The organism is Escherichia sp. E1130 (assembly GCF_005781065.1).
GTDB lineage: Bacteria > Pseudomonadota > Gammaproteobacteria > Enterobacterales > Enterobacteriaceae > Escherichia.
The window spans coordinates 1-57671 of sequence record NZ_VATL01000007.1; the positions used below are offsets into that span (position 1 = coordinate 1).

Sequence of the window (57671 nt, forward strand, 5' to 3'; positions counted from 1 at the left end):
TTATTCCACGCGTGCAGATATGCCGTGGCCATTATCTGATCGCCCGCCACCAGGTGTTTTTGCCCGCCGGATAACGGAATACGATATTCCAGCCCCTGATAGCCGATTTCATTGCGCCCGAGCAGCACATCATCTTCATCAATAACCGCGCCGTCTTTACAGACAAATTCCGGTGCACGATAGGTCCGCTTCACCCCGTCCGGTGCGGCAGGCTGGTCCTGCGGAATTTCAAATTTGATTTCCTGCAGACGGAGATAATTCACCCCCTTGTGCAGATAGGCATTTTCGACAAGACAGGCATGGATGTAATAAGTCTTTCCGGCCTCGAAATTAGATTCGGTAAAATACAGGGCGATATCGGGTGCGCCACCACTGGCTTTAAGCGGGATCTGCGTTTTTCCCAGTAACGTCAGTGGCGTGTAGTGGTTCTTTTTCTGTATCTCTTTTCCGGCAAACAGATACACCGCGCCGCCGAGCAGGTCGTGCTCCTTCACCGCCTCCCAGTTAGAAAGCAGCGGAAATGTCGCCAGGCCATAGCTGTCATCACCGGGGCGCGCCTGAGGGTTCTGCCCTTCTGCCACGCTGACAGCTGGCGCCGTCGCAGCCTCCCAGGCACTGTTGATAAAAAAGTTCGCGGTGTTGACCATCGTCCCGACGCCATAAATCCCGGCGCTGAACGCGGTAAGCAGCGTGCGGTTTTCCCGGGGCTGCACGTTAATGACAGCGCTCCCCAGGTCGTCCAGCATGACGTAAAAATAATCCCCACTGGTTCTGTCTGCCGCACAGGGGACAATTTCACTGAACGAGGCGTCGCTGATGATGGCATCTTCAGTAATGCGGGTCACGAGGGGATAAAAACAGGCCTGGGTGTTTCTGAGTCCCGGCACGGTCAGTCGCCAGGTCATGGTGGGACGAGAAGATAATGGTCGCGTGCTGTCATTGCTGTAATCAATTAATGCAGACGTATCGGCGACAAAAGTGACGTCAACATCAATATCGGCATCCCAGGCTACATTCCAGGTCACGGTTTCAGAGGCAAGCGGAATGCCGCTATTGTCCAGGCAGCAGGAAACCGTCCACGACAATTGGTCACCTTTCTTCAGGCTGTCATTCACAGTCAGTAAGCAGCCGCCATATAAGGTATTGCCGTCCTGCCACCAGGAGATATCAGGAGGATAAAAATTCCCCCGGTTTAATTTAAATGGACATTCGGTTCCGGAAAAACTTTCACCGGTTTTCAGTTGATACTGGAAAGTGGCATAAACCGTCTGCCCGGGAAAGATATTACTGTTATTTTGCGGGCTGATTATAATTTCGGATTTGGGTTGAGAATTAGCCTCCCGACAACGTAACGGTGCAGATAAAAAACCAGATGTATTAGCTCCATAAGCCCAGACAGCTCGATTATTAATTTCACTCTCAGTAAATGGCATTTTAGCTCGATTATTTTCATCTACCGAAACCCCGACCAGATCTTTTGCCTCATGTATGTAAATAGCATCTTCACGAAACCCAAAATACACTTTTTTACTTAACTGTGGGTATTCAAGATCATAAACTGATGGATAGTAAATTACTGTATCAGTGATATCTCTATAGTTACCTGTGGAATTAGTTACCACTGGATAATCATACAGCGGTGAAAGATTTAGTGGTTCGAAAGTGTCATCAATATTCATTACGGCTCGAATATCAACATCATCAACAATAAAAACCAATTCAACGACTGCATAAGTATATGGTCCAACTGTATTTCGTTTAGTTTGGCTGTTCCCTTTTTTTATCAGACAAGGGAGCAAGCCAGCGAGATACTCACCATTGCTGTCAATGTTTACATTAGTCCAGACACTAACCTCAGGATTACTTTGCTTCAAATCTCCAGAGTAGTTTATTACTGGTTCAAAACCGTTATAATCAGAGACTGTATGAAATGTAATAGCATCTACACATAGCTTTATTTGTTTTCCAGAAACAGGATTACCATATTTATCAGTTACCTTCAAAAGATAATAAATATGATATTTTTCGATATCCCCAAGATACCCAAGGTCAGCACTGTCGAAGTATAAGCCTCCTCTATAAACACCTTTACGCATGCTTAATGTGACTGTTAACCCATCATGCGTGGTTTTTTTTTCATATACTGTTGAAGTCATATCAAAACCTTGATCCTTTGCTCTCTGATTAGATTCAACAAGATTAATAAAAATCAAAATAAATAAAAAACCATAAAACAGTTATAATAAACAGTAATAAGTATTACAGGCTATCGTTTAAATTAATCATTAAAATATAATTGAAAACACCCACATATAAACTGGTTAGAAATGGTGCTTTAAAGGGGAATAATTTTGATTGGAATAATGGCAGTAAAATAATATAAAACATAGTATCAGCCGTGCATATGCATAATGCTATGGATTTAATCCTGAAGAGAGTGTTGATATAAAAAAACTAAATTCTAATAATAATATATATCCACATATGCTTTAGCCGAAATATCTCTGGGGTTTCCGCTGTTATCTCTGATTTTCCATAACGTGGTATAGTTTTTTGTATTCGTCGTCTGACCATTTTTAAACTGCATAACATCATTCATAGTAAAACCGGTTTGCGGATCATCGCCGGGATCGGCAACACTGCCAGGATAAGGAACATATTCACCCAGTAACGAACAATCAGTAGAACAATTAAATTTACTAAATCGCACAGAATAGCCCAGTTCAGTATCCATCGAAGGGGTTGCCCCAGAACAATTAACCCCAACATCAATGCTCATCTGTTTTGACTCACTATTCGGTTTTATAATCCCCATATCTATAGTGTTTTGAGGAGTAATAAGATAACAGTAAACAGAACCAGTATCTTGTGGTACGGTCTTATTATTGATTGCGACATAACCATCCAATTCCCATGCGTCTGGCTGGCCCTGATAATCACTAAATAACCCGGCAACGTATAATCCAGGCTTCACTATTTGGTTGGAATTATTAAAAAATATCTGACATAAAATTTGTCCTGCTCCTGCATTAAACAAATATCCCAAAGGGTAATAAGAGCTCATATCTGTTCCTGTAGGGGACAACACTTTTCCCAATGGTGAAGGAGGCGTGTTCAGAAGTCCGTTACAGCTCACGGAAATATCGACAGTAATGGAACTCCCAATGGACAGTGCAAATTTTCGATTATTTTGTGTTTGGTAACTACAGCGAACACCAAGCGCAACAGGAAAAACAGCACCTTGTGTATGACTTATGCCAGTAATTTCGCATTGCGCCTGGCTGCCATCAGAGACAGATGTTGCTAAGAATGATGCTGCGTGGGAACAAGAACAGACCATAAGGAACAGCAGGAACATAAATCTGAACATAAGTTTATCTCGAGGAAAGGGGGTGTTGATGACAAGTCAGGGTTAATTCATCTAAATAACGGTCGGAATCGTGCGGTAGTTTGAAAGATGTACTGCACTGTTTATTTATTTCACTACCCCATATAACGTGTAAGTATCCTTCATCAGTTAATCCGGATAAGTAAACTTCACCATTTTCACCAACAATTCCCGCATTCCCTTTATTATGATCCGTCGCTAGACTTACTATCGCACCAAAAGGGACAACACCTCGCTGATAATGCAACGTTATAATGGCCTGCCTTCCGGTGCGTACGGGATATTCTGCAACAACAACAGCACCTTTTGTCGGCACAACGCGTCTTCCGGTTTCCGTTAACATAACGTGGCTATCCAGACCATCAGGATCGAGATTAATAGCGTTATAGCGATAATTAGTGAGTGATGGAACCACGGCATAACCTCGCCAATCAGTATTTTCGTGAGTATTAACGATATGAACCCCGGAAGCGCCGGGGGCGCGGATCAGAGCAATACTATCCCCTAAAACAGGTGCCAGCGTCACTCCCCAAGGATGGATGACAACGCCGCCAGTAGCACTGGCGCTCGCCGTCTTCTGATGATGACTCCAGTCATAGGCAAATTGCGCATTACCCGTACTTCCGTCATACCCCATGTTTAACATTGTCATCGCATCCTGGCCTTGTGACGATGACTGTCCAAACTCATAATTCCAGTTGTCATTTAACATTCCGGAAAGGCTGGCCATTTGACTAAAATCCCCCCGAGGGTCGCGAATTGCCTGATAACTGAGATCACCATAACGGGAATTTGAATTGGATGAGAAGGTATCCAGCGGTACTGAAAGGTTAAAAGAAACCTCACAATTCTTTTTCTGCCCTGGCATGGTGAGCTGATTTTTATTAACGGAGATGTTTAACGACAGAGAAACCGAACTAACAGACAATCCATATCCAAAACTAAAACGGTTATCAGTTTCACTTGAATTCCAGTAATCCTCATGAATTGCGCTAAGATTCAAATTTCCCCAATGACTAAAATTTTGTCGCAAAATGATTTGTTGTAAATTCCGGCGACGCCTTCTGTTTCTGTATAATGCACCTAATACCTGACTCCCCATTAAAGAAGTTATAACAGGTAAAGTCTGACTATCCATGAAGGACATATAACCACGCGACGCATAACGAAAATCGTAGATATCAATAGTTGTACCCGTAGTAAGAAGATTTTTTGAGTACTTAAGTCGCCATGCATTACCCGATACCGTAGAACTATGAGGTTGGCTTGCATGAGACCAGGTATTATCAATCGATACAGCGCCCAATTCTCCCAGTGAAACGCCAGCACCTGCCGTCATGGCTACATAATTTCGAGAAAGCAAAAAGCCACCATAGCCAGTAGTGTTTGCAGGTAAACCATAAATAAGAGTTCCCTGTTCGAATGCTGGTTTAACATCCTTATGATAAGAGTTAAATATAGCTTTCCCCATCTCAAACTCATATTCAGCATGGCCATTTCGCTGCATGACGGGGAGTCCGGTATAGGGTTGAACCCACTGCTGGGTATTACCATTTGCTTCCCGGACAATTACCGTCAACTCACCGCTATTCATTGTCTGTGGGATATCTGTTAGCCGGAAATCTCCAGCAGCAACGGATGTCTGATAGATGAGATTATGATTCTGATAAATACTAACCTGCGCACGCGAGCTGGCAATACCAGAAATAACAGGAGCAAAACCACGTTGATTGTCAGGTTTCATGTCATCACTGGATCTCAACTTAAGACCTGTAAAATTAATACTGTCCAGTATGTCATTTTGTGTCCAGGTTTCTCCCAGAGTAAGTTCACTCTTTAATTGTTTTAGATCTCTCGCAATATATCGGTTAGAGAATGTCGGTGAATTTGCCTGTTGCGACCATGTAATGGAACTGCGTAACCGCCATGGTCCCCAATTTGCACCACCTTGTGATGAAAGAAAAAAAGAACGCATTCTTGCATGTCTGTTGGAGAAATCAGCATCACTTTGCATACCACTGAACATATAGTTAAACATCAGAGCGGGTATGCCGTCATCCCATTTGTCAACTGCAGGAAGCTGAGAGGATTCAGATGATTTCATTACTATTTGAGGAATCTCAACATTAAGTTTTAGTTTCTGCTGTTCAAAACGAAGCGTTGCGCCAGGAATAACACGTGACAAATCATCAATATATTCACCGTTTTTTAAAGCTGCAAGTGCGTCATTACTATTAGTATTAACGCCCCAACGACTAAGTTGTTCGCGGTTTAACTGCGCAGTCAGTTTTTCTCCGTGGGGAGATACCTTAAACTTAACCATTTCTGAAGATATCCATACAGTATTAACAATAACATCAACCAGATATGTTCCTTCAGCAAGTGATGATTCCTTTTCAAACTGACTAAGGTCTATTTTTTCTATGCTGCCCTGCTGGTCTGTCACCAGTAGATCAGGATCGAAATAATCTTCAGCATGACACGATTTCTGGGAAAAAAATGGCCCAACAATCATTAATATTAATGATAATCTGAGAAGGTTTGTTTCGACTCTGGATAAGAGCAGATCAATAAGTTTCTTATGATTCATGATTAGATGAAGAATAATGTGATATCTAATGCAGCGTGAAATTGACCATTTCCGGAATCACCATCAGGCGGAACACAAATGCCTGTGAATAGTTTTGCCTTGCTATCATTCAATGAGTGGAGTTCACCTGAAGGAGCTGGCGTTACTGGCCAGGGAAGTAAATTTGCAGTAAGATTATTATAATTAATCACATTACCCTGGTTACAATGTGCAATGTTGGGTGCCGTAAATTGATCGGTAAAATTAAAAACAGCGGATAACTTAACATTTTTCGAATCTGCTGCACGGAAAGTGCGATCAGTATCTGCCACCTGCCCGCTAAAACCAACCATCACATTCTTTCCCGCATCAATGAGGCCTGTGCAGTTATTCAGAGTTAGTTCGAGAATATCAAGCGGATAGACATTATTTGGACCTACAGCAGCCAGTACCGATTTATTTATCGTCGTTTCAACCTCTGTTTTATCCAGAGAGATATCGCATGTTGTGGCTTCAACAACTGCATGAAAGTTTAAATATGCATATTCCTCTAAAGGAGCAGATGTCGGAGTTGGCATCGTAATTGCCTGCGTAACAACAGGGGCAAAAAAAATCAGAATGCTACAAAAAATATAGGGGAATTTTCTTATCAAAACATTCATATCACAACTCGCTAAAAATCCATTTGATATAAATCAGATGGCACACCAGAGTCATCCCGAAAACGCCATGAAACCTGATGCACGCCAGGTGAGCAATGTTGAACAGAAGTATTTATTTCCAATTTACCATAAGGTGGTACGGGTCTAATAAGTAGAGACTTTTTTATCTTATACTTATCAATAAATAGCTGCGTCACTTCCCTGTAATAACCCGAGCGATTTAAAATATTTAATTCACCATTATTGCAAGAAAAATAAATATCTTTTTCCTTAATTGAATCAAACATCGGGCGCCAGTAGACCCTGATGTTATAAGCAGTGACTAAGCGTAACTTAACCGAATTATACATTTTAATTTCAGATGGTATTAGTCTTAGCGTCAAATAGTATAAACTTTCTCTGCTTGATGGTAAGAGAATCGCGCGTGACGGCACTGCAAGTAAAGACACTAAGGTATCATCACCGGCACGTAGTTCGTGGACAGGAGGAGAAACTATAAAGGGTGAGACTTGATTATCATTAGCTGCCATACCCGTTTTAGGGTCGTAACTTTGAATTACTGCCTGTAATAAATAATGCTCGGCTGTATGGTTAACCACCCTAAGCACGATTTTATTTAAATGTGAAGAGAAGACCAGTTTAGTTTTATTAATGAAAATACCCTGTGTAGTCTCATCGCACAACCCTTTGTTTGTTATTACTATTATAAGAAACACAACTATCTTGCGCAGAAAGGGCATAGATATCCTTTGTTATAATAAATTGTACGTCATCATTCTGGTTTCACCGCCCTGACCATTGATGAGGGTCCATTTAATTTCATCCCCTGACGATGTTATTACCTTATCAAGTGTAATTTTACTAAAAGGGGTTATTGTTCTCTGTTTACCATCTAATGCTATTTCTGTTCCATTGACAAAAACTCTGCTAAGCGTCATAAAATACGGACTGGTATTGCTGATCGTCAACGCATGTTCTTTTTTCGTAAATGATAATAATGAAACAGACTTCTCCCACGATACATTAAGGTCAGCGGGACGTGAAAGAAGTTTAATAATTAAACTCAGTGATACCGATAGCTGCTGTTTGACTTTGTTCAGTTCAAAAAATTTTTTATCAATTGCAGGTATGCTCTTGAAAACAATGTATTGTAATGTTTCTTGATTATGTTGCCATACCGGTTGCCGACGAATTATCTGTACTGTTTGCGACTGACCTGATGGCAATTTGAAAATCGGTGGCAAAATGTAAAAATTTTCCGAGGGTGTTAGTTTCTCTGTACTGCCGAGAGAATGAACAATTCCGCTCTGCACAAGCCAGGTATATTTACTGGTATTGCTAATCACTATCTCTGTGCTGTGCAATGTAGAGCTCATAATGACCCTGGTATGATCAATACTTAACCCATCAGCATGACTTTTTACAGGTAAACATAAGATAATGAACAAAAAGTACAGGGTGCGCATATTAATGAACTTTTCCCTGATGCATTTCTGCCATACCAAGATCGTTGAGAGTGACCCATGACACCTGTCGGTTGTTCCCAATTTTTGTGGACGTTAGGTCTATAGACTCAAAGGGAGAGATCATCCCCATATTTTTCAGAGTAATAGTAGCTATACTATTATGACCAAAAAAGAGGTCATGAAGCGAAATGTAATACGGACTATTATTCATAATTTTGACGCCCGTAGCAGTACGATTAAATACAATTTCTTTGGCTGCTTCATCAGCCCCCTCTTCCGTCAATCCAACTGGACGGTAAAACATTTTTATTTGTGAGGATAAAGAAAATATAATTCCAGCCTGAGTTTCAGGTAGTATCACATCTTGTAATGGTTCTGATGTGATAATACCACGAGAGATAAAATAAAAAACTGACTCTCTATCACGGGGAAGTTTGTCAACATTTTCCAACGCAATCATTTTGACTATTGATTCATTTCTTGGCGAAACTTTTTCAATTCCAGGAAGTACTTTAAAGTACTGACTATCCGGTTTACCGGCACTAACTCTGGTAATATAACTTTGCATCAACCAGGTATTGTCAGTATTATTTCTCAAACTTACCGAAACTGATGTCTTTCCTGCTGGATAAATTATCCTTAACGCATTAATTCCAATCCCATCTGCCCATGCAGATGGCAATAAAAAAAGAAACAACAAACTCAGTGAAAATTTAATCAACATAACCCTTTTACCGTATGCTTATTGGTAAATCATCATAAAATCCACAGGCACTTTAATATGCTGAGCAGACGCAGTATTCGCATTTATCGCCTGTAATGATGCGGTCAACGTTGTTTGTTTTCCATCAATTGAACTTATCACATCGCCTTTAGACACGTTGGCCAACTGAATATAATCATTGTTTTTAATTTCTGTCATAGTGGATGTATTGGCCGCAAAATCATACACACGACCTTTGAGAACCACGCCAACATCGTTTATCCCGGTATTACTCCATAATGTTGGCTCACCAGGAATACCCATTCCTGGACTAAATAATACTTCAGCATAAACCCCTCCATCACCCGGAACAGTTCCTTGTGAACTACCGGACTCGGTACAATTAGAGGCCCTTAAGTCAAAAGATTTTGTTCCCACATCTGTTTTTGACTTTGCAAAATCATTTTTTGAGAACGTACCTAATACTATGCTTTCATTTGATACACTAATATCGCATGTTGTTTCCGAAATTTCTGCATAGACATCAATATGAGCTGGTTTGCCAATTGCTATAGCGTTATTCCATACTCCCATTGTAACTATAGCCGTCAGAATACTTAGCGAATACCAATATTTCACAATAATTACCTTACTCATTATTTACAACAATAGCTAAATTCCCTTGTCATTCCTGAATCCAGTTACAAAACTAAAACTCACTTTCAGGAAAATATATCGCTAACAATCAAAAAATCTCGTAATTGAGTATATACAGCTCTGTAAATCAGAAATAGTATCAGAAACAAGATAAAAAAAGAAAAAAAGAAGATATATTTCAAAACAATAATTACGCCTTTTAGCTAAATTCCTGGATTAAAATTGTTCACTAAAAAAAATAAAACACTATACCTGTACTCATTGAAGCTATTTGATTTTATCCTTTCTGAGGATCATGCTACGCAACATGAAGTTGTCATCATCCATCAACAATAAGTCGGGCCAGGAACACCGGTACATCAGGAGGTGTGGTAAATGAGCTGGCGATGGTATTGACGACTTCTGAACGATGAAGCTCCATTATGATTGCCAGAGCTCAGCGCCAGCATAAACCACCGTAGATTGGTCACCTTATCCACGAGTTGATGAATAAAGGCTGTAAACGGTAGTTCTGCGGTAGACTGGTTATGGTCGTGGACGAAATCTGAAGCATCGATAACAGCTAATCATTTGTTGGTATGCACCCATCTATGTGTTTCATATCCCTCACTTAATCAATGAGATAAAAAAGATCAGCCTGATATTGTCAATATCAGGCTCATGTATCATCACTGTACAGTCTTCATATGAATCCGATACGGTAAATATGAAAATTAATGAATGGGCATACTTGCAACAACCTGCATTTCGTCAGTGTACAAGAATTCAGGGATTCGATGTCGCCCCCCCCCCTTCCTGATATAGCGACGCTGATGGCATCCCGAATTATTACTTATTTTAAGATAGTGAATAAATCACCTTAGGTTCTTTGTGTATAGTTCATTTCGTTAAGTAATTTTATCTTGCTTATTAAACTTTTGATTTACATAAGTGCCTGCCAAAATTCACATAAGAAATCACCAGGGACATAAAAAACAATTATGACAGTATCAGAATTCTGTTATCAGGTGGTTATTAATCATTATGTTTTAACCAGTTTCACGTATTGATAATAGATTAATGTTTATATGGTAATACATATTTGGCAAGGAGATATAATATGAACCCTGAATTGAATTTTGATGATGAAACCGGTGTGCTTATGTTTGGAAAAAAATCGACCAGATTAAGCCCAAAAGAAGCGGCGTTGTTTTCGTTGCTGCTGCATAAGCAGCAGTCAGATAGTATTCTACCACGAAATGAGCTTGCTCAATCTGTTTGGGGAGAACGATGGGAGGTGATCAGTAATAATAATATTCAGCAGCTTATTCTTCAGCTTCGTAGAAAAATTGATGCTGTCGGTGGACCAGTGATAATTGAAAACATTTACAAACGAGGTTATAAAATGACCATTCATGCACAAGGAGCTGGAAATACGATAAGACGTAATTTAATCACTCGATTTGTTTCACTAATATTAAATTTTATTTGAGTTCACGCTACACACACTATACCTATAATTATTTATGTAGCCTAATAGTTTAATTCCTTATTAGTGACATTAAAATAATTAAATTTCAATATTATGCAATGCTTTAGCTATTGTTCCTCTGTGCATCCAGATGGCAGGGGAATATTTTTTATTAACACTGCAATATAGCAACCACAGTATCATTTCTGACAAAACGCTTACAGGTCATATAATTAACATACAAATCATTTATTAACTAATTTGACAAAACTATAATTGAAGAAACAAGCTACCATTGGCATAAACGTTCTTCTTCATTTTTATTTATAAATCACTGAAATGTTATTTTTTAACTAATAATCAAGAATAATTGTAGTTACTCTCTATATTCCACAATCTTTTGATTATCGGCGTTATTGTTTTTTTAAATTTTTACTCAGCTAATTTGTCAACAGGAAATGTAGCACTATTGAGCCTTTCATTTGCTTTAATAACCAGGTTGTATCACAACCTTACCTTTGAATATTAACAAGTTCAGGTCAATGACGAGGCTCACCTTGCATGATTCCTCAGCTCCCCTCGTTATCTTTGGCTACGTCCAGAGTTACATGGTAAATTTTAAACATGTTCCTTTATATGGTTTGGTACCCGATCATAATGTGTACTTTCAATAAGTTATAACCAAAACCACATTCTTCAGTAACTTGTTATTCTTAATTGATACAATCAAATGACAGGTGATGCCAGATTTCATAATTATCATCAAGATTTTATTTTTTTTCGTGTGAAAATGAATGTATCTGATAGATCAATAACCCTGGATTTTATTGTTTTTAATGGAGAATTATATGATAACAAAGATGACAACCAGGTTACTTTTTGCCGGCACACTAATTCTTCCCGCTTTTGCTTTTTCTTCAGTTCTTACGGCACAGCAAAAAAATTATCTTGAAGAAATTATGGCGGCACAAATCAGTAATGAACAAGATAGAACAGCGATCAAAAATGAGTGGACCGAAGCACATCAGGTAGCAGAATTCCTGTGCCTCCCCGTTGCAATGACTGTTATACAAAAACATGAATCTCTCGTCGAGAAAGTCACACTCAGTGACGGGGAACAAAATAGTTTAATATTACATACTCCTATCAGACTAACTGGCAATGGCCAATACCTTATTTACGGGTCGAAATGGATCCCATTTTATTTCCGCTGTGATCTATCTTCTATCACTGGCAAAGTGACCCGCTTTGTAATTGATCATCATACTCCATATCCTCATAGAAATGCCGTTTTACAATAGCCCCCCCCGCCAACTTCACATTTATCATAGATAAATCATTCCTGTTACCAGGCAGGAATGAGTATTATTGCTGTTCACTCTCTGATGATATATACCTTTTTTTGTTACAGTAACTTCAGGTTACCCGCCCCCACGATTTCCGCCGTATATGCCACTGTTGTTCCTCTTATTTTTCTATGTCCATTTCATACTCAGCCATAACTGAGTTTACGATCTGAACTATCGTAGCCTAGTTTTCGTCATCATTTCGCAGCCAGGATGATAAACAGCAGTCTTATGCCAGTTAGCATCTAAGCGCCAGAGGATTATGACACGTTTAACCACCTTCAATGATCACAGACATAAGTAATCAACTGTATTGAATATCTGATACAAATCTTCTATTTTTATATTATTTTTATTACACTGGTCAATAATAAGTATTTCGCTTCGACAATACTGTTCAGTTAGACAAACGTAGTGTGTGTGATATAAGAAGTAGATACTCAAGCAGAACATAAGGAACATGATATGAAAAAAATACACGTCCTACTACTAGTCTCATTCATATTATCAGGATGCACAACAGAATGGCAACGCACTCGCTCTGATGCCCAGGATCTTTCAACTGCACAATATGAATGCGGAACATTGGCTGAAGAGAAATATCCCGTTAAGAATAGAGTAGCGGAAAGAACAGTTTATGAAGCACACGTCGAAAAATGTCGCAACAACAGGCACTGCAAAAAAAAGTATGATAGCTCACCAACCTTACGAAGTTATGTGATTGATGTCAATGAACATACTCGTTATGAGTGGATAGAACTTTGTATGCAACAAAGGGGATGGATATCCAAAGTTAAAGTGCTTATGTAAGGTAAGTGATAAGAATAATTATCAGGCAATGGCCCTATATACACAATTTTTAATCCTGTTAATAATGATTCTTGTGTGAGGTAATTCCTGCTACAACCGTCCTACTCATTGTTCGATTTTCCCACCATGTATCATGGTGGGTATTTTTTATCTCAAAAGAAAATATCATCTAAATATGATTACGCTCGATTATCTTTATCGTTAGAATTTTAGTCAGTGCGCATTTTGTATTCTTCAATATATCCCTGTTCATTACCGATACATTATTGTATTGCTATATAGTTCCCCCCTACTGACATCATACATCGACAGCTGCCACAAAAACTACGGGCATACGCTTCACTATATTTGTCACAGCGCCGCTATATGCCCGTACTAAAACAGTAATATGTTACTGTAAGCCGGATTCTGTTTTCTGTCAGAAAGTCTCGCTTAATTGAGCCACAGCACCATATGTCCGATCAGTGCCCACCAGGCCTGCCAGATCCAGATGTACCATATTAAAAGGTGAAATGCCGATACCGGCAGTAAAGGCGCTACCCTCTGAAGAAGCGATGTTCTGACGATAGCCCGCACGTAGTTGCACCCAATTCCAGGCGTTAACTTCAGCCCCCATAGCCGCAAACTGGCGCTTTGTATCATGGGTAAAACCACTGGCCGGCGTCAGATCTACATCCAATGCAGTCGTCACGATTCCGTTATGCCATGAGCCCCCGGCAGTTACCTGTGGGCGAATCCTGAAGGTTTCTTTCAGCCCGTTAACTTCTTTCGTATCAATACTACGGGGAACAATATTTTGCCCAGCCAGACCCAGCATCCAGTGTTCATTCAGCTCAGTAGCAAAACCAATGTCGGCATTAATACCGGGAGTATTATTACGGTATTCATGGCTACGGAAATCGTGGCTGTCGTAATTCTGTACCGTGGTATTGTAATTAAACAGATCCACACGCTGATATTTCGGAGTTACGCCAAGAGAATACCTGAGCCCATTCGTCTCAAACGTCCTAGCAATAGCAATCCCGACATCACTCACTGCCGCCGCACGACCATAGGCCCGCGATGTCAACGTATCAGTATCGCTCGCTGTTGGAATAATTTTGCCCTTAGTCACATCATCCAGATATTGCAGATCGTGGTCGCTGACCTTTCCTTCCACCGTTGCCGTCCCCCATGACTTCAGTATCAGGGCAAAAGGTAATTGACTGTTCGGAACTGTCGCGACCATGCCTACACTCGCCAGCACATTCACCTGTGTATTTTTAAATTTCTCCAGTTGATGTTGCAGATCGGTCGCGGCCCCCAAAGGCGCGACTGCACCAGATAGAGCTGCATCATAGCGATCCCAGGCATCTTTCACGGCATCCACATCGCTCTGCAAATGGTCGGGATCCGATACCTGTACTCCGACTGACGGCAGAATCATGCTGAAATCATCGGAAGCGGTGGCACTCGTCATCAGTGCCGGATTAGCGAGTGCTGCCGCACAATAATGAGACGATACAACTCCCGTCCCTCCCATAGCATCATTACTGGCTTCCATATAGGTCGTAGACGACTGAGCATTACCAGACAGAGCAGTAAAAAAAGCACAGGTCAGCAGAGAATACTGACTTAGCGTAAATTTCATTTTTATTTTCCTGGCCAAAAGAATGAATTGTTTTTAATAAAAATCCCACCGAAGCTATATACAGGCATCGCCCCCAAAAAATAGTGCGTAGTTATCACGAAGGGAGATGCTGATATTTAATCGATGCCGAAACAGATTGTTTCCTATAACTCAAGACACCTAACCAATCGGTAAGTTCACGGATATTAATCGCAGTAACTAATAATCTTTTTTTAATACTCTGAGGCTGGTTCAGCACTACCATGTCCAGCATCAGACAATGCTTACTTATTGATTTTAATGAATATAACTTACATAAACGACAATGTGTATTTAATTTACGACTTACAAGCACGCCATTCCTGTGTTACGCAGGACTCTCATATTTTCCGTATTTTGCACATTATTTTATTTATGTTTATTTAAATTCATTCAGTTATGATTTTTTATCAAACATCATATTTTAGCCTTATGTAAAATAAAATCACCACCACCGTACAATTCATTAACAAATAAACCATTGATGATATACAAAAATAGTCACACCAAACAGTAAATTACTTTAAGAAAACACAATTCGTATTTCACGTTCTAATCCATCACTGAATAGGAAAGCAGATTCATTGTAACAGCTCCTGCTTTATGACTTCCCATCAGAATTTCATCACGACACCATCAGGATATTCCAGTCTCCCGTTGCAATGATAGACGAACAAAATCCGATCTTTTCTACCCGTTCAAAAGCCGGTCCAGAGTTAACAGTTTTTCACATCGTGCCAACTCCCGGGTTCAAAGAGATCTTAAAGAAATCATCGGATGAATTTACAGCATCGGAATTTCTACATATTAACGAGAGGTCTACATTATGTATCGACATCATCGTTCTTTATTGTTTTTACTGATGTTAGGTTACCATGCCTCAACACTGGCATCGCCGGTACACCACATCAGACACACTCCTGTCGTCAATCATCATCGCAAAACAAAAACATCCCACTCGACAAGACAGCATAAATTGTCGCCCAATACAGTCTTCATTAATACGCTGATGGCACAACTGGGTAAGCCATATCGCTGGGGAGGCGCTTCCCCTGAAACCGGATTTGATTGCAGTGGTCTTATCTGGTACGCGTGGCGTAAGAATTTTCACATTACCCTTCCCAGGACCGCCGCCGGCATGTATTCCATGCCACAGGCACACCATGTTCCTTATATGCTTCTACAACCTGGTGACATGGTATTTTTCTCAATACATGGGGAACGTGTCGATCATGTCGGTGTTTATGTGGGAAATGGACATTTCATAGAAGCGCCACATACAGGGCAAAATGTCAAAATTGTCAGCCTGGAAAAAGATTTTTACCGCCGTCATTATCTGGGAGCAAGACGTCTGATGATTTCCTGAGGCGTTCCGATTCCGTATGCTGACCACACAAAAGCAGGGAGGACTTCAGTACATCCTTATACTGGACGGACTGGAGTTCTCCCTCCAATGGATATGTGCTTAGAAAGCGTCATATATATCCATCATTCTCTCTGGAGAGAGACCGCCCGGAAACGGGGAACACTTATGCGATCATCGAGAAGAACAATTCACCAGACATATCAAATTATTTCTATATCGCACACCACTTTATACCTATCAAATTAATTAACCAAATGATTTAAAACGATATTTATAGACTTCACCATAAGGATATAATAATTATTATTCCTATGGTAATAAATTATACAGTACATAAGATTGAATGAACGATAAGATAACCATAAACAGGTTAGTATATAAGCCATAAATAACATCGGATTTCATTTAATTTTATTAATATCCATAGTGTTCCATTCTACAGGAATAAAAATATTAATTTTACCAGCAATGAGGGGTTGTTTATGAATGCAATTACCGGTGTTTTAGTGGATGGATATATTTTTGATATTAAAAATTATATGATTGATGATTATCATTTTCCTAACACTCTGTTCCCTGGTGCTACCTTTAAGATGGTCATTGATGATGACCCGGCCAACAATACTAACGTAGCCTGGAAGTGTATTCCTGATAAAATACTGACTGTTAGTCAGGATGGCACAGTGACCTTTCCGAACGTGGATGAAAGTTGTTGTAGTAAATCGTTTTATATTTTTGCTTAGTGAATTTTTGTCAGGATATACCTTTACTGTAAAACGTTATTTTAAATATAGCACTAAAATTTATCACACAAAAGAAGGGGCTTTAACATGGATTGCAAGTGTAAAGGGACAACTTCCAGCACGGCGCGATATTAATGATTCCGATTTGAACAATTATGAACAATATAACAGGCGCGAGGTTAATACCGGCCTTTATCAGGAATGGGGCACATTGGCTAATGTTGGATGGAAATTAGAACCACAGTTAGATGGTTACTGTCGCATTTATACGGCTGAAAACGATGAATTTTATTGTGCAGAGAATAATAGACTAGATCAGCTCACTGATTCTGGGTATATCGTTCAGGCAGTAGCATTCTATGGCGAGCCTATAGCCAAGTAGTGAGAAAGGTTAAATTCCTTTGCTCACTGTCATTTTCATTATTGTAAAGTAAACAACCACTAAAATTATCAAAATACACGCAGTAAAAAAGGATCTTATAAAGATCCTTTCTTGCGCTATCCATACAGTCCTTATCCTTACCAAACCTGTCTGCAACACCAGACCGTACGAATGAGGACGTTTGAGGTACAATCTTACTGCATTTCGCTCGTTTTTATGCTCCAGGAAATCTGAAGCGTTTAACGTTCATAGCAGGAATCGATTACCTGTCTGTTGTAAATCCTGACCAGGCACTTTCACCAGTTACAGTTCTTAAATTGCAACCATGTGCAGATTATCGCTTCTCGCGTGATGCACATTTTTCTGGAACAACAGTGACGCTCTCACTTTTTAGCTCGACAATTTTTTGTTTTACGGGAGCCTGAGTTAATACTTCAGCTTTACCTGTAAAAACACCACCTTTCTTAATAGATAAAGAAATATAAACCAATGTTCCATCCAGACGGCCATTTTCATAAATATCAACAGAATCAGACTGACAATGCCCTTTTATATTACCATCCACAATTAACTCCCGGCTGGTAATATTTCCTTCCACGACACCATTGCGCATTATTTTCACCAACCCATCCTTAGCAATTACGTTCCCATTCACACAACCATAGATGTATATTTGTTTATTAGAATTTATATTGCCATCAAAGACGACATCACTGGCAATAACCGTGCTATCTGTCCCTGTCTCATTAGCTGAATTTCTGTTTTCCATTTTTTTTACAGTACTACCGACGTCTACAACACTTTCCGGTGTTGAAAGTATTTCTAATTTATCTTTTGCTGCCTTAGATTTGTTAAACATCATGAGTATCCTTTTCTGTAAAAAATGCGTTGAGAAAGAAAAAATTATGAGAAAAAACAATATCACTGCGATAAAAAACTTTCCTGAATACCAGAAAAATAATGCCAGACTCCAGGAAATGATTCCCGCATTCAGAAACATGTTGTTCGCTGTATAATTATGAGAAATAGAGTTCATCGGTGAAATCATCTGTAAACGATATCTTCGGGAAGATGCTTATCCCAAATGATGTTAAGGCAAGGTAACTTCCCCATAAATACAGTCGCCATTACTGTGATTGTGTACGCTACCTCATCCCACAATAACTGTGATGTATTGCTTCTCATCTCAACATATTTACTTTGATTTACAATAATCATGGACCGGGACATAACATACCTTCTTCAGTGGTTATACGACTGCAATGAGGATCGCTGCCGCAATGTACATTGACTCACTGTACAAATCGGCCCAAGGGGAAAATTCTAAAGGGTTGAGGTCATGCGCTAAACGGTAGGTAACCAGAAAGTGTCGTTGGCCATCTGAACAGAGATAATATGCTCACCACAGAACATGACAGCCGATGGCGTAAAAAGCATCGCAACAATAACAACCATGAAGGGTGTAATGATGGGACTATGGCCTGACGGCGACTCACGAAAGAACAGGGGTAGTTAGTTGCCAACTGCCCCACCATGGGTATAAACGCGGTGGTCCTGGATACACGCTATCTTGAATCACCTTAACTGGTTGAGAGATGGCCAGTTTTAGTTAATCAATACAAATCCACGTTAAGCGTTATGTGTTGATATCGATGCGAAGGTATTGAGAAAGTAGTGAGCCGTACAGGGTTAGCCTACCGGACATCATTAAACCGGCGCGAATGCCTTCGCCCCTGTACACCCATCATATGCGAAAGTGACCATGCTTAGGGCATAAAAAAACCGCTAATGCGGTATATAGCACGATGATTGTCGGGAGGCTAATCCCGGCCGCAGATTTACTACAGCACCGGAATATTCTACCAATGGCACATTTATGTCAATTCGGGTAATTACCGGGGAGTTATTCAAATGGTTAATGAGTCAACGCTAAGTCAGGCATTGCCCATGAGCCCCTGATCAGCAAGTCATCCATAACATCAGGAATAGTGAAAGATATAAGCCAGACATTAGCTGACCGGGTTCTGTATAAATAATCAGTAACAGCCAAATCAACCTGAGCTAATAGACCTTATAAGTTCAGAAGCACTATTCTTATAATTAGTTACTAACTCAATGATCTGTTTAACTTCAAAATAAAGGGAAGGATCAACCACAGGAATAACATCATTACTCTTACATATAAATTTAGTTTTCTCACAACCTGAATAACACCGTTCAGCCTCAGCAAGAATAGATATTACTGAACCGCATTCAATATTGTATTCTATAAAATTTCCATTTAATGAGATTGCAGGGATCCTGAATTTTGATTTGATTTTATCATTACCATCTATTATCAAACCTTTTGATTCAAGATATTTTTCCATTACTGTAACATAATCAGTACCCAATGCTTCCAGCCCTGCAACTATCGCAAAGATGTTTTGTATATTATTCTGTATAATCAATGTGTTATCTAATAATTTTTTCGCATATTCTATATATTGCAAGGATGATTTTTGCCACTTTTTATACTCTTCGTTTCTGTTTTCATTTTCCTTTTTTACAACATCTATATATTGATAAATTTCCCTAAAATCCACCTCTCCCCCATTCAGTTCGAAAATACCAGAAATGCCTCGCGTTATATCGTGCAGTAATATTTTAATTGCTTCATTGAGCTTATCATTTGCTTTCTGGTAACGTTTTGAACGTATTAAAGCTTGTTGGCGAGTTTTCTCTAATTTTTCTGCGATTCGAGCATTAACAACAAAATCACCTTCAATTGTGGATTCAGGGAGGGACGGATAATGATATTTTTTGATAAGTGATAGAGCATAAGGTTCTTTGCTTACATCTACCACCTGAACAGGGAATTGAACCATTATTGGCATGTCATCGCAATAATGTGATGATGTCTCACTACGAAAAGCTAATGCCCCGTTAATCCCTAATTTTTTTACACAATGGTCGTCAACGCTACACATAGTAAAGTATGCGTCTACTAACTGAAACCTCTTCAACAACCGCTGTTGGCAATCAGAATTTTTTGCTATATCCAGCAATCGGCATAATAACCGGTAGTTGCCGTAACCAGACTTATCATTTGTAGATACTAATAAACTCAAACTGAGACAGGCCTGTGAGACCAGGTGACGCAATGCTTCAACATAGTTTTGTTGAGCAAGTTCTTTTTCTGCGCTTTCAGATAGTTTTGCTATTTGCGAAGATACCATTAATAAACCAGCAATTACCTTCGCTTCTTTTTTCTGCGCCTTGCCAAAATCAGGGCTAATTGTACGCATGATAATATTGAGACGGTTATGAATTGCATAATCAGCAATAGCATCAGCCCTGCTAAAATCGACGTTTACCCCTGCGACATCCAGCTGATATTTTGTCGGATACGTTTCAATTCTATCCCATGCAGCGGTTTCTAAATGACTCATCGCACATACAGTAGAGCATACCTGGACATATTTTTCTGACATATGCGATTTTCTCCCTTCAAAAGGATCGGCACACTAAGCTGATATGTCCTAACACGACTTAACAAGCACAGAACACATCATCAGTTGCGATCCCGACGCTTAATCCTTACGGTTCTTTTATTCAGATTTTCCAACGTTAACGTTAATAAAATAAAAACTGGGTCAAACAGCCATCATGGCAATACTGTCGCAAGGTGAACAGTTCAGTATTTATCTAAACGTTTTTTGCCTACATACCTGAAAAGTACATGCAGGATGATTGGTACATAGTAGCCATTACATTCCGAAATAAAGCTCTTTTCTATCAGGTTGTTGCCTTACTGTAATCTGTCATATAGTCATGCTGACTTATCCAAAGCGATTTCATGTTCTACTGAACCGCCTTTTTCATTCATGATGATTTAAATCTTTCGCCAACCTTCAGTGTAAGCAATCCATTGATTTACTGCATTTTTTCAAAAAATTTCAGGTTGAAATCGTCAACATTAGCATTCGTGTACTTAAGGTTCCTCTATCAGTCATTAACCATACGTTGATCCACACCTTTAACAGATGCGTTTTATAACAACGTTTCATCATTTAACAATGTTAAGTGAGATTTTTATGGATAAAGCGACCAGGTAGCTATTTTTGCAGGCAGTAAGAAAAGCGCATCAACAGACTTTATAGCCCCAAAATTTAAGGTCAGAACTCAATCCTTAAATTCCACTTTCAGTTCCGGCGCCAATGAGTCGAGAGTCACAATAGCTATAATGTGTTAACAATCACTGAATGATATTTCAGCCCTCTTCACCCTGGTGATTTCGCCATAGAGAAAACACAAATAAAGCATTGATTTATAGTGTTTTTTGCTACCGATTTCAGGGTGAAATCGACACACGGTTACTCAGTGCATACTATTATTTCATGCGTAATTTTATAATTTTTGTTTTACCAATGAGGAATATGGCAGGAATGGATACTACGTCCACATATCAGTCATATTAAATGGAGTACCTTTCCGCATATGACATGAAAAAAGGACTAAGCATCTCGATCAAAGAAAAGCCATCTTCACACAGCGGGCTAAGAACGTAAGGAATGAATTAATAATGACAAGAAGAAAACAATTAAATAGCCTGCTAAAAATCGGGCGACATCATGGGGGAAGCTTTTCAACTTACAGACTGATATGAGTCAAAAAGAATAACACACATATGAATAACAGATTGAAAGGGTAATTAGCCAGAAAAAGACGGTTCAAGTTTTGATGTCATTTCTATAAAAGACCAATTCAAATTAATACTATAGATAGTAATCTTATACTCTGGCTGACCAGGATAATGAAGGATTGTCCTTATGATAAACTATAGGCAGAACATACTTATTAAGGATAAATAAGCTACAGTGAGTAACAAGCATCTTTAACATGCATGAGCGTAAGTATGATCATCACCAGGCTCTAACCTAACCAGAACACCAGGATATAGTTATCATTTTGAATTATTTATTGTTTATTCATATATTGATTTTAAATTGCACAAACATTCGTACGCGCAAAAGAGCAAGAAGCCAGAGCTATCAAAGCAATCTGAACCAGATCATGCTGCATAAGCTATAGAGAGAACAGATGTTGTAAGAGATATCTTCAGATTAGCTCTGTTATTTTGAAATAACATATAGATATAAAAATACATATGATAAATGATACAGATATAACAGGCACTTTCGTTAATCAGACAACATTATATCCTCATCCCTCAAACCAATATAACAGTGTGTCATAAGCACTTTATCAGCTTTCTTACACTCTTACCTGATAACCACGTCCCGAACTTTGGCCTCTGAGCTTTCCTGTTTTTATCTTTTCTTTAGCTGATGTTTCTCAGCATATCAGTACGTTAGTTTCATTTAAATAAACTATAGGCAGCAATATAAACTATAGAGAGTAACATATGCTATAGGTAGTAACATAAACTATAGAGAGGGAGCAGTGTCGATTTTTAAGATTAATATAAGCTATAGCGAGTATAAGCACTAAGGCAAAAAACAAGTAACTATCTGATTTATATTGTATTAACAGTATTTGTATTTACTTTTTAATCTGCTTATTACTTATTATATTTAAATCAGTAATCCTTAACTTGATGCAAACACCATTGAGCAGAGCAAAGGTCGTCAAAATCCTATGTAAAACCAGGCTTAAAAGAAATCAATAGTGATGCAGAACAGCACCACTATTGATGTAAGAATGAGAGGGGATGTATAAAACACATTAATTTTCAGCTAGTTATATAAACAGCAGAAGATATCAACGTTGCAAACTCGAAAGACACTATCCGATTAAACATAAACTATAGTGAGTATTCAGTCCATTCTACTGACTACAGCTTATGTTTTACGAAGGTTCAAAAGAGCTTCCAAATCTTTGAGATCAATCCCCAGCTTTTCCAGTAACTTAACTTTTTCAATCAGAGAAGGATCAACCGAGTCATTTGTATGCTCAGGTTGTTCATAGGCTTCACTATCAGAGCGGGGAGCTTTTAACTTAGGCCTGCGATAATGCACGTTAAAATACACACTCCGTCCACGTTGCAGCTCCGTGTAATCCAGATATCCGATCTCTTTCAGCTGCTCCATTGCCCTGCGAACCGTCTGATTTTGCGAAAAAACAGGCGATTTCAGATTTAGTCGGGCGCGCAAACGCGCTATTGAGATAGGCGCAGGATTTTTGGGCAGACTTTCGATATAGGTGTAAAGCGCCTGTGCAGACTCCCGTCTCTTCAGAGCGTTTATCGCTTTCAGTTGCAAAAGGACTTTCCGATCAAACTGATAAAGTTCAAATAACCGGGGATCGGCCTGGAGTATGACGATATCTTTAGCTGTGTCGTAGTACGCGGATTGAACCAAATGCGTCGTATATTCTTTAGTCTGGCTGGTAAACGAAATGACTGTCCCGGCAATCCGTTTTAAGGAAGGGCTGATACGTTCACGAAGCTTTTTAGACGATCGGCTTGACGGGATCCCGCAAAGCTTTACAAATTCAACAAACGAAAGCTGAACCTTATCACCTATAACTTTATGTTTTGCAAAAGAATGTATGATTCCTACCCAGGTTTTGAAATCATTGTCCATATCCAGTCGCGGGCCAATGATTTCCACTTTGTCAAAACCCTCAGCCTTAGCAAGTGAGAGTCTGGTCAACTCTTCAGTGGCATCTGTCGTTGAGAGTGTATTTTTTTTACTGTTTTTAAGCGATTTGAGGGTAGGCACAAATACCCCCAGGCGCATTAGCGCAACAGGCTGTACAGTGTTATTAGCGTTCGGAGTAAGAGATACGACTTCTCCTGTTCGCTTATCTACTTCATCAAAAAAATCTTTAATATCAATATCTTTTTCCAAAATCAGCTCCAAGTTTGGGCACCCAGTCCATATAACCGAGCTAATAGCACAAGAAAACAGCTGTTGATATGCTGTGAGTAACCTGTGTATACACTTGTATAAACTTATAAGGACATCGGTATGTCCTTATAAAATAAAGAAAAAATCCATTATCGCTATCGTTTGATTTTATAGAGAGTGCTCACTATAGCTTATACAGACTGCAAACTACAGCCTGGGTTTATCTCACTACAGCATATATGAATGCAGGCTATAGTTTATAATTTACAAACTATAGCTTATCAAGATCGCCCGGAAGTCAATGTTGGCGCAGGCTACAGCGATCGGGGATCTATTTAGGATCTTAAAAGGATCTACTTAGGATCAACTACTGTGATCTAAACGAATAAAGTAATTATGAGTAATGAGCAGAAAAGTTCATCGCCAGAACCCGAGAATGACAAGAGACATCAGCTGATTATCTGAAGGTAAAGTGTGCCGGGCAATCATTATCAACCTGAGGCCGCATACGATTACTATAGGTACGCATCATCTCGTACGACGGGAAGACAGTCCTGTAATACCCTGTAAATAGCGCTGTAGAGACGTGAGAGGCCTCAAAACGTCACAGTACACTGATGTGGTTGCCAATACGGTTCAACTGACTATCAGGCGCTGCTGGAGCAGCATAATCTGTACAGACGAATGAGCAAGAAAGGTTACTGGATGATAAAATTGTGTGAAGAAAAGTCACAATTGAAAGATATTAAGCAACAAATAAATATCGTTAAAAAGAACTCAATAGCATTGAATGAATAACAACAACAAAAATTGAGATCATATATTTATAAAAATAAAAACAGAGTTTATTACATTAAGCACATAGTTAGTCATTAATAAATTATCAGAAAAATATAAAAGTAGCTATGAACTATAAATCATATTTCCATCATGACTATATAACTAGTCCTATTTACAATCAATAGGGTTAATCACCTAAACTTTATAAGGTGATCCAGGGATTTGCCGGAAAAGGAAGAAGACAATGAAGAAAATTAGTGTAGTGATAGCTGATAAATATCCACTGATGTTAAAGGGAATAGTAACATTCTTATCAAAGTATCCATCTATTTATGAAGTATCATCTACCTTCACTGATGCTCTGAGTGCAGCTGAGTATTGTTCACAATATCAACCAGATGTATTGATTCTTGGTGAGTTCTCTGACGGTCTGGGGGGCATTGAACTTATACGCTGGATACACTCTATGAGAATAAAATCAAAATTAATATCATATATGGAAAAAAAACCATATATAGATGCAAACAAATTCATTGATGCCGGTGCTATGGGGGTTGTCTGGAAGACCAGTCCTCCTGAAAATTTAAACCACGCGATTGAAAATATTTATAATAATACTCATTATTTCGATGATGGTTTGCTTCAGACATCGCCCGTCACAAGAAAACCCGTCCCTTGTAATTTTCTGACTATGCGTGAAAGACAAATTCTGCAACTTATTGCAGATGGGCAAACAAATAAACATATCGCAAAAATTTTGGACGTCAGTAATAAAACTGTTGAAACACACCGCTTAAATCTGATGAAAAAAATGGATGTTCATAGTGGAATTGAACTTCTAAAAGTAGGTCTGAGAATGGGTGTATGTACCATATAGTGTATAAGGGAAAGGTATAGCGCCTGGTAGTGAGTATAAATTTCGCTCGTTTCGGGTGTTTTTAGCTCTATAAGAGTAAGAGCCTGTCCAGGAAAGCGTTGTCAGAATACTGTCACTGTAGTGGTCATATGATTGTGACCACTATTCTACGGCAAGAGCAATAACCGCACTCTGATTCTTCACATGTCAGCCCGCCGTTGGAAAAAGAGAGAGCCGACACAATAGTCGTCGCCCACGACATAACCTCTGTTTTACTGCCAGACCTTGTCTTTAGTCGCTTAACCATTTACGGGACCCCATTTTGTTTCCAGACGTCTGAAGAGCTCTTCATGGCGCTTTTCGTCCTGCTATTCCCTGCTGATTGGTGATGCAGCCCCTGGCGTTTTCGTCTGAGATACTCCAGCCAACGTTTATCACTTCACTGTCTTTCCTGTCTGAATAACCTGATATCAACGAAAATCGGCAATGCATACAAAAATGGGTATTTGTCTGATAACTCAACTGAAAGGTGGATGACAGCTTTTAAGAATGAAATCTCTCTAAGCCAGTTGAATTTACTGTAAAGTATCATTTGTTAGTACAAGATACTTAATTACAACTTAAATATAATTAGGAATGTTTTTATAGTACACACGCAACATCTTGTTTATATTAGAATAATATTCTATCATGAAATGATTCCTAAGGTCTTTTGATAGCGAGATCATTTGTTTAAAATCTAACTCATGAAATAACTCAACGGCATTTTGCTTTTCTGGAAATAACCCATAGTTATCACCATTCATAAGAGTTATGACCTTTTATGTAAAATTGAAATCATCCTCACAGTGCTGTGATGCCATCTCGACCTATCATAAGAGTGGCATGTCTGCGTATATACTATGATTTTTTTCTTTTAAAATAATATGTTAGATGATTTTTTGCACTTAATAGCAGAAAACCATAGGTTTCCCAACACCAGGATATTATTTTGAAGCAGTCATCTTTAAATATTTATCAGTAAGCCAACCTGATGTTTTCAGTAGAATCAGGCGATAATATAATGTTTTATTTTGTGTCTAAATATTAATAGCTGGGCTCAATAAGAGTCTGTCTGGAGAAATAACATAATGAATGCGATTGAACTTTCTGAACAATCACAAGCAATCCATGATTTGAATCTGACTTACCTTTTATTGGCACAACGATTAATTTTGGAGGATAAAATATCTGCCGGCTTCAGACTGGGACTAAATGAAGCGACAATGGAATCTCTGGTGGGATTATCTCTTCCCCAGTTGATTAAATTATCATCTACCGGACAATTAATTTGTCGTTTACGTATAGACAGTGAAATGATACTTAATTGTTTAACCAGAGATTCAAGGATTGATGCTTTGCAACGTATTCACACCGGAATTATTCTTTCCACAGAATTACTGGATTCATTGTCCGAACAGAAAAACATTGCTATCTGAGGGTACGATTATGAGTGATAAAAGCATTATTAATGAAGTTAAGGATGCTCAAATTGCAATGGAACTGATTAATCTTGGCGCAAGAATGCAGGTTCTTGAAAGTGAAACGAATCTGAGTCGTCGGTGGTTATTAAGACTTTATAAAGAAATTAAAGGGTGTTCGCCTGCAAAAGGTATGCTGCCATTTTCTGCTGACTGGTATATGTCATGGGAACAGAACATTCATTCTTCGATTTTCTATAACATCTATCGCTTTTTGCAAAAGAAAAACTTTGGCCGTCCAGTCGAAGTCATGCTTAAAGCTTACCGACTGTATCTGGACCAGATTCAGAAGGAATCCGGTGAAAAGTCTATCCTGAGCTTAACCAGAGCCTGGACACTGTTACGCTTCATTGACTGCGGAATGGTAGAATTGACGCGTTGTTGCGGTTGCGGTGGCAGTTTTGTCACAACACCAGGATACAGTTTGCACACCTTTACCTGTAGCCTGTGTTTTCCACCTTCTCGCGCAAGCAAAAAAATGAAAGAACAATCAATTGAACATGTAAGCCATGAGATTTAATGAAAACTAATACGCATATCTTCCTGCCATCTGTGGATTTCAAATGCACAGAATGGCAGGGATGGTGGCGATTATAAAGACGTGGAGTGACAGAGTTTTTCTGGCTGCTATCTTCACCAGACTCATACAGAAATCCGGTAACTATTTCCAACGTGATGATGAGAATGATCGCCGTCTTCTCCATAAAGTGATGGCATATTTCCAGTCTGAACTATTAATTTTCGCAGTGTAGTTACTCTTTCCATATGGATTTCGAGTAATTGATTACTCCTTTGATTCAAATCACTTGCACGACGTAGCACCAAAGTAATCCCTTCCCAACGAGTAGCAAGTCTGGCATTATTTTTATAAGGAATATAAAGCTGTGCATTTTTTTCTGCATGCTTACGTTCTTCATCATAAAAATTAATTGCAGCCAACAAACGACTTTTATTGTCAGAGATAACCTGAAGCGAGACTGGATTTATTCTCGCGCGGCTGAGCTGGGAAACTTCTTCCAGCAAGGTACCTTCCAGTTCATCAAGAAGTGTTTGCAATTTAATAAGATTTTTTTCTAACTGATCTTTCACTTTTGTTACTCCTGGTTTATGAAAATCGAATAATCTCATCAACCAACCGGGCGGCGATATGATCACTGTCCAGGGTTAATTCACCGACGGCTATTTGCGCAGAGATTTTGGCGAGGCGGGCGTGGTCTACATCGTTGGAATCATCTGAGGTAAATATGTCAGACAGATGACTTAATTCAACATGCACACTGGCATCTTGATCGTCGGATCGCAGTGATCCACCCTGCGGTTGAGGCTGACGTGAATCCGTTGATTGTCGGATGTCAGCTCCCTGTACAGGAGAGGTCTGGCAAATACGCTCGATACTCATAGTTATCCTGATTCGAAATAATAATGAATGGTTACTATGTATATCGGCGTACAGGGAAATAACTGAAGTCAGTCGTTCTGGCTGATAAATGCCTTACCGTTACCTACGGCTGTCGCCAGCAGGGTTTGCCCGGAGTGCATTTGTACGCGAAATGACTCTCTGAGGGTTGCATTGTCTAATGCTTTTCCGGTGGTATGAATCTCATAATCATCGCCTTTGGTCATCACATCAACTTTTTCACCTGTGTGGATCACCCATTGCTGGCGTAGTTCGCTGAAAGTCAGAGGATGATTTGGTTGTATCCATCGGGTTGGCGTTGCACCAATAATCTTCTGTGGATCGAGGATGAGATCGGCTGGAAGATGGTCGATATTCCCTCGCTGTGACTGGATATCATTCTGACTTACCGTTTGCCCTGGTGTAAGTTCATGTGCTGCCAGCCAGTATGTCGCCGTGGCACTTACAGAAACCTGGATGAATTTCTGATGTGTTCCACAAGAGGCAATAATGCTGTGATTACCGCTTAGTTTTTTTGAATTGCCAGGTAAACGTAATGCCGGGTTTCCACAAAGAGTTGCCAGTTGAGTGGTAGGGGTCAGGATCGTAATCTGTAATTGTGGCATTCCCTGACTATAGGGGGCCAACAGCAATGCGATACGCGACGACAGCGACTGACCGGTTGACTGTGATGCATGAGCCAGGATTGTCAGATTAAGATAAACGATCAGGAAAAGTAATAAAACGAGGGGTACACGTTTAAATAACATTTGTTATCGACCTTTCGTCAGAAAAACTTTCGACTTAAGACATGCACAATAATATATGCTGAGAAGCAATTTTTTTACTCGCTAATGTGATGCCGTAAAAGCGTTTGTTTGCAGGATAGACATTTCAAAATATATCAAAGTGTTTTTTGTATGCCATTTTGGGGAACAATCTGGTTAATTGACGTCATTGCTGTCGCATATTTGCGTTATGGTTTTTTAGACCACTCACCATAAAATGCACCGCAATATTGTTAATAAACAAGAAAGGTTTTATCTCATGCTGGATAAACTCGACAGTGAATTCCGGTTTCAGCAGCATGCGCTGAGTCTGCTGACGCAACGCCAGGGCATCCTTGCTTCTAATATCGCGAATGCTGATACACCAGGATATCTCGCACGGGATATCGATTTTTCGCAACAGTTAAAGGAAGCCGTTAACCGCAGTCAGGCGACTGACAATAATATGAGTCTGACAGTCACCTCTGAAAGACATATTGCTGACAGTACGCATTTAATGAGTGATCCGCGACTTCTTTATCGTATACCCGATCAGCCCAGCGCTGATGGTAATACCGTAGATATGGATCGTGAGCGTGTTAATTTTGCAGATAACTCAGTGAAATATCAGTCCAGTTTAACGTTTCTGACATCACAGATTAAAAACATGATGACGGTTGTTAGTCAGGGATAAATAAAATTATGTCACTTCTAAGTATTTTTGATATTTCCGGTTCAGCGATGGCCGCCCAGTCTCAGCGTCTGAATGTCAGCGCCAGTAATATGGCCAATGCCGACAGTATCGCCGGGCCGGACGGTAAACCGTATAAAGCCAAACAGGTCATTTTTAGCGTTGATCATGCTGCGGATCAGGAGATCGGCGGAGTGAAAGTCAGTGATGTGGTGGAAAGCGATGCGCCGGATCGTCTGGTCTATGACCCTGACAACCCTCAGTCAGATAACAAAGGCTATCTCCATATGCCGAATGTCGATGTGGTGGGCGAAATGGTTAATACCATCTCAGCTTCCCGCAGTTATCAGGCCAATGTCGACGTAATGAATACCGCTAAAACCATGATGCTCAAAACACTGACTTTGGGTCAGTAAGGAAATAGTAATGTCGGTTTTACCCGTCATGACACAACGCAGTTCTGCCGCAGCAAATAAAGCCAGTGAAGCAGCGACCAGTAATAGCGCGACCTCCGCCACCAATGGCAGCAGCGCCGAAGATATTATGAATAACTTTATGCAGTTGCTGGTTGCGCAAATGCAGAATCAGGACCCCACCAATCCGATGGATAACAACCAGCTTACGACCCAACTGGCGCAGTTTAATACGGCGGCGGGTGTACAGCAGTTGAATGGCACTGTGAATAGTGTCGGGATGCTGGTTACCAGTATGCAGCAGATGAACGCTGCCGAATGGGTAGGGCGCCAGGTATTGGTAGAAGGTGATACCACTGTTTCTACCGCACAGGGTGGCAATAATCAGTTTGCGCTCTCTGTTGATCAGGATGCGAGCGACGTCACTGTCACGCTGACTGATGATGCAGGAAATGCTTACACCGGAAAATTGAAAGATGTTAAAGCAGGCGTGCATGAATATACCCTGGACGATCTCAGTGATTTCGAGCCTTCCGATCCGCGCACAGTAAGCGATACGAATTTTACCGTTTCGTATTCCGCGACCAATCCGGACGGCAGCACTCCTGACATTGTGTCGCTGAAAAAATCAAAAGTAGACAGTGTTTCTTTCACCCAGACAGGGGCTGTTCTGCAGTTAGGTAATGATGAGACGGCCACTCTGGCCAATGTCTATCTCATTGAATAATCAATTTCACTATGTTGTTTTTCGGGAAATAAAATGAGTTTTTCACAAGGTCTTAGCGGGTTAAACGCCGCATCACAGGCGCTGGACGTCGTCGGCAACAATATTGCCAACTCGCAAACTGTCGGGTTTAAGTCCGGCTCTATTTCATTTGCCGATGTGTTTGCTGGTTCGCAAATCGGTATGGGCGTTCAGGTCGCTGGCGTTGATCAGAATTTCAGCGATGGTGTTCTTGGCGCTGGCGCCAGCCCGCTGGATATGGGTATTCAGGGTAACGGCTTCTTCCGTATGGAAACCGAAGCGGGAAAAATATTTTATAGCCGTAACGGTCAGTTTAAAACCGATGCCAATGGCTATATCGTGAACAGTCAGGGTATGCAACTGTGCGGTTATAAGGCCAGCGGTGAACCGCCAACTATCCCGGTCGGTTCACCGGTTGAGCCTCTGCAGATCCCAACGGGCGCGATGTCAGCAAAAGCCTCTAATTCAGGTAGCCTGAGCGGTAACCTGAATTCCGGCAGTAAAACAATTGACCAGAAACTTCATCCTTTCAGCATTACCGATAGTGCTTCTTATAACTACTCCACCCAGGTGAATGCGTATGACAGCCAGGGTAACGAGCACGAAATCAATGTTTATTTTGTAAAAACAGCCGATAACAAATGGTCCGTCTACTCTGATGATCACACCGCTCCGAGCGCTGCGGCACCGCAACAACTTGACATAACATTTGATTCCAGCGGAAAGCTCAACACGATCCCCGCTAATCTGAAAGTCGATGGTGCTTCATTTAATGGTGCCGCACCACTTAACTTCGATCTTAATTTAGACAATCTGTCACAACAAGCCTCCGATAACTCCATGGATAGCCCGGTAACTACAGGTTATGCGCCGGGTACGATGACCGGCTATGTTGTTGGCGATAACGGCCAGATTGTTGCTTCTTACAGCAACGGGCAGCAGCAGTTACTGGGCCAGGTTGTTCTGGCTAACTTCACCAACCCGGGCGGGCTGCAGGCAGCAGGGAACAACTGTTGGTCTGCGAGCCCGGAGTCCGGCCAGCCGGTCGTTGGTATTTCTGATACCGGGAACCTCGGCACGCTGCGCGGTAACGTACTGGAAGCTTCAAACGTGGATCTGAGTAAAGAGATGGTCAACATGATCGTCTATCAGCGCAACTATCAGTCCAACTCTCAGACCATCAAAACACAGTCTGAAGTCCTGCAAACGCTGGTTAACCTGGGTTAATGGCTTAAGACATGGATCACGCGATATATACCGCTATGGGGGCCGCAACGGCGGCTCTCGATCGCCAGGCCGTGGTGTCTGATAACCTGGCTAATGCCTCGACGCCGGGGTTTCGTGCACAGATTGCCGCTTATCGTGCCGTTCCGGTAGACGGCCCGTCAATGGCGACCCGCACGCTGGTGGCCGAATCGACTCCTGGTAGTGACTACTCCTCGGGAACAGTCGAAAAAACCGACCGCACGCTGGATGTGGCGCTGCCAAAAGAAGGATGGCTGGCAGTACAACTGCCCGATGGCACCGAAGGTTACACCAAAAACGGCAATATCCAGATGACGGCGGACGGGCAACTGCAAGTCCGTGGTCTGCCACTGATGGGCGATGGCGGTCCGCTGACCGTACCCACTCAGGCAAAGTTAACTATCGCGCCGGACGGCACTATTTCTGCGCTGGGCGCCGGTGAAGAACCATCCGCCGTGGCGCAAACCGGCCGCATCAAGATTGTTAATGCGAAGCCTGGCGAACTACAGCACGGCGATGACGGTGTATTCCATACCAGTGACGCCAGTTCGCTGGCGGCGGATACGAGTCTGCAGCTTATGCCGGGAATGCTGGAAGGCAGTAATGTCAGCCCCGTCAATTCAATGGTGAACATGATCACCACGGCACGCAGCTTTGAAATGAATATGAAGGTCATCACAACCGTTGATGACAATGAACGTAACGCTAATCAGTTATTGAGCGCCAGCTAATCACTGGTAAGGAGTAATAACGCATGATCCGTTCCCTGTGGATTGCAAAAACGGGCCTGGAAGCACAACAGACCAATATGGATGTCATATCCAACAACCTGGCTAACGTAAGCACCAATGGTTTTAAACGTCAGCGAGCTGTATTTGAAGATCTGTTGTACCAGACACTACGCCAGCCTGGCGCTCAGTCATCTGAACAAACCACTATTCCTTCCGGTTTACAGTTAGGAACAGGGGTAAGACCGGTAGCCACTGAGCGAATTCACAGCCAGGGTAGCCTGGCTCAGACCAACAACTCGAAAGATGTGGCCATTGAAGGGGATGGATTCCTGCAAGTTATGATGCCGGATGGCACCACGGCGTACACCCGAGATGGTTCATTCCAGCTTGATCAGAACGGTCAACTGGTGACTGCCAGCGGTTATCCGGTTCAACCGGCGATAAACGTACCGCAGGATGCGAAATCTATCACCATCGGCAACGACGGTATCGTCAGCGTCACCATTGCCGGGCAGGCGCAGCCGCAACAGGTTGGGCAGCTTACCCTGAGTACTTTTATCAATGATACCGGACTGGAAAGCATTGGTGAAAACCTGTACCGGGAGACGCAATCTTCCGGTGCACCGAATGAAACAACGCCTGGTCAGAATGGCGCAGGTACGCTGCGACAGGGCTACGTGGAAACGTCTAACGTCAACGTGGCCGAGGAACTGGTCAACATGATTCAGACTCAGCGTGCCTATGAGATTAACAGCAAAGCTGTCTCTACTTCGGACCAGATGCTGCAGCGTTTAACGCAGCTTTGATTTGTGCCTTTGAGCCGCAGGTGGTTTCGCGGCTTTTTTTTATTATGTGATCGTTATGACCTATCCGATAGATTCAGGCCGCTTACTGCGGCGTCTGTTAACGCATGTTGCCTTGGTGGCGCTCCTTTCAGGATGCGCGTATCTCCCTCATAAACCGTTGGTCGAAGGGGCAACATCTGTGACGCCGCAGATCCCGTATCAGCCTGCTAATAATGGCGCGATTTTTCAGCCTGGCAGCACGATGAATTATGGCTTTCAGCCGATGTTTGAAGATCGTCGCCCAAGAAATGTGGGTGATACGTTGACCATCGTGTTGCAGGAAAATGTCAGTGCCAGCAAAAGTTCGTCTGCCAATTCCTCTCATGGCGGCTCGACGGGACTTTCGTTCAAGACCATTCCGCACTTTATAGAAGGATTGTTTGGTGGCGATCGGGCTAATGCGGATATCAGCGGCAAAAATGAATTCTCGGGTAAAGGCGGTGCGGCTGCTCGAAATACTTTCAGCGGTACGCTCACCGTCACGGTCAGCGATGTCCTCGCCAACGGCAACCTGCGCGTGGTTGGAGAAAAGCAAATAGCGATAAACCAGGGTACTGAGTTTATCCGTTTCACCGGGGTGGTTAACCCACGGACGATCAGTGGTAGCAATACGGTGGTTTCCACGCAGGTTGCCGATGCGCGTATCGAATATGTTGGTAACGGTTACATCAACGAAGCCGAACAAATGGGCTGGTTACAGCGTCTGTTCCTGAATCTTTCTCCGTTCTAAAGGTGCCGGTGATGAATCGTTATTTTTGGCATAAATTTACCCGTCTGACCGGCCTTTTATTGTTAATTATGCTCTCCCTGTCGGTCAGGGCAGAGCGTATCCGCGATTTGGCGTCGTTGTCAGGTGTGCGTGGTAACTCTCTGATGGGGTACGGTCTGGTCGTTGGTCTGGATGGTACAGGCGACCAGACCATGCAAACACCGTTTACGACGCAGACGCTGAACAACATGCTTTCGCAGCTGGGGATCACCGTCCCGCCTGGTTCCAGTATGCAGTTGAAAAACGTTGCTGCAGTAATGGTAACGGCAGAGCTGCCGCCTTTTGCCCGAGCGGGTGAAAAATTTGATGTGGTTGTCTCTTCGATGGGGAACGCCAAAAGTTTGCGTGGCGGCACATTGCTGATGACGCCGCTGAAAGGCGCGGATAATCAGATTTATGCGCTGGCGCAGGGAAACTTGTTGGTTTCCGGTGCCGGTGCTCAGAGTCGTGGAAGCAGCGTACAGGTGAATCAGCTCAACGGCGCACGCATTACCGACGGCGCAACCGTTGAACGTGAAGTGCCGATGAATTATGCCAGCCAGAGTCCGTTAAAACTGCTGCTTAACGAGAGTGACTTCTCCCTTGCCCAGAAGATCAGTGACACCATTAATCGCCGTTTCTATTCCGCTGCGGTGGCTGAAGATGCGCGGACGGTAAAACTGTATGTGCCAAATGGCGCGGCTGCCAGAGTCCGTTTCCTGGCAGCGGTTATGGATTTGTCACTACAGGCTGGTTCCGGAGATGCTCGCGTCATTATCAATTCCCGTACCGGATCGGTGGTCATTAATCGTCATGTCACGCTTGATACCTGTGCTGTTGCCCAAGGCGATTTGAGTGTCGATATCTCTCATACCAACCAGGTGAGCCAACCGAACACGCCATTGGCTGGCGGACAGACGGTGGTTGTGCCGGAGTCTCAAGTCTCTGTTCGTGAACAGGGCGGCTCTCTGCAACGTGTCAGCACCAGTGCCGATTTAAGCCACGTCGTACGTGCGCTGAACAGTCTTGGCGCAACGCCTAATGATTTGATGGCGATCCTGCAAGCAATGGATGATGCCGGTTGCCTGCACGCACGTCTGGAGATTAATTAATGAACAGCTTGTCAATGATATCTAATGGTGCCGCATTTGATGAACATAGCCTTGACGGGCTTAAGCGGGACGTAAAAAGTAATTCGGCAAACGGTCTGAGAGTGGCGGCACAACAGCTCGAAGGGTTGTTTGTACAGATGATGCTGAAAAGTATGCGCGACGCCTCGTTGGGAAGTGGGGCGATGGATTCACAACAGTCTGCGATGTTTACTTCGATGTTCGATCAGCAAATTTCGCAGAATATCGCGCAAACGGGGAGACTGGGATTTGCGGATCAGATAGTCGCCCAGATGGGCGGTGGTCTTCATCCGCATACCGCCACTTCTCAGCCTTTTGTTCCGTCTACGTCGCATTTTAATGCGGCTCTGCCTCATTCACCGGCGCACCCTTTCTCGCTATCGCAATTAGTGCCTCGTGCCGTTCGGAATTTGCCCGAAACGGCGATGCGAGAAGGGGGAAGTTTTATTTCGCGCTTGCTGCAACCCGCTTTGGCCGTGGCCCGTAAAAGTGGCATCCCGCATCAGCTTATTATTGCGCAGGCTGCGCTCGAATCAGGCTGGGGAAATCGTGAAATCCCCACGCAAAGCGGCAAACCCAGCCATAACCTGTTTGGCATAAAAGCCGCATCTGACTGGCACGGTGAAACGACGGAAATTACCACCACAGAATATAAAAATGGCGTGGCCAATAAAACCAAAGCGCGATTTAAGGTTTATCCCTCTTATGCGGAGGCGCTGGAGGACTATGCTTCATTACTGGTTAATAACCCGCGTTACCGCCATGTCTGCAATGCCGTAAAACCAGAGGCGGCGGCAAAAGCGCTTCAGTCAGCTGGTTATGCAACCGATCCTTCATATGCACATAAATTAATTAATATTATTCATCAGGTTAAAGGTCAGTCTGATCAAGTTGTGAACGCCTATACCACGGACCTTTCATCAATATTTTAAATACGGCCTTTAGGGAATTTCACTCAGGCCGATTTATTAATAAAGCAGCGTTTTTTATAACCTAAAGATTTCAATCAGCGTCTACATGGCGGGTACTTTATGAATTTATTATATCTGGCTCAGAATGGATTAAGTGCGGCGCAGTGTGCCCTTAACGTGGTCGGAAACAACCTGACGAATGCCGTAACGGTAGGGTATAGCCGTCAAAATATCCTGTTTGGGGAAGCGGGCGGTCAGTCTACTAATTATGGTTTTTTTGGCTATGGTGTCGCCGTGGATGACGTTCAGCGTATGTATGATGGGTTCCTGAATAACCAGGTACGTGGCGCAACAACAGAGTTTAGCACCATGCAGGGCCGCTATCAGCAGGTCAGCCAGATAGATGACATGTTAGGAGATGACACTAATAACATCTCTACGACGCTTGGCAATATGTTTACGGCGATGGAAGGGGTCAGTAAAAACCCGACCGATCCGGCTGCGCGCCAGGGCGTATTGTCGCAATTTGATGCCCTTGCTAATCAGTTTCGTACCGACAGCAAGACCCTGAACGGCCTTGATAAAAATACCAACACGCAAATCAGCCAAAGCGTTGACGATATCAACTCTTGTACTACTCAGTTAGCAAAACTGAATGCGGAGATCGAGAAGATTCATGGTCAGACGGGCGGAATGCCTTCCGATTTGCTCGATAAACGCGATCAACTGCTAAGTAAACTGAGTACGCAGATCGGCATTAACGTCACGGAAAATAAAGAAACGGGCAGTGTAAATGTCTCAATGCAAAATGGCATGTCACTGGTCAATGACAGCAAGTCCTGCAATTTAAAAGTTATCCCGTCAGATAAAAATCCTACTCAGATGAAAGTTGCTTACATTGATGCAACCGGTAATCCCCAGCCGCTGGATGAAGATGCCACAACCGGTAATCTCGGCGGTTTGTTTAAATTCCGTAATACCGATCTGGTGGATGCCCGTAATCAGCTTAATCAGTTAGCGCTGAAAATGGCGTCGAAATTCAACGAGGTCAATAAAGCTGGCTTTGATCATAACGGTAATGCCGGCGGTGATATTTTCAGTCTCAGTGCTCCGCAGGCAACAGGTTATAACTCTAATAGCGGCGGTGCTTCCCTGGGGGTGACCATAGATAACGCCTCAGCGGTTAACGCCGAGGATTATACCATCACCTGGAATGGTACTTCTAATGCCTGGGAAGTTAAAAACAGCGAAGGCAAAGCCGTTACGACAACCGCCGGACCTGGTGGTTCGCTTTCCTTTGATGGCATCACCGTAACGCCGACAGGAACACCCAATAATGGTGACAGCTTCACGCTGAATCCTGTCTCTGGCGCAGCAGATAGCATCAAGGTAGCGATTACCGATGGTGATGGGATTGCAGCCTCCAGTTCGGCTGATCCGACAGACGTGAACAACAACGAAAATATTAAGAATCTGATTGGCCTTAAGGATGAAAATATTGTCGGTGATATGACCCTGACCGGCGCTTATGCCAACTTGGTAAGCTCTGTGGGATCGACGGTCAGCACCCTTCAGGCAGAACAGGATACCGCCGGAAAAGCCTGTGACCAGTGGGCAATGCAACAGCAGGCGGTTTCCGGGGTGGATATGAATGAGGAATACGTCAATTTACAGATGTTTTCTCAATATTATCAGGCCAATGCCGAAGTGCTTAAAACAGCTAACAGTCTTTTTGACACACTGTTAAGCCTTAAATAATACGTAACTGACAATATTATATTTGAGATAATCGCTATGCGCCTTAGCACCAGTTTTATGTATCAGCGTCAGTTAGACAGTATGTCTAAAGCCATGACCAATTATAACGATCTCTCCGTGCGCCTTTCTGCTGGTCAGACCCTGTTAAAACCGTCTGACGATCCGGGTCAGGCATCTCAGGCGGTGATGTATCAAAATGCGCTTTCACGTCTGGGTGAGTTTGATACTGCAAGAAAATATGCTCAGGATGCCCTCGGGCAGGAAGATAACACGCTGACGTCTATATCCAGCTTACTGACCGAAGACCTCTCCGGAAAAATTGTTCAGGCGGGATCTGAAACGTACAGCAAAGCAGACCGCGAAGCGCTGGCGACAGAGTTATCCGGGATCCGCAGCCGTTTGCTCGACCTGGCGAACAGCAAAAACAGTGACGGACAGTACATTTTTGCGGGCTATAAAACAGGTGCAGCACCGTTTAAAGTCGATGGTAGCTACGTTGGCGGTACGACGGCAATGACGCAGAATGTGTCCGACAGTACGGAAATGCAGGTCGGTACGACAGGTGATGCGCTTTTCCCGACTGATGCGGGAACGGGGGATAATATCCTGCAATCCCTACAGAAAACCATTGATGCGTTAAATAATCTGCCAGAAAACCCGACCAGCGCTGATCGTCAAACGTTTGAAGCGACAATTGGGCAAACCAATACTGATGTACATAAAGCCATTGATAACCTGGGAAAAATCCAGGCGCGTGTAGGCTCAAGTCTGCAACAGCTGGAAACGCTGGGAAGCAGTGCTGATACTCAGGCGATTACCGTACAGAGTCGACTGCAGGAATCAACCGGTTCTGACTGGGACACCATGATCAGCGTATTATCTGAATCAAAAATGTCTGAGTTTGCTTTAAATTCATCCATGAGCGTTTTTCAGGCAATGCAGCAGCTTTCTATATTCAAAACGCTTGGGTAAATATTTAACCCAGACCTGATTCAGGGAAGGGTAAATATAGCTATTATTAGGGTAATCATTTACCAGTAGGGTATTTTTTACTTTGGTTAAGAAATCATGTTAAAACACTTTAATATTTCGACCTGGATGAATATCCTGCTGGGTATGTTCATCTTATTTCTCGTATTGGTATCCGGTTTGAGTTATGTGAACTCAAATAACGCATCAAGGAATTTTGACAGAGCTATCTTATCTCTGGATAAAAATGAATCTCTGATGATGGCGGCTATCTATACGCTTGACAGTTTCAGCGGAATTAATTCGCTGATGATGCATAATATTACCAAACAAGAAATTACTCAGGATGAAATAGATACTTATCGTGATGTGTTAAATAAATCACGTAAGCTAATCAGCCAGTTTATGGATAAGCCGTTCACCACCCAGGAAGAACATAACCGGGCGCTGGTTGTCAAAAAAAGCTTTGAGGATGCTCTGGACAGAGAAACCAATAAAATGGGATTCATCACGCATCCGGAAGATTATCCAGGCAATATCGTTGCTGACGATATGGATGTGCAACATGCGCTACGCACCAGTATTGACGCTTATCTGGACGAAGCCGCCCGTGTTACCAGCAAATTTAATGTCGAGTCAGACATAGAAACGCAAAGAATAACCACCATCTCGGTGATCACGCTATTGCTGGGCTTTGTAATATTTTTAATTTCGCGGATCTGGTTGAAACGCAATCTTTTTCAACGACTTGATATGGCAAAAGAGGCGTTCAGGGCAATCGCCAGCGGCGATCTGAGCCATCAGACAAAAATTGGTAATCTGAATGAAATCGGCTTAATGCTGGCTGAAGTTGAAAAAATGCGTTTGTCGCTGACGGAAACGGTTAATGGCATCCGTGGCGGCGTGAAGCAGATTTACCATAATGTTCATGAAATTGCTAATAGTAACAATGACTTGTCATCACGTACGGAAGAACAGGCTTCTGCACTTCAGCAAACTGCTGCCAGTATGGAAGAGCTAAAAATCACCGTTCGTCAGAACGCCGATAACGCCCACAGCGCCAGACAACTTGCAGAGAGCGCCAGCATTAGCGCACGCAACGGCGGTGATGTGATGAGTAATCTTGACGGAATTATGCGAGAAATATCAGATAGTTCTCGTCAGATTGCAGATATCAACGGCGTTATCGACAGCATTGCTAATCAGACCAATATTCTGGCGTTGAACGCGGCAGTAGAAGCGGCGCGTGCAGGTGAACAGGGGCGCGGGTTTGCCGTTGTTGCCGGTGAAGTTCGCAACCTGGCTAAACGTAGCGCAGATGCAGCAAAAGAGATTCGTTTACTGATTAATACCTGTGTCGCCAACATGAATACCGGTTCTCAGGAAATGGTTGTCGCCGGGGAATCGATGAAGGAGATCGTCAGATCTGTCATTCAGGTTACTGATATCATGGCAGAAATAACCTCAGCTTCTGATGAGCAAAGTATCGGCATAAGCCAGATTGCGCAGGCAATCAATGAAATGGATCTGGTTACGCAACAAAATGCGGCGATGGTAGAGCAGGCCGCTAAAACCACCAGTGATGTCGAAACGAATGCCGGGGAACTGGATAATATGGTTTCTTCTTTTGTTGTCGAAGAAGAAAAAGATAAACGTTCCTGGAATGTTAAAAAACAAACCAGAAAACATGTATTACCTGATGTATCGAAAAAAACACCAATTCAGTCAGATGATGAGTGGGAATCGTTCTAAATTAAAATAATAGCAAGATACATATCAGGATAATTATTAGGTATATAAAAATGAATTTACTTTTGATTATTGAAGTTCTGATATGTTTCACTTTAATCGCTTTTATCAGGCTATGTGATTGCCCGGGAATGTCGAATAATAAGCCTTCATTGTAATAATACGGAATATGGTAAAGTGAAGGGGTTATATAATCTGGCTGTAACATATAATAAGAGTAATTTATGGGCGCAATTTGGCGGATTGGTACGCCACGAAGCCCTTAAATTGCAAGCTCGACTCCCTGCCGGGGTTGAACTGGATGACCTGATGCAGGCAGGTGCAATAGCAGTGATGAACGCAGTCGATCAGTTTGATCCCAGTATGGGGGTGAAACTGAAAGTTTTTCTGGCGCAGCGTGTTCGCTGGGCATTCATTGATGAACTGCGTGAAAATGACTGGGCGCCGCGCCGCATACGGCGAAAATCGCGTGAAGTTAGCGCTGCGATAGCTCGCGTGGAACAGCGAACCGGCAATGCAGCGACAGAACAAGAAGTCGCAGCCGAACTGGAAATGTCGCTGCAGGATTACCAGACTGTTTTACAGGAAACAAATTCAAGCCTGATATGTTCGCTTGATGAGCTGATGGAAGATGGGGGTGAAGGGTTTGAACTTTCTGAATGTCAAACTGACGAGGAAAATCCTCTGAATGATATTCTGCGTAAAGATCTTATGCAGAAAATTAGCGAAGAAATTCAGCTGTTACCAGAGCGTGAGCAGTTTCTATTAAACCTGTATTATCAGCAGGATCTTAATATGAAAGAGATTGGCCTCTTGTTATCTGTTACAGAAACACGCATCAGCCAATTACACAGTCAGATAATCAAAAGATTAAGAGCAAGGCTTGAAATGCATGCAGATATTAATCTGCAATAACTAGATGTCCTGAGGTTGGTCATTCAGTTACAGATATTATTATCTAATATGTGATTGTCGTACCTCCTGTACAGATATGCAACCATGAGCATTCGCCTATCGTGATTTTATTACCACGATAGAGATTTCTCATTGTCGTTGTTTGCGCTGTCGTCGGGATGTTCGGTAGTTTTTCATCGTAGTGAACATCTCTGTCAGCCTTTTTTATACCAGGCATGACCGATGGTAAGGAGCGAACATGCTTGTTTTATTGGGATATTTTGTAGTTTTTTTGACTGTGTTTGGTGGTTATGTCCTCGCCGGAGGATATCTGATGTCATTATATCAGCCTACCGAATTTGTGATTATCGCTGGCGCAGGTCTGGGTGCATTTATCGTTGGTAATAATGGCAAGGCTATTCGTTCAACTATCAAAACATTTCCTGTCTTATTCCGGGCTAAGGCACTTTATTCAAAAGAAATGTACATGGATTTACTGGCCATGATGTTTTTACTGCTAAGTAAAGGACGTCAAAAAGGGTTAATGTCACTGGAGAATGATATTGAAGATCCTGAAAGCAGTGATATTTTTTCTTCTTATCCCCGCTTATTGAAAGATAAAAGCGTGATGAATTTTATGGTTGATTACCTGCGACTGATGATCAGTGGCAGTATGAACGCCTTTGAAATGGAATCTTTAATGGATGAGGAAATTGAAACCTGCGAAATGGAATATGAAACAACGGTTCACAGTTTGCAGACTGCAGGTGATGCTTTACCGGCATTCGGTATTGTGGCGGCCGTTATGGGGGTCGTAAACGCCCTTAGCGCAGTAGACAAACCCGCCGCTGAACTTGGTGCTTTGATAGCCCATGCGATGGTGGGAACCTTTTTAGGGATCCTGTTGGCCTATGGTTTGGTGCTTCCGCTGGCGTCTCTGTTACGGCAGAAAAGTGCCGAGCAAATAAAAATGCTTCAGTGTATTAAAACCACGTTGCTGTCATGTATTCATGGTTCTGCGCCGCAAATTGCGGTTGAGTTCGGTCGAAAAACCCTCTTTACCAGCGAACGTCCGGGCTTTGCCGAGCTTGAGGAACATGTTCGCCAGGCGAAATATTCGGCCAATAATTCTTCCACAGGTGAGGCCCCATGAAGAACAACGGGACCGGCAACATTATTGTTGTAAGACGCTCAGGTAATAAAAAAGAAGGTTTACATGGTGGTTCGTGGAAAATCGCTTATGCCGATTTTATGACTGCCATGATGTCCTTTTTTCTGGTTATGTGGCTGGTTTCTTCCTCAACGCCAGAACAGCGTCATCAGCTTGCTGAGTATTTCAAAATACCTATCGGCGTACCTATGGCCGAACATGGCGACAAAAGTAGTCAGAGCCAAAGTGTTATTCCTGGCGGTGGCGAGGATGTTGTTCATCAGGATGGGGAAGTTCAGAAAGCTGTTTTGCAAAAGCAGGAAGATCATTTCTATTCGGGAAATAAAACGCTGAAGCATGCAGAGTCAAAGCTGCAAGGCATCATGAAGACGGACACCCGTCTGAACAAATTCCGTTCAAATTTACGCTTATCGTTGACCCCGAATGGACTGTTGATACAGATAACGGACAGCCAGGAACGCCCGATGTTTAAAGTCGGTAGCTGGACACCGGAAACTTATATGGTCGGAATTCTGGAGGCATTAGTGCCTGTTCTGAACCAATTACCGAATCACATAATGGTAACCGGACATACTGATTCGTTGCCTTATGCTGGCGGTGAAGCTGGCTATAGCAACTGGGAACTTTCCGTTGATCGTGCTAACGCGGCGAGAAGGATACTTATTAATCATGGTCTGGAAGTTGGCAAATTCTTACAGGTTATCGGTGATGCTGACAGTATGAATCAGACCGGTACAGCGAAAGACGATCCCGTCAACCGTCGCATCAGTATCCTCGTGCTGAGTGAAGAGAAAGAACAAGAAATTATGAACGAGGATAAGTTGCTTAACAGTGATGTGACAGAACAAAAAACCTTTGCGCCATCTAGTACATCTGATATTGCGCCATCCAGCAACCCTGGCACCGCTAACCCGCCGTTACACCCCGCGTCCGAAATTCCTGTTCAGGAGAAGACGAAATAAGATGGATATCAGCGATTTTTATCAGACTTTCTTTGATGAAGCCGATGAGCTATTGGCAGATATGGAAGGGCATTTGCTTGAGCTTAATCCGCGAACGCCTGATAAGGAAAGCCTGAACGCTATCTTCCGAGCCGCTCATTCGATTAAAGGCGGCGCGGGGACATTTGGTTTTACCATATTGCAGGAAACAACGCATATTCTGGAAAATATTCTGGATGATGCCCGCAGCGGAAAACTCCAGCTCAATGAAGGCATCATTAATCTTTTTTTAGAAAGTAAGGATATTATGCAGGATCAACTTGATGCATATAAATCTTCCCGCTCGCCGGATGAGGACAGCTACCGGTATATTTGCGAGGCACTGAGACAGATGGCCCTGGAATCCAGGGGGGGCACTGTTAATAACAACACTCAGTCCGAGCCGATAAAAGAAAGTAAAAAAGATACAGGAACGGGAGAAGATATTTTAAAGATTACCCTCAGGGATCTGGGAGAAAAGGATTTCGAACCTCTTGTTGAGGAACTTAAAAATCTTGGCGAGTTGCAGGATCTTAAAATTGAGAAAAGCAGCCTGCAGGCTCGTATGTTTACCACTACCGCTGCGGATGATATTCTGGCGGTATTATGTTTTATTCTGGAACCAGAACAAATCACAATTGATGTTTGTGATGACGATTTTGTAGAAAATACCTGTCCGGATACAGGCGGTGTTGCGGGAGAAACAAACGATAGTGGATTTTCTGCAACAGCCAGTTCCCCGACTGGCGCTGCGCCAGCAAGAAAACTGCGTGGTGCCAGCGAATCCCGTAAACAAGGTACTGAATCCGGTAGTATTCGTGTCGCCGTAGAAAAAGTAGATCAGATAATTAACCAGGTCGGTGAACTTATTATCACCCAGACCATGCTTACACAGTTATCTGCGGGGCTGGATCCTGCTCAGTACGATTCGCTGATTAACAGTATTGCGCAACTCGAACGTAATGCACGGGATTTGCAGGCATCGGTGATGTCGATCCGTATGATGCCGATGGAATATGTCTTCAGCCGTTTTCCGCGTTTAGTTCATGATCTTGCTAATAAATTAAATAAACAGGTAGAACTGACGCTGTGGGGCGGTTCTGCTGAACTGGATAAAAGTTTAATCGAACGCATTATCGACCCTCTTACACATCTGGTACGTAATAGTCTGGATCACGGTATTGAGCCGATTGATGTCAGGCTCGCTAATGGTAAACCTGCTACCGGTAGCCTGACGCTATCGGCAGAGCACCACGGCGGTAATATTGTTATCGAAGTCGTGGATGATGGCGCCGGCCTCAACAGAGAAAAAATCCTTAATCGCGCTCATGCGCAGGGCGTCGCTATTAGTGATAACCCCAGCGATGAAGAAGTCTGGATGCTCATTTTTGCAGCGGGTTTCTCCACCGCAGAGAAAGTTACCGATGTCTCCGGTCGTGGTGTTGGTATGGATGTCGTGAAACGAAACATTCAGGATATGGGCGGCCATGTGACAATCCATTCAGAGCAGGGGCGTGGAACCACTATCCGGATAATATTACCTCTGACGCTGGCAATTCTGGACGGTATGTCTGTACGCGTTGGGTCAGAAATTTATGTTCTTCCGCTTGGCGCAGTGATGGAATCGCTGATGTTACTGGAAATGCCGTTAAACAGAATGTCCGGCGGTGAGCTGGTATTGAAAGTCAGAGAGGAATATCTGGCCCTCATAGAGCTGAATAATCTTTTCGGTATCCAGAGTGATTTACAGAGTGTAAATGAAGGTATTGCGGTCGTCGTGCAAAGTGCTGGCGTTCGTTATGCGCTACTGGTTGATCAACTGATTGGTCAGCATCAGGTTGTCGTCAAAAATCTCGAACAAAACTATCGTAAGGTGCCGGGAATTGCTGCTGCCACTATTCTGGGGGACGGCAGCGTAGCTATGATCCTGGATGTTGCTGCGCTTTATTCCAGAACAGCAATGACGCCTGCAATAGTGGATTCCGGCAAGGTTCTCAATTAAGGAATACATTATGAAACTCACAGATAACGATAAGCAGTCGGCAAAAGAAAATGTCGGTAATGAATATTTAATTTTTACTCTTGGACAAGAAGAGTATGGGATCGAGATATTAAAGGTTCAGGAAATTCGCGGCTATGAACGTGTTACACGCATTGCGAATACCCCTGATTTTATTGCCGGTGTGACAAACCTTCGCGGCGTTATTGTACCTGTAGTTGACTTTCGCGTTAAATTTCATCTCGACACTGTCGCATTTGATGAAAACACAGTCGTTATCGTGTTAAGTTTTTCTAATAAAATAGTTGGGATAGTGGTCGATGGTGTCTCTGATGTGCTCTCCTTGTCACCCGAACAAATTCGCCCGGCACCTGATTTTAGTGGCGCAAAATTAGCTACGGATTACTTGCTTGGCTTAGGTACGCTTGATTCCAGAATGCTTATTCTCGTAGATATTGAAAAATTGCTTAACAGTGAAGAAATGCAATTGGTTGAGCGTACAGCAGAAATGTCAGTTGACTAAAATGTTGCTTTAGTAATTTTCATGCTTACAGGTCAGGTGAATAATGATTTTTTCATCAAAAATCAGCGAGAAGCTCAGGTTCTTACCTGACTCATTATCTCTAAAAACAACTTTTATTATTGCCGTTTCTTTTGTTGTTTTGCTCTTCACTATGTCAAATATTATAACATTATATCATTTTATTGAGATTAAGAATAACGTTTTCAGGCTAACGACAGGTTTAGATCAGATCAATAAATTGTCAAAGACACGGCAAGCGCTTGAACTTGTCTTTGAAGAATGGGATTACCGTGACAATAGTAAATCCATGCATAACATGGAATCTGCTAAAAATTATTTCCATGAGTATCTGAATGTAATTTCTGATGATGCTAAAGTTGGTTCGAAATCCACTCAGGCAGTCAGTAATGCTTTTGCAAATGTTGAAAAGGCGTTTAGTTCGGGTCGACTGAGTGAAGTGCAAAAAGAGGTCGATAATTTTGTTATTCAGGAAAATGCTCTGGATGATTATGTCTATAAATATGATGAGCCTGAAGCTAAGGATATTATTAACTGTCTGTTAACTGACTCTTATTATGTTAGTATATTCTCTTTCGGTTTTTGGATAATATTATCGGTTGTTGGCTGGCTATGGTTAAAAAATAAAGTATTCTCACGATTTGAATACATTAAAGAATGCTTTTCTTTAATTTCTAATGGCGAACTTAACCATACCTTAGACATCGGTCAGAAAAACGAAATTGGCGAAGTTATTGAGCAACTGGATACTATGCGGCTCAATTTAAGCGAAATCCTTACAACGTTTAAAAGTTCAATTGAATTAATCAGTGACAGTACTGATGAAATGGCGCATGGCAACAGCGACCTGTCAACTCGTACAGAGGAGCAGGCGGGGGCATTACAGCTTACGGCTGCCAATATGGAAGAGATTAGTACGACAGTCGCGCATAATGCTGACAACGCAAAAAAAGCGAATGAATTTGCCAGCGCGGCAAATACGACGGCACAGGAAGGGCTGACGGCGGCGCAGGCGGTTACGGAAACCATCCGTACTATTGAGCAAAGTGTTAAAAAGATATCGGAAATTAACAAAGTTGTGGATGACATCGCTCGCCAGACATATATCCTGGCGCTTAATGCTGCTGTTGAAGCGGCAAGAGCCGGAGATCATGGACGTGGATTTGCTGTCGTTGCCAGTGAAGTACGGCATCTGGCTCAAAACAGCGCCAGTGCGGCAAAAGAAATCAATGAATTGATAACCACAGCCGTTGAACATGTTAATACAGGCAATGCGCTGGCTTCCAATGCGGGTAAGACGATTAATGAAATGGTAGATGCCATTTATGATGTCAACAGCATTATGAATGATATCTCACAGGCGTCTGAAGAGCAGAGCAAGGGAATTCAGCAGGTTGCGTATGCACTGACTGAAATGGATAACGTGACGCAGCGTAATAGCATATTGGTCGGCGAATCGGAAACCATCGCACTGAGTCTGCATGATCAGGTCAGACAATTACAGGAAATGATCGCCTTCTTTAAATTACCGATTAATGATCTTTGATTATCCCCGATGCACATCAGATATAGCACCCTACCAGGGTGTTATATCTGCCATCGTTGTCGATAACTACGATTACTATTCCTGTTTTTCTCGTTACTACTCCTGGTTTGGACTGGTTAATTTTTAGTAGTAGGCTTAATCTATTTATATAGGATTAATATAAATGCCTTTATATTAGCCAGGGTAAACACCTGAGTTAATCTCATTAAATATCTTAAGTTGGTTTATTTTTGCTACAGATTTAACTTATTTTATGGTTAATAATATGGAAACAGATGCAACAATTGAAGAGGGTGTTAATATCTGCATATAACAAGCCGTTTTTTGGAGCTAATTTTATGCAGCAACCTGTCGTTCGAGTGGGCGAATGGTTAGTCAGTCCCGATGTTAATCAAATCAGCTGCAACGGGCGGCGGACAACACTCGAACCGCGATTAATCGATCTTCTGGTTTTTCTTGCTCATCACCCCGGAGAGGTGCTTACGCGCGATGAGTTGATTGACCATGTGTGGAAGCGTAATATCGTTACCAGCCACGTTGTAACACAATCTATTTCTGAATTACGCAAGTCATTAAAAAATGGCGATGATGATGAAAATAATGAATATATCGTTACTATCCCCAAGCGTGGATATAAACTCACCGCGCCGGTAATATGGTGTGCTGAAGAAATGGAATTGACGCCTGAACAATCCGATATTATGTCTGATACTCCGCCACCGACCAATGCCCCCACCATTACCGCACCTCAATTAACGGATAATCAGCCGCGTAAATATCATCATTTCCGTGTTGTTATCGTTTGGGCTATATTTTTACTAGCCGTGCTCAGTTGTGTATTTATGGTTGCAAAAACAGCAATTAAATCTAATTTAACGACGACCAATACTCAGCTTCTGCTGAATCCACTTGATATTGATATACACCTCGTTAATGGAAATGCATGTAATAACTGGAATTTACAGCTTTTTTATGCCGTTGGCTTAGGAAGCCTGGTGACATCCACGCTTAACACATTTTCTAATTATATGGTGCATGACAAAATAAACTACAGTGGCCATGTTTCGGGAAATTCAGGGAAAACGTTAACGCTGGAGTTTCTCAATCAACGTCACTATCGCGCACAGCAATGTTTTATGTCTGTCCGCCTGGTCGATCATGCGAACGGCGAGGTTATGCTGGATAAACGTTACTTCATTACGGGGTCTAATGAGGTTGCGATCCAGAATGATTTACTGAGCAATTTATCATCGGCGCTCTCGCTATCCTGGTCAGACAAAATGACGGAAATGATGAACCATTATCAACCCATTAAAAGTCAGTCTCTGGCACATTTTTTTGAAGCACATCAGTTGTTAATGCAGGGGGATGCTGCATCGCTAAACAAAGCCAGTGAAATCCTCGAAGACGTGGCGAAACAGTCCCCGGAATTTACCTATGTTAATGCTGAAAAAGCATTGATCGATATTTTTCGCCATACGCAGCAGTTGCTTGATGACAAACAGCTTAAAACGTTATATGCCTCGATGGAGAAAATTCGTAACAGCCCAGGGATCAAGGATTCAGCGATTTACTATCAGATTAAAACTGTCGATTTGTTAGATCGTGGCAACGTGGAGGAGGCGTATCAGGCAATTAATCTTGGTATCCGAAATGAGCTCTCCTGGCTAAACTATATCCTGCTGGGAAAAGTCTACGAAATGAAAGGCGAAAACCGTCTTGCTGCTGATGCCTATATTACCGCATTTAATTTGCGTCCTGGTGAAAACACGCTGTACTGGATTAAAAACGGAATATTCCAGACATCACTAAACCGCATCGTACCCTACCTTGAAAATTATTCTTCAGCAGAATAAATGAAGCCTTATCATATTTTTTCTTAAATAATATGATAAGGCGTTTTTTTCATGTCATCAGTCACCGTATTTATATTTTACGTAATCCATCATAAGTCAGATGAACTACGGTTTTATTCTTAAGAAAGTTACTTTAATTTGTTGATATTCAACAAGATTTATCTTTTCATGATAACCGTAGATAATCCAGATAACCTTTATGGTTCTCTAAAAAACATCATTTATATATCGTTTATTGTTTATTCATTTTATCTTTAGGACTTCATTCTCCTGAATTAGTACTCTTTTCTGTAGTCGGCCAGTCTGCAGCGTTGTTTACATGTTGACTAGTGCCTTGAATATTAAATCCAGGAGATTGAAAATATGAGTTCTGCCAAACAGATCGGGCTATTTGCCTGTACTGGCGTGGTAGCCGGTAATATGATGGGCAGCGGGATTGCATTATTACCCGCGAATCTTGCCAGCATTGGTGGTATTGCTATCTGGGGATGGATTATCTCTATTATTGGCGCGATGTCGCTGGCCTATGTTTATGCCCGCCTGGCGACCAAAAACCCGCAACAAGGTGGTCCAATTGCTTATGCGGGGGAAATATCTCCGGCATTCGGTTTCCAGACCGGTGTTCTTTATTACCATGCGAACTGGATCGGTAACCTTGCTATTGGTATTACCGCAGTCTCTTATCTTTCTACTTTCTTCCCTGTATTAAATAGCCCAATTCCAGCCGGCATTGCCTGTATTGCTATCGTCTGGATCTTTACGTTCGTCAACATGCTTGGCGGTACCTGGGTGAGTCGTTTGACGACGATTGGCCTGATACTGGTACTGATTCCTGTCGCGCTGACTGCTGTTATTGGCTGGCACTGGTTTGATCTGGCGACTTACCAGGCGAACTGGAACACCTCCGGTACGACTGACAGCCGCGCTGTGATTAACAGTATTCTGCTCTGCCTGTGGGCTTTCGTTGGCGTTGAATCTGCTGCGGTGAGCAGCGGCATGGTGAAGAATCCAAAACGCACCGTTCCGCTGGCAACCATGCTTGGCACGGCAATGGCCGGTATTGTTTATATTGCCGCAACCCAGGTGCTTTCCGGGATGTTCCCTGCCGACCGTATGGCTGCTTCTGGTGCTCCGTTCGCCGTTAGCGCCGCGACGATGTTTGGCGGCTGGGCCGCACCGGTGGTTTCTGCTTTTACCGCTTTCGCCTGTCTGACTTCCCTCGGTTCCTGGATGATGCTGGTTGGCCAGGCGGGTGTCCGTGCGGCAAACGACGGCAACTTCCCGAAAGTTTATGGTGATGTTGACAGTAATAACATCCCTAAAAAAGGCCTGCTGCTTGCAGCGGTGAAAATGACAGCCCTGATGGTGTTGATCACGGTGATGAACTCTACCGGTGGTAAAGCTTCTGACCTGTTTGGTGTGCTAACCGGGATCGCCGTGCTGTTAACCATGCTTCCTTACTTCTACTCCTGTGTTGATCTGATTCGTTTCGAAGGCGTCAACCTGCGTAACAGCGCCAGCCTGGTTTGTTCAGTGCTGGGTTGTGTCTTCTGCTTCATCGCTCTGTCAGGCGCCACGTCCTTCGAGCTGACCGGGACATTTATCGTCAGCCTGATAATCCTGATGTTTTACGGTCGTAAATTGCACCAGCGCGAACATGCTGCTGACGACGTTAGCAGCGTAGACACCCACTAATTCCCTTCGTTTCTCTGCGTTCCTCTCGTTCTCCCACAACGAGACGGGAGGAGCCAGCTCTATCAGGAGATATAAATATGAACGTTATCGCGATAATGAATCAGATGGGTGTTTACTTTAAAGAAGAGCCTATCCGTGAATTGCATTGCGCCCTTGAAAAACGGGGCTTCCACGTTGTCTATCCAAACGACCGCGAAGATCTGCTGAAGCTGATTGAAAATAATGCTCAACTTTGCGGCGTGATCTTCGACTGGGATAAGTACAATCTTGCTCTGTGCGAAGAAATCAGCGCCATGAATGAGTACATGCCACTGTATGCGTTTGCAAATACTCACTCTACCCTGGATGTCAGCCTTAACGAGCTGCGTATGCAGGTGCGTTTCTTCGAATACGCGCTGGGCGCGGCAGAAGATATCGCCTTAAAAATCAAGCAAAATACTGACGAATATATCGATACCATTCTGCCGCCACTGACCAAAGCCCTGTTCAAATATGTTCGTGAAGGTAAGTACACATTCTGTACCCCTGGTCATATGAGCGGTACGGCATTCCTGAAAAGCCCTGTCGGTAGCATTTTCTATGACTTCTTTGGTGCAAACACCATGAAATCAGACATCTCCATCTCGGTATCTGAGCTGGGATCTCTGCTGGATCACTCTGGTCCGCACAAAGAAGCGGAAGAGTATATTGCTCGCGTGTTCAACGCTGAACGCAGCTATATGGTCACCAACGGTACGTCAACCGCTAACAAAATCGTCGGTATGTATTCCGCTCCGGCGGGCAGCACTGTGCTGATTGACCGTAACTGCCACAAATCGCTGACCCATCTGATGATGATGAGCGATATTACGCCGATCTACTTCCGCCCGACCCGTAATGCTTACGGTATTTTAGGCGGTATTCCGCAGAGCGAATTTCAGCATGAAACCATCGCCAAACGCGTGCAAGAAACTCCGAATGCCACCTGGCCTGTACATGCTGTTATTACCAACTCGACTTATGACGGCCTGCTGTACAACACCGACTACATCAAGAAAACGCTGGACGTAAAATCCATCCACTTTGATTCCGCCTGGGTGCCTTACACCAATTTCTCGCCAATTTACAAAGGTAAATGCGGGATGAGCGGTGGTCGTGTTGAAGGTAAAGTGATTTACGAAACTCAGTCTACGCATAAATTGCTCGCAGCGTTTTCTCAGGCATCCATGATCCATGTGAAAGGGGATGTCAACGAAGAGACGTTCAGCGAAGCCTATATGATGCACACCACGACTTCACCGCACTACGGTATTGTCGCATCGACTGAAACGGCTGCGGCAATGATGAAAGGTAATGCCGGTAAGCGTCTGATTGATGGCTCTATTAATCGTGCAATCAGGTTCCGTAAAGAGATTAAACGCTTAAAAGGTGAATCAGAAGGTTGGTTCTTTGATGTCTGGCAGCCAGAGCAGATTGACCAGGTTGAATGCTGGCCGCTCAATTCTGACAACGGCTGGCATGGTTTCCAGAACATTGACAACGAGCATATGTATCTGGACCCGATCAAAGTCACTCTGCTGACGCCGGGTATGACGAAAGACGGCACGATGGACGATTTCGGTATTCCAGCGAGCATTGTGGCGAAATACCTTGATGAGCATGGCATTATCGTTGAGAAAACCGGTCCTTATAACCTGCTCTTCCTCTTCAGCATTGGTATCGATAAAACCAAAGCTCTGAGCCTGTTGCGTGGTCTGACCGAGTTCAAACGCGCCTTTGATTTAAACCTGCGTGTGAAAAACATGCTGCCGTCACTGTATCAGGAAGATCCTGAATTCTATGAAGACATGCGTATTCAGGAACTGGCACAGAATATTCATAAACTGATTTCTCACCATAATTTGCCGGATCTGATGTATCGCGCGTTCGAAGTTCTGCCTGAAATGGTGGTAACGCCGTATCGTGCATTCCAGAAAGAACTGCATAGCGAAGTGGAAGAAGTTTATCTGGATGACATGGTCGGTCGCGTGAACGCCAATATGATCCTGCCGTATCCTCCGGGTGTACCGCTGGTGATGCCTGGCGAAATGATCACCGCTGAAAGCCGTCCGGTACTGGAGTTCCTGCAGATGCTGTGTGAAATTGGCGCGCATTATCCGGGCTTTGAAACCGATATTCATGGTGCGTATCGCCAGGCCGATGGCCGTTATACCGTGAAAGTACTTAAGTAATTAAAGTAGTAAATTGATATAACAGTTTATTTCCTTCTGTCTTATATCGATCTATTGGAAGGGGCCGGTGAATACATGCTGTCGTTCACCGGCTTTATTTTTTTCCGCTGCTCATTCCTCTTTAGCAATATTCTCAACATCTCCTGGCCGTTAAACTAAGGCCAAATCCTGATGGTTTTCTCTTACGCTGAGTGTCAGTATGTGATAGTGCGCATACTACAAAAAAGTTAATTTCGAGAAGAAAATTAAACATAATTAAGAAATAAGATAAAAACTTTCTTTTCACCCAGAAAAGTATTGTAGATAAATGTTGCTCTGTAAAATATATACCTGCTATTAACCAGCACAGAAAAAGGAGAAGCAAGATGGAAGGATATGAGATTATGTTCAGTAACCGAAAAATTAAGTTTAGTCATCAGGTATCGATCAGTTTGTTACTCGGCGTTATCGGTTTTTTTGTTGTCATCGCAGGAATAGTTCTGTTGTGGCACAATTATAATTCATAGGTAATGCCTGAGTATTTCGTTTCACCATCAGGTATTTGACTGCTGATATAGCTGATGTGAAGGGTAATTCATTTTCCTGCACGTCAGCTCGTTGAATTATCTGATGTTAACGGGATATTTTTTGTTGAAATTGTCAGCAATATCAGGTTATTACATGAAGTAAGCGCTTACATTTACATAAATCTGTAGGCCGGATAAGGCGTTTACGCCGCATCCGGCAAGAAACTACGTCGGGCTAAATAGCCATTACCGCGCACATTCATGATGTCCGCGCGAAAACACCTACTCAAGATGTCTGGCGAGTACGTCATTAATTGACTGCTCCAACTCGTCCATAACTTCTTTTGTCAGACGATTAAATTCAAAAGAGATTGTTCGGCCATTAACGCGTTTACGCGCGTATCGGTCTTTGTCATCAAAAGCCCACAGCGAAACGACCTTCGCTTTCTCTTTTTTAGGCAGCGAGATCAGCAAAGACGATTTTTTCTGAATAAGCTTCAGCAGCTTATTTTTAATCTCATCTTCCGCAAGGCCACCTTCGCTCAGAATAAGATCAATATCTTCTGAAATTTGTTCGATCAGCGTGCTCAGTTCGACATTTTTCTCGGCGAGACTTTCGTCTACCGCAGCCAGTAATTTGTAATCGGAAAAATGAAGCTCCGACTGCACTGGGAACAGTGAAACCAGCTCCTGCGGAACGGAGGCCGCCTGCATGGCGCGGGAGACTTTGGCCGGTGACAGTTTTTCCTGTGCGGCTATCTGTTTCTGATTCAGCCCTGATGCCTTAAGCGCCATCAGGCGTAACCCAACTTCACGCAGGTTATGTTCTTTCGCCGTCTGAATATCTGCCGCCAGTTTACGAGCCTCATCGGCAGACACCGTTGAAGTGGTGACCAGTACTTTCAGCGGGGTATGGCACAAAATTGCCGCCGCGCGTCTGCGGGAACCATCAATAATTTCCACACCATCTTCCCGCTCAATACCGATGCAAGGGAAAAACTGTTGCAGGCGGAGCGTGCGGGTAATGTCTTTCAGGGACTCGCTGGTCAGCGAGGTCTGATCGCGACCGTTTATCTCCTGAATGACATAGGTTCCTTTTTCGACCTCATTGGCCGGGATTGTGCGCAACGAAAAAGTAACATGACGCCCAGTGGAGAGAGTAAAGATTTGCTCCTGAGACGGTCCGCCATCATCCTCGTGCAGCGCAGGGGTTTTGAAGGTACGGCCTATGGTGACTCTCTTGGCGCTCATCATACAACTCCGTTGGTTCTGATAAATTCAATGCGGTCGAATACTGCCCGGGCGAAATCTTCAGCGGCGTGGCGGGCATTTTTCAACGCTTCGCTGCTGCCGATATAGGTGGCTGGGTTTGCCGAGACAACGGTGTCGAAGGACTCGCCGCAACGCTCAAAGCCATCCAGTCGCGGTAACGCGACATCGAGCATATCGCCGCCAAAAATCTCTTTTGCCAGGCTATGGCAAAGCTTATGGTCGGATTTATTTGACAGTTTTGACATGAAGCCGATATTGCCCCGTAGATTACACTTCATGCCGGATTCATTAATAATTTCAACCAGTTCAGGGAGTCTGGTTAAATATTTCAGCGTCGAGTGGAAATCGACCTGTGCAGGCGGAACCGGCGTTAACAGCAGATCGGCTGAGGCGATGGCATTTTTGAGAAACGCGTCAAGGTGTGGGCCGCTGTCGATAAAGATGAAATCGTAATCCTTGCGCAGTTTATCAATCACATTCTCTTTCAGCACAGCGTGAACATTTTGCCCCGGCAGGTGTTCGGCGCATAACTCATCCCAGCGTGAGGCGATAAACGCATCTTCAATTGAGGCTGGCAGTACATCTACGCCCGGCACAATGGAAGGCACGATAAATTCTGAGAGTAACTCCTCGCGCGACACATTTTGCAGCATGGCCTGTGCGGAGGTGGCCTCCACCATGCCAATGGCCCGGGTGTGGTTGAGGAACATGGTTGCCGAAGACTGCGGATCGAGATCAACCACCAGGATGCGTAAGTCTTCATAAAGCAGGTGAGGGTGGGTGCGTAGCGCATGGGCCAGAGAAACGGTAGAGACCGTTTTAGACACGCCACCTTTCAGGTTGCCGATGAAAACGGCGAATGCCGATGGATAGCGGTCGCGATATTTAGGAACGCCACGGTGATGGTAAATGTCGATAATGTTCTGAATCGACATGGCGTACTTGGTGGAGCTACCAGCGGGGCGCTTATCAAACACATAGCCGCTTTCTTCCATCTCGTTGACGGCGTAGTCCACGCTGGCGCGCGTGAGACGGGGCAGCCGGGCAAGCGCCGCCTTGGCATAGACCTGATAAAACTTGTTTTCCTGCAACTCTTCTTTCTGTGACTGAATTTGTTCGGTAAGAGAAAACAGCATTTTCTCTGAACGTTGCGCAACTTTTAACAGATGGACAGGCGTATCCATGATTTTCTGCCTTTATGCTGAAATGATGAATTTCGTCAAGAATGCTACATACAAGTGGCAAAGTAAACATTTCAGATGCAATAAGGTAAAAATAGCGGGTAGCGGCTCACTTATCTGTTGAGTTGTGAGCATCTTTGGGCGTTATTCGCCAGATCGGAGTGGGGCAGAAGGCCGGGTTATGTCGTGCTGACGACGTACATAAAGCGCCTGTCTGGATAATATCGTTGTTGTATTGCGTTCAACTTGATGGAACTCTGATAGCACTATTTTCAGTCAATACGCGTCAGGGCTATAGTCCAAAAACATCGGTAATATCAGGGTATTTTTGATAAAAAAAGCCTACGCAATAGATGTTGCTCAGGCTATTGGTGGTTGTTCAGATCCCACTACCGACAGAGGGGGCTGGATCTGCTACGTATGAAAGTGGAAGACGGTGATGTTATCCTGGTGAAGAAGCTAAAACGTCATCTTGGCCGGGTTCTCAAAAAATGCATGGAACTAAAACGGGTCTATTTACAG

At 42.9% G+C, this 57671-nt stretch carries 47 protein-coding genes and 1 pseudogene (1 of these 48 running past the window's edge); 31 read left to right on the top strand and 17 right to left on the bottom strand.

Going from position 1 to position 57671, the window contains the following annotated elements; all coding sequences use genetic code 11:
* The 8 genes from FEK66_RS07555 to FEK66_RS07590 form a co-directional block, all read right to left on the bottom strand.
* Positions 1–2156: hypothetical protein (locus FEK66_RS07555; protein ID WP_130214705.1), on the bottom strand; the 2156-nt coding region annotated here is incomplete at its 3' end.
* Positions 2157–2461: 305 nt separating this feature from the next.
* Positions 2462–3064, bottom strand: a complete 603-nt coding sequence (locus FEK66_RS07560; RefSeq protein WP_130209583.1) for a hypothetical protein — start codon at positions 3062–3064, stop codon at positions 2462–2464.
* A gap of 310 nt (positions 3065–3374) precedes the next feature.
* The gene (locus tag FEK66_RS07565; protein WP_130209581.1) at positions 3375–5978 is read right to left on the bottom strand and encodes a fimbria/pilus outer membrane usher protein; all 2604 of its coding nucleotides are present in this window, start codon (positions 5976–5978) and stop codon (positions 3375–3377) included.
* A 2-nt stretch (positions 5979–5980) separates the two neighbouring features.
* Complete coding sequence (locus FEK66_RS07570) at positions 5981–6535, bottom strand: hypothetical protein (protein ID WP_130209579.1); 555 nt, start codon at positions 6533–6535, stop codon at positions 5981–5983.
* A 95-nt stretch (positions 6536–6630) separates the two neighbouring features.
* Positions 6631–7359, bottom strand: coding sequence for a fimbria/pilus periplasmic chaperone (locus FEK66_RS07575; protein WP_130236387.1), 729 nt, complete (start codon positions 7357–7359; stop codon positions 6631–6633).
* Positions 7360–7371: 12 nt separating this feature from the next.
* Positions 7372–8085 (bottom strand): molecular chaperone, encoded by a 714-nt coding sequence (locus FEK66_RS07580; RefSeq protein WP_130209575.1) that lies wholly within the window; start codon positions 8083–8085, stop codon positions 7372–7374.
* Between the two features lies 1 nt (position 8086).
* Complete coding sequence (locus FEK66_RS07585) at positions 8087–8809, bottom strand: molecular chaperone (RefSeq protein WP_130236386.1); 723 nt, start codon at positions 8807–8809, stop codon at positions 8087–8089.
* An 18-nt stretch (positions 8810–8827) separates the two neighbouring features.
* Complete coding sequence (locus tag FEK66_RS07590; RefSeq protein WP_130209571.1) at positions 8828–9445, bottom strand: fimbrial protein; 618 nt, start codon at positions 9443–9445, stop codon at positions 8828–8830.
* A 1099-nt stretch (positions 9446–10544) separates the two neighbouring features.
* Between FEK66_RS07590 and FEK66_RS07595 the strand changes: the two genes are divergently transcribed.
* From FEK66_RS07595 to FEK66_RS07605, 3 genes are all read left to right on the top strand, one after another.
* Positions 10545–10916 carry a winged helix-turn-helix domain-containing protein gene (locus FEK66_RS07595; RefSeq protein ID WP_130209569.1) on the top strand — a complete coding sequence of 124 codons (372 nt, stop codon included), beginning with the start codon at positions 10545–10547 and terminating at the stop codon, positions 10914–10916.
* Positions 10917–11743: 827 nt separating this feature from the next.
* Positions 11744–12196: a hypothetical protein gene (locus tag FEK66_RS07600; protein WP_130236385.1), complete on the top strand. Its 453-nt coding sequence runs from the start codon at positions 11744–11746 to the stop codon at positions 12194–12196.
* Positions 12197–12706: 510 nt separating this feature from the next.
* A complete protein-coding gene (locus tag FEK66_RS07605; RefSeq protein ID WP_130209565.1) occupies positions 12707–13051 on the top strand; it encodes a hypothetical protein in 345 nt (114 codons plus the stop codon).
* A gap of 418 nt (positions 13052–13469) precedes the next feature.
* Here the strand turns inward: FEK66_RS07605 and FEK66_RS07610 are convergent, their stop codons facing one another.
* On the bottom strand, positions 13470–14681 hold the full coding sequence (locus FEK66_RS07610) for a conjugal transfer protein TraF (protein WP_167854267.1): 1212 nt from the start codon (positions 14679–14681) through the stop codon (positions 13470–13472).
* Positions 14682–15525: 844 nt separating this feature from the next.
* Here FEK66_RS07610 and FEK66_RS07615 point away from each other — a divergent pair.
* From FEK66_RS07615 to FEK66_RS07620, 3 genes are all read left to right on the top strand, one after another.
* On the top strand, positions 15526–16065 hold the full coding sequence (locus FEK66_RS07615) for a C40 family peptidase (protein ID WP_130209563.1): 540 nt from the start codon (positions 15526–15528) through the stop codon (positions 16063–16065).
* Between the two features lie 482 nt (positions 16066–16547).
* Positions 16548–16808 (top strand): Ig-like domain-containing protein, encoded by a 261-nt coding sequence (locus FEK66_RS25930; RefSeq protein ID WP_240730454.1) that lies wholly within the window; start codon positions 16548–16550, stop codon positions 16806–16808.
* Positions 16768–17190, top strand: a complete 423-nt coding sequence (locus FEK66_RS07620) for a hypothetical protein (RefSeq protein WP_240779359.1) — start codon at positions 16768–16770, stop codon at positions 17188–17190. Before FEK66_RS25930 ends, FEK66_RS07620 begins: the two co-directional genes overlap by 41 nt.
* Before the next feature lie 334 nt (positions 17191–17524).
* Here FEK66_RS07620 and FEK66_RS07625 read toward each other — a convergent pair whose 3' ends face one another.
* From FEK66_RS07625 to FEK66_RS07635, 3 genes are all read right to left on the bottom strand, one after another.
* Positions 17525–18052, bottom strand: a complete 528-nt coding sequence (locus FEK66_RS07625) for a polymer-forming cytoskeletal protein (RefSeq protein WP_165382768.1) — start codon at positions 18050–18052, stop codon at positions 17525–17527.
* A 1189-nt stretch (positions 18053–19241) separates the two neighbouring features.
* The gene (locus tag FEK66_RS07630; protein WP_138211437.1) at positions 19242–20663 is read right to left on the bottom strand and encodes a hypothetical protein; all 1422 of its coding nucleotides are present in this window, start codon (positions 20661–20663) and stop codon (positions 19242–19244) included.
* Between the two features lie 2370 nt (positions 20664–23033).
* On the bottom strand, positions 23034–24026 hold the full coding sequence (locus FEK66_RS07635; protein WP_130236391.1) for a RepB family plasmid replication initiator protein: 993 nt from the start codon (positions 24024–24026) through the stop codon (positions 23034–23036).
* Between the two features lie 1042 nt (positions 24027–25068).
* Between FEK66_RS07635 and FEK66_RS07640 the strand changes: the two genes are divergently transcribed.
* The 3 genes from FEK66_RS07640 to flhC all read left to right on the top strand — a co-directional run bounded on the left by FEK66_RS07640 (position 25069) and on the right by flhC (position 27720).
* Positions 25069–25701, top strand: coding sequence for a response regulator transcription factor (locus FEK66_RS07640; RefSeq protein ID WP_135495495.1), 633 nt, complete (start codon positions 25069–25071; stop codon positions 25699–25701).
* 1109 nt (positions 25702–26810) lie between these two features.
* Positions 26811–27158 carry a flagellar transcriptional regulator FlhD gene (flhD, locus tag FEK66_RS07645; protein WP_130209555.1) on the top strand — a complete coding sequence of 116 codons (348 nt, stop codon included), beginning with the start codon at positions 26811–26813 and terminating at the stop codon, positions 27156–27158.
* A gap of 10 nt (positions 27159–27168) precedes the next feature.
* The gene (gene flhC, locus FEK66_RS07650) at positions 27169–27720 is read left to right on the top strand and encodes a flagellar transcriptional regulator FlhC (RefSeq protein WP_130209553.1); all 552 of its coding nucleotides are present in this window, start codon (positions 27169–27171) and stop codon (positions 27718–27720) included.
* A gap of 122 nt (positions 27721–27842) precedes the next feature.
* Here flhC and flgN read toward each other — a convergent pair whose 3' ends face one another.
* The 3 genes from flgN to flgA form a co-directional block, all read right to left on the bottom strand.
* A complete protein-coding gene (flgN, locus tag FEK66_RS07655) occupies positions 27843–28289 on the bottom strand; it encodes a flagellar export chaperone FlgN (protein WP_130236383.1) in 447 nt (148 codons plus the stop codon).
* Positions 28290–28305: 16 nt separating this feature from the next.
* Positions 28306–28599, bottom strand: coding sequence for a flagellar biosynthesis anti-sigma factor FlgM (locus FEK66_RS07660; RefSeq protein WP_135495493.1), 294 nt, complete (start codon positions 28597–28599; stop codon positions 28306–28308).
* A gap of 68 nt (positions 28600–28667) precedes the next feature.
* Entirely contained in the window at positions 28668–29366 is a 699-nt protein-coding gene (flgA, locus tag FEK66_RS07665; protein ID WP_135491835.1) for a flagellar basal body P-ring formation chaperone FlgA, read from the bottom strand.
* 277 nt (positions 29367–29643) lie between these two features.
* Between flgA and flgB the strand changes: the two genes are divergently transcribed.
* The 21 genes from flgB (at position 29644) to cadA (ending at position 54190) form a co-directional block, all read left to right on the top strand.
* The gene (flgB, locus tag FEK66_RS07670) at positions 29644–30057 is read left to right on the top strand and encodes a flagellar basal body rod protein FlgB (RefSeq protein ID WP_135491842.1); all 414 of its coding nucleotides are present in this window, start codon (positions 29644–29646) and stop codon (positions 30055–30057) included.
* Between the two features lie 8 nt (positions 30058–30065).
* Positions 30066–30470, top strand: coding sequence for a flagellar basal body rod protein FlgC (gene flgC / locus FEK66_RS07675; RefSeq protein WP_130209545.1), 405 nt, complete (start codon positions 30066–30068; stop codon positions 30468–30470).
* 10 nt (positions 30471–30480) lie between these two features.
* On the top strand, positions 30481–31194 hold the full coding sequence (locus tag FEK66_RS07680; RefSeq protein ID WP_135491834.1) for a flagellar hook capping FlgD N-terminal domain-containing protein: 714 nt from the start codon (positions 30481–30483) through the stop codon (positions 31192–31194).
* Positions 31195–31227: 33 nt separating this feature from the next.
* Positions 31228–32439: a flagellar hook protein FlgE gene (gene flgE / locus FEK66_RS07685; RefSeq protein WP_135491833.1), complete on the top strand. Its 1212-nt coding sequence runs from the start codon at positions 31228–31230 to the stop codon at positions 32437–32439.
* 11 nt (positions 32440–32450) lie between these two features.
* Positions 32451–33188: a flagellar basal body rod protein FlgF gene (locus tag FEK66_RS07690; protein WP_135491832.1), complete on the top strand. Its 738-nt coding sequence runs from the start codon at positions 32451–32453 to the stop codon at positions 33186–33188.
* Between the two features lie 23 nt (positions 33189–33211).
* Complete coding sequence (gene flgG / locus FEK66_RS07695) at positions 33212–33994, top strand: flagellar basal-body rod protein FlgG (RefSeq protein WP_135491831.1); 783 nt, start codon at positions 33212–33214, stop codon at positions 33992–33994.
* Between the two features lie 55 nt (positions 33995–34049).
* Entirely contained in the window at positions 34050–34763 is a 714-nt protein-coding gene (locus FEK66_RS07700) for a flagellar basal body L-ring protein FlgH (RefSeq protein ID WP_135495492.1), read from the top strand.
* Between the two features lie 68 nt (positions 34764–34831).
* On the top strand, positions 34832–35893 hold the full coding sequence (locus FEK66_RS07705) for a flagellar basal body P-ring protein FlgI (protein WP_276606382.1): 1062 nt from the start codon (positions 34832–34834) through the stop codon (positions 35891–35893).
* Positions 35893–36843: a flagellar assembly peptidoglycan hydrolase FlgJ gene (flgJ, locus tag FEK66_RS07710; RefSeq protein WP_135491829.1), complete on the top strand. Its 951-nt coding sequence runs from the start codon at positions 35893–35895 to the stop codon at positions 36841–36843. Before FEK66_RS07705 ends, flgJ begins: the two co-directional genes overlap by 1 nt.
* A gap of 99 nt (positions 36844–36942) precedes the next feature.
* A complete protein-coding gene (gene flgK / locus FEK66_RS07715) occupies positions 36943–38580 on the top strand; it encodes a flagellar hook-associated protein FlgK (RefSeq protein ID WP_135491828.1) in 1638 nt (545 codons plus the stop codon).
* A 36-nt stretch (positions 38581–38616) separates the two neighbouring features.
* Positions 38617–39552 carry a flagellar hook-associated protein FlgL gene (flgL, locus tag FEK66_RS07720; RefSeq protein WP_135491827.1) on the top strand — a complete coding sequence of 312 codons (936 nt, stop codon included), beginning with the start codon at positions 38617–38619 and terminating at the stop codon, positions 39550–39552.
* A gap of 96 nt (positions 39553–39648) precedes the next feature.
* Positions 39649–41301: a methyl-accepting chemotaxis protein gene (locus FEK66_RS26190; RefSeq protein ID WP_135491826.1), complete on the top strand. Its 1653-nt coding sequence runs from the start codon at positions 39649–39651 to the stop codon at positions 41299–41301.
* A gap of 174 nt (positions 41302–41475) precedes the next feature.
* Complete coding sequence (locus tag FEK66_RS07730) at positions 41476–42213, top strand: RNA polymerase sigma factor FliA (protein WP_135495491.1); 738 nt, start codon at positions 41476–41478, stop codon at positions 42211–42213.
* Between the two features lie 238 nt (positions 42214–42451).
* Positions 42452–43345: a flagellar motor stator protein MotA gene (motA, locus tag FEK66_RS07735; protein WP_135491825.1), complete on the top strand. Its 894-nt coding sequence runs from the start codon at positions 42452–42454 to the stop codon at positions 43343–43345.
* A complete protein-coding gene (motB, locus tag FEK66_RS07740) occupies positions 43342–44325 on the top strand; it encodes a flagellar motor protein MotB (RefSeq protein WP_135495490.1) in 984 nt (327 codons plus the stop codon). The genes motA and motB overlap by 4 nt, the downstream gene beginning before the upstream one ends.
* Before the next feature lies 1 nt (position 44326).
* A complete protein-coding gene (gene cheA / locus FEK66_RS07745; RefSeq protein WP_135495489.1) occupies positions 44327–46345 on the top strand; it encodes a chemotaxis protein CheA in 2019 nt (672 codons plus the stop codon).
* A gap of 10 nt (positions 46346–46355) precedes the next feature.
* Complete coding sequence (locus FEK66_RS07750; RefSeq protein ID WP_135495488.1) at positions 46356–46865, top strand: chemotaxis protein CheW; 510 nt, start codon at positions 46356–46358, stop codon at positions 46863–46865.
* 43 nt (positions 46866–46908) lie between these two features.
* Positions 46909–48429, top strand: coding sequence for a methyl-accepting chemotaxis protein (locus tag FEK66_RS07755; protein WP_135381291.1), 1521 nt, complete (start codon positions 46909–46911; stop codon positions 48427–48429).
* A 338-nt stretch (positions 48430–48767) separates the two neighbouring features.
* Positions 48768–50285, top strand: a complete 1518-nt coding sequence (gene cadC / locus FEK66_RS07760) for a lysine decarboxylation/transport transcriptional activator CadC (RefSeq protein WP_130236390.1) — start codon at positions 48768–48770, stop codon at positions 50283–50285.
* Positions 50286–50648: 363 nt separating this feature from the next.
* Positions 50649–51980 (top strand): cadaverine/lysine antiporter, encoded by a 1332-nt coding sequence (gene cadB, locus FEK66_RS07765; protein WP_130236378.1) that lies wholly within the window; start codon positions 50649–50651, stop codon positions 51978–51980.
* Between the two features lie 77 nt (positions 51981–52057).
* Positions 52058–54190 (top strand): lysine decarboxylase CadA, encoded by a 2133-nt coding sequence (gene cadA / locus FEK66_RS07770; protein ID WP_130209511.1) that lies wholly within the window; start codon positions 52058–52060, stop codon positions 54188–54190.
* A gap of 788 nt (positions 54191–54978) precedes the next feature.
* Here the strand turns inward: cadA and FEK66_RS07775 are convergent.
* Both FEK66_RS07775 and FEK66_RS07780 read right to left on the bottom strand, forming a co-directional pair.
* Positions 54979–55950, bottom strand: a complete 972-nt coding sequence (locus FEK66_RS07775; RefSeq protein ID WP_240725565.1) for a ParB family protein — start codon at positions 55948–55950, stop codon at positions 54979–54981.
* Complete coding sequence (locus tag FEK66_RS07780) at positions 55947–57152, bottom strand: AAA family ATPase (protein ID WP_130236377.1); 1206 nt, start codon at positions 57150–57152, stop codon at positions 55947–55949. The genes FEK66_RS07775 and FEK66_RS07780 overlap by 4 nt, the downstream gene beginning before the upstream one ends.
* Positions 57153–57545: 393 nt before the next feature.
* On the opposite strand from FEK66_RS07780, the pseudogene FEK66_RS07785 reads away from it, so the two are divergent.
* A pseudogene (locus tag FEK66_RS07785) lies at positions 57546–57671 on the top strand (recombinase family protein) (its annotated part continues 241 nt past the right edge of the window); the annotation flags it as partial.

Excerpts from the sequence above, each read along its gene's own strand:
- FEK66_RS07560 (WP_130209583.1), bottom strand. The coding sequence starts at position 3,064 with ATGAGCTCTTATTACCCTTTGGGATATTTGTTTAATGCAGGAGCAGGA.
- FEK66_RS07565 (WP_130209581.1), bottom strand. The coding sequence starts at position 5,978 with ATGAATCATAAGAAACTTATTGATCTGCTCTTATCCAGAGTCGAAACA.
- FEK66_RS07570 (WP_130209579.1), bottom strand. The coding sequence starts at position 6,535 with ATGCCAACTCCGACATCTGCTCCTTTAGAGGAATATGCATATTTAAAC.
- FEK66_RS07575 (WP_130236387.1), bottom strand. The coding sequence starts at position 7,359 with ATGCCCTTTCTGCGCAAGATAGTTGTGTTTCTTATAATAGTAATAACA.
- FEK66_RS07580 (WP_130209575.1), bottom strand. The coding sequence starts at position 8,085 with ATGCGCACCCTGTACTTTTTGTTCATTATCTTATGTTTACCTGTAAAA.
- FEK66_RS07585 (WP_130236386.1), bottom strand. The coding sequence starts at position 8,809 with ATGTTGATTAAATTTTCACTGAGTTTGTTGTTTCTTTTTTTATTGCCA.
- FEK66_RS07590 (WP_130209571.1), bottom strand. The coding sequence starts at position 9,445 with ATGAGTAAGGTAATTATTGTGAAATATTGGTATTCGCTAAGTATTCTG.
- FEK66_RS07595 (WP_130209569.1), top strand. The coding sequence starts at position 10,545 with ATGAACCCTGAATTGAATTTTGATGATGAAACCGGTGTGCTTATGTTT.
- FEK66_RS07600 (WP_130236385.1), top strand. The coding sequence starts at position 11,744 with ATGATAACAAAGATGACAACCAGGTTACTTTTTGCCGGCACACTAATT.
- FEK66_RS07605 (WP_130209565.1), top strand. The coding sequence starts at position 12,707 with ATGAAAAAAATACACGTCCTACTACTAGTCTCATTCATATTATCAGGA.
- FEK66_RS07610 (WP_167854267.1), bottom strand. The coding sequence starts at position 14,681 with ATGAAATTTACGCTAAGTCAGTATTCTCTGCTGACCTGTGCTTTTTTT.
- FEK66_RS07615 (WP_130209563.1), top strand. The coding sequence starts at position 15,526 with ATGTATCGACATCATCGTTCTTTATTGTTTTTACTGATGTTAGGTTAC.
- FEK66_RS25930 (WP_240730454.1), top strand. The coding sequence starts at position 16,548 with ATGAATGCAATTACCGGTGTTTTAGTGGATGGATATATTTTTGATATT.
- FEK66_RS07620 (WP_240779359.1), top strand. The coding sequence starts at position 16,768 with ATGAAAGTTGTTGTAGTAAATCGTTTTATATTTTTGCTTAGTGAATTT.
- FEK66_RS07625 (WP_165382768.1), bottom strand. The coding sequence starts at position 18,052 with ATGATGTTTAACAAATCTAAGGCAGCAAAAGATAAATTAGAAATACTT.
- FEK66_RS07630 (WP_138211437.1), bottom strand. The coding sequence starts at position 20,663 with ATGTCAGAAAAATATGTCCAGGTATGCTCTACTGTATGTGCGATGAGT.
- FEK66_RS07640 (WP_135495495.1), top strand. The coding sequence starts at position 25,069 with ATGAAGAAAATTAGTGTAGTGATAGCTGATAAATATCCACTGATGTTA.
- flhD (WP_130209555.1), top strand. The coding sequence starts at position 26,811 with ATGAATGCGATTGAACTTTCTGAACAATCACAAGCAATCCATGATTTG.
- flhC (WP_130209553.1), top strand. The coding sequence starts at position 27,169 with ATGAGTGATAAAAGCATTATTAATGAAGTTAAGGATGCTCAAATTGCA.
- FEK66_RS07660 (WP_135495493.1), bottom strand. The coding sequence starts at position 28,599 with ATGAGTATCGAGCGTATTTGCCAGACCTCTCCTGTACAGGGAGCTGAC.
- flgA (WP_135491835.1), bottom strand. The coding sequence starts at position 29,366 with ATGTTATTTAAACGTGTACCCCTCGTTTTATTACTTTTCCTGATCGTT.
- flgB (WP_135491842.1), top strand. The coding sequence starts at position 29,644 with ATGCTGGATAAACTCGACAGTGAATTCCGGTTTCAGCAGCATGCGCTG.
- flgC (WP_130209545.1), top strand. The coding sequence starts at position 30,066 with ATGTCACTTCTAAGTATTTTTGATATTTCCGGTTCAGCGATGGCCGCC.
- FEK66_RS07680 (WP_135491834.1), top strand. The coding sequence starts at position 30,481 with ATGTCGGTTTTACCCGTCATGACACAACGCAGTTCTGCCGCAGCAAAT.
- flgE (WP_135491833.1), top strand. The coding sequence starts at position 31,228 with ATGAGTTTTTCACAAGGTCTTAGCGGGTTAAACGCCGCATCACAGGCG.
- FEK66_RS07690 (WP_135491832.1), top strand. The coding sequence starts at position 32,451 with ATGGATCACGCGATATATACCGCTATGGGGGCCGCAACGGCGGCTCTC.
- flgG (WP_135491831.1), top strand. The coding sequence starts at position 33,212 with ATGATCCGTTCCCTGTGGATTGCAAAAACGGGCCTGGAAGCACAACAG.
- FEK66_RS07700 (WP_135495492.1), top strand. The coding sequence starts at position 34,050 with ATGACCTATCCGATAGATTCAGGCCGCTTACTGCGGCGTCTGTTAACG.
- FEK66_RS07705 (WP_276606382.1), top strand. The coding sequence starts at position 34,832 with ATGCTCTCCCTGTCGGTCAGGGCAGAGCGTATCCGCGATTTGGCGTCG.
- flgJ (WP_135491829.1), top strand. The coding sequence starts at position 35,893 with ATGAACAGCTTGTCAATGATATCTAATGGTGCCGCATTTGATGAACAT.
- flgK (WP_135491828.1), top strand. The coding sequence starts at position 36,943 with ATGAATTTATTATATCTGGCTCAGAATGGATTAAGTGCGGCGCAGTGT.
- flgL (WP_135491827.1), top strand. The coding sequence starts at position 38,617 with ATGCGCCTTAGCACCAGTTTTATGTATCAGCGTCAGTTAGACAGTATG.
- FEK66_RS26190 (WP_135491826.1), top strand. The coding sequence starts at position 39,649 with ATGTTAAAACACTTTAATATTTCGACCTGGATGAATATCCTGCTGGGT.
- motA (WP_135491825.1), top strand. The coding sequence starts at position 42,452 with ATGCTTGTTTTATTGGGATATTTTGTAGTTTTTTTGACTGTGTTTGGT.
- motB (WP_135495490.1), top strand. The coding sequence starts at position 43,342 with ATGAAGAACAACGGGACCGGCAACATTATTGTTGTAAGACGCTCAGGT.
- cheA (WP_135495489.1), top strand. The coding sequence starts at position 44,327 with ATGGATATCAGCGATTTTTATCAGACTTTCTTTGATGAAGCCGATGAG.
- FEK66_RS07750 (WP_135495488.1), top strand. The coding sequence starts at position 46,356 with ATGAAACTCACAGATAACGATAAGCAGTCGGCAAAAGAAAATGTCGGT.
- FEK66_RS07755 (WP_135381291.1), top strand. The coding sequence starts at position 46,909 with ATGATTTTTTCATCAAAAATCAGCGAGAAGCTCAGGTTCTTACCTGAC.
- cadC (WP_130236390.1), top strand. The coding sequence starts at position 48,768 with ATGCAGCAACCTGTCGTTCGAGTGGGCGAATGGTTAGTCAGTCCCGAT.
- cadB (WP_130236378.1), top strand. The coding sequence starts at position 50,649 with ATGAGTTCTGCCAAACAGATCGGGCTATTTGCCTGTACTGGCGTGGTA.
- cadA (WP_130209511.1), top strand. The coding sequence starts at position 52,058 with ATGAACGTTATCGCGATAATGAATCAGATGGGTGTTTACTTTAAAGAA.
- FEK66_RS07775 (WP_240725565.1), bottom strand. The coding sequence starts at position 55,950 with ATGATGAGCGCCAAGAGAGTCACCATAGGCCGTACCTTCAAAACCCCT.
- FEK66_RS07780 (WP_130236377.1), bottom strand. The coding sequence starts at position 57,152 with ATGGATACGCCTGTCCATCTGTTAAAAGTTGCGCAACGTTCAGAGAAA.